The 42,377-nt window shown below is 73.2% G+C and carries 27 protein-coding genes (1 of these 27 cut by a window edge); 8 read left to right on the top strand and 19 right to left on the bottom strand.

The features are described from left to right. Positions 1-359: 359 nt before the first annotated feature. Entirely contained in the window at positions 360-1,439 is a 1,080-nt protein-coding gene (gene absR1 / locus HZS56_RS01405; RefSeq protein WP_216718769.1) for a beta-glucuronidase AbsR1, read from the bottom strand. A gap of 72 nt (positions 1,440-1,511) precedes the next feature. Here absR1 and HZS56_RS01400 point away from each other — a divergent pair, with 72 nt between their 5' ends. Continuing rightward, positions 1,512-3,392: a LuxR family transcriptional regulator AbsR2 gene (locus tag HZS56_RS01400; protein WP_374201048.1), complete on the top strand. Its 1,881-nt coding sequence runs from the start codon at positions 1,512-1,514 to the stop codon at positions 3,390-3,392. A gap of 467 nt (positions 3,393-3,859) precedes the next feature. Here HZS56_RS01400 and HZS56_RS01395 read toward each other — a convergent pair whose 3' ends face one another. Next, a complete protein-coding gene (locus HZS56_RS01395; protein WP_253913556.1) occupies positions 3,860-6,712 on the bottom strand; it encodes a CHAT domain-containing protein in 2,853 nt (950 codons plus the stop codon). Positions 6,713-6,976: 264 nt separating this feature from the next. Here HZS56_RS01395 and HZS56_RS01390 point away from each other — a divergent pair, with 264 nt between their 5' ends. The 3 genes from HZS56_RS01390 (at position 6,977) to HZS56_RS01380 (ending at position 9,587) form a co-directional block, all read left to right on the top strand. Continuing rightward, on the top strand, positions 6,977-8,410 hold the full coding sequence (locus HZS56_RS01390; protein WP_216718766.1) for a S8/S53 family peptidase: 1,434 nt from the start codon (positions 6,977-6,979) through the stop codon (positions 8,408-8,410). A 71-nt stretch (positions 8,411-8,481) separates the two neighbouring features. Next, positions 8,482-9,060, top strand: a complete 579-nt coding sequence (locus tag HZS56_RS01385) for an RNA polymerase sigma factor (RefSeq protein ID WP_308407958.1) — start codon at positions 8,482-8,484, stop codon at positions 9,058-9,060. Next, positions 9,057-9,587: a hypothetical protein gene (locus HZS56_RS01380; RefSeq protein ID WP_216718764.1), complete on the top strand. Its 531-nt coding sequence runs from the start codon at positions 9,057-9,059 to the stop codon at positions 9,585-9,587. The genes HZS56_RS01385 and HZS56_RS01380 overlap by 4 nt, the downstream gene beginning before the upstream one ends. Before the next feature lie 28 nt (positions 9,588-9,615). Here the strand turns inward: HZS56_RS01380 and HZS56_RS01375 are convergent, their stop codons facing one another. The 6 genes from HZS56_RS01375 to HZS56_RS01350 all read right to left on the bottom strand — a co-directional run bounded on the left by HZS56_RS01375 (position 9,616) and on the right by HZS56_RS01350 (position 18,421). Then, positions 9,616-10,839: a cytochrome P450 gene (locus HZS56_RS01375; protein WP_216718763.1), complete on the bottom strand. Its 1,224-nt coding sequence runs from the start codon at positions 10,837-10,839 to the stop codon at positions 9,616-9,618. A 399-nt stretch (positions 10,840-11,238) separates the two neighbouring features. Next, entirely contained in the window at positions 11,239-12,036 is a 798-nt protein-coding gene (locus tag HZS56_RS01370; protein WP_216718762.1) for an N-formylglutamate amidohydrolase, read from the bottom strand. A gap of 102 nt (positions 12,037-12,138) precedes the next feature. Next, positions 12,139-14,358, bottom strand: a complete 2,220-nt coding sequence (locus HZS56_RS01365) for an NADP-dependent isocitrate dehydrogenase (protein ID WP_216718761.1) — start codon at positions 14,356-14,358, stop codon at positions 12,139-12,141. A 174-nt stretch (positions 14,359-14,532) separates the two neighbouring features. Then, a complete protein-coding gene (locus HZS56_RS01360; RefSeq protein ID WP_216718760.1) occupies positions 14,533-15,627 on the bottom strand; it encodes a mechanosensitive ion channel family protein in 1,095 nt (364 codons plus the stop codon). 210 nt (positions 15,628-15,837) lie between these two features. Next, positions 15,838-17,382 (bottom strand): amino acid permease, encoded by a 1,545-nt coding sequence (locus HZS56_RS01355; RefSeq protein WP_216718759.1) that lies wholly within the window; start codon positions 17,380-17,382, stop codon positions 15,838-15,840. Positions 17,383-17,413: 31 nt separating this feature from the next. Next, the gene (locus HZS56_RS01350) at positions 17,414-18,421 is read right to left on the bottom strand and encodes a hypothetical protein (protein WP_216718758.1); all 1,008 of its coding nucleotides are present in this window, start codon (positions 18,419-18,421) and stop codon (positions 17,414-17,416) included. Positions 18,422-18,786: 365 nt separating this feature from the next. On the opposite strand from HZS56_RS01350, the gene HZS56_RS01345 reads away from it, so the two are divergent. Genes HZS56_RS01345 through HZS56_RS01335 form a run of 3 tightly spaced genes read left to right on the top strand, consistent with a single transcriptional unit; the run spans position 18,787 to position 22,870 of the window. After that, positions 18,787-20,226 (top strand): FGGY family carbohydrate kinase, encoded by a 1,440-nt coding sequence (locus tag HZS56_RS01345; RefSeq protein WP_216718757.1) that lies wholly within the window; start codon positions 18,787-18,789, stop codon positions 20,224-20,226. Continuing rightward, positions 20,223-21,644: an FAD-dependent oxidoreductase gene (locus HZS56_RS01340; protein WP_216718756.1), complete on the top strand. Its 1,422-nt coding sequence runs from the start codon at positions 20,223-20,225 to the stop codon at positions 21,642-21,644. Before HZS56_RS01345 ends, HZS56_RS01340 begins: the two co-directional genes overlap by 4 nt. Continuing rightward, positions 21,641-22,870 (top strand): NAD(P)/FAD-dependent oxidoreductase, encoded by a 1,230-nt coding sequence (locus HZS56_RS01335; protein ID WP_216718755.1) that lies wholly within the window; start codon positions 21,641-21,643, stop codon positions 22,868-22,870. The genes HZS56_RS01340 and HZS56_RS01335 overlap by 4 nt, the downstream gene beginning before the upstream one ends. Positions 22,871-23,220: 350 nt before the next feature. On the opposite strand, the gene HZS56_RS01330 is transcribed toward HZS56_RS01335, so the two are convergent. Continuing rightward, complete coding sequence (locus HZS56_RS01330) at positions 23,221-24,126, bottom strand: lysylphosphatidylglycerol synthase transmembrane domain-containing protein (protein ID WP_216718781.1); 906 nt, start codon at positions 24,124-24,126, stop codon at positions 23,221-23,223. Positions 24,127-24,315: 189 nt separating this feature from the next. On the opposite strand from HZS56_RS01330, the gene HZS56_RS01325 reads away from it, so the two are divergent. Further along, complete coding sequence (locus HZS56_RS01325) at positions 24,316-26,190, top strand: ABC transporter ATP-binding protein (protein WP_216718780.1); 1,875 nt, start codon at positions 24,316-24,318, stop codon at positions 26,188-26,190. A gap of 97 nt (positions 26,191-26,287) precedes the next feature. Here the strand turns inward: HZS56_RS01325 and HZS56_RS01320 are convergent, their stop codons facing one another. From HZS56_RS01320 to HZS56_RS01275, 10 genes are all read right to left on the bottom strand, one after another. Then, positions 26,288-28,051: an ATP-binding SpoIIE family protein phosphatase gene (locus HZS56_RS01320; RefSeq protein WP_216718754.1), complete on the bottom strand. Its 1,764-nt coding sequence runs from the start codon at positions 28,049-28,051 to the stop codon at positions 26,288-26,290. A gap of 112 nt (positions 28,052-28,163) precedes the next feature. Continuing rightward, positions 28,164-29,768: a glycoside hydrolase family 13 protein gene (locus tag HZS56_RS01315; protein ID WP_216718753.1), complete on the bottom strand. Its 1,605-nt coding sequence runs from the start codon at positions 29,766-29,768 to the stop codon at positions 28,164-28,166. Positions 29,769-29,899: 131 nt separating this feature from the next. Then, positions 29,900-30,775, bottom strand: a complete 876-nt coding sequence (locus tag HZS56_RS01310; RefSeq protein WP_216718752.1) for a carbohydrate ABC transporter permease — start codon at positions 30,773-30,775, stop codon at positions 29,900-29,902. Between the two features lie 18 nt (positions 30,776-30,793). Next, positions 30,794-31,753 (bottom strand): carbohydrate ABC transporter permease, encoded by a 960-nt coding sequence (locus HZS56_RS01305; protein ID WP_216718751.1) that lies wholly within the window; start codon positions 31,751-31,753, stop codon positions 30,794-30,796. A 67-nt stretch (positions 31,754-31,820) separates the two neighbouring features. Further along, a complete protein-coding gene (locus HZS56_RS01300) occupies positions 31,821-33,236 on the bottom strand; it encodes an extracellular solute-binding protein (protein ID WP_216718750.1) in 1,416 nt (471 codons plus the stop codon). Positions 33,237-33,387: 151 nt separating this feature from the next. Then, entirely contained in the window at positions 33,388-34,401 is a 1,014-nt protein-coding gene (locus HZS56_RS01295) for a LacI family DNA-binding transcriptional regulator (RefSeq protein WP_216718749.1), read from the bottom strand. Between the two features lie 81 nt (positions 34,402-34,482). After that, positions 34,483-38,772 carry a discoidin domain-containing protein gene (locus tag HZS56_RS01290; RefSeq protein ID WP_216718748.1) on the bottom strand — a complete coding sequence of 1,430 codons (4,290 nt, stop codon included), beginning with the start codon at positions 38,770-38,772 and terminating at the stop codon, positions 34,483-34,485. A 267-nt stretch (positions 38,773-39,039) separates the two neighbouring features. Beyond that, entirely contained in the window at positions 39,040-40,050 is a 1,011-nt protein-coding gene (locus HZS56_RS01285) for a LacI family DNA-binding transcriptional regulator (protein WP_216718747.1), read from the bottom strand. A 117-nt stretch (positions 40,051-40,167) separates the two neighbouring features. Then, the gene (locus tag HZS56_RS01280) at positions 40,168-41,196 is read right to left on the bottom strand and encodes an endonuclease/exonuclease/phosphatase family protein (protein ID WP_216718746.1); all 1,029 of its coding nucleotides are present in this window, start codon (positions 41,194-41,196) and stop codon (positions 40,168-40,170) included. A gap of 269 nt (positions 41,197-41,465) precedes the next feature. After that, positions 41,466-42,377 carry the 3' end of an N-6 DNA methylase gene (locus tag HZS56_RS01275; protein WP_216718745.1) on the bottom strand. 1,074 nt of this gene lie beyond the right edge of the window, so 912 of the gene's 1,986 nt are visible here — the last part of the coding sequence; the start codon falls outside the window, past its right edge; its stop codon occupies positions 41,466-41,468.

Here is a 42,377-nt window from a genome sequence, read left to right as displayed (position 1 = left end):
GGTGCGGGCCCCGGGGGGGGGGCCCCCCCCCCGCCCCCCCCCCCCCCCCCGGCGCCCGCCCCCCCCCCCCCCCCGCCCCCGCCCGGCCCCCGCGGCCCCCCCCCCCCCCCGCCCCCGCCGGGGGGCCGCCGGCGGCCCCCCCCGCCCCGCCCCGCGGTCCCGGGGGGGCCGGGGGCCCCGGGGGGCGGGGCCGCGCCCCGCGGGGCGCGGCGCGCGCGTATGTGGCCGGGCCCGCCGCCCCCGCGCGGCGGACACGGCATGTGCCGCGGAACGTCAGCCCTCCCCCGAAGGAGACGTTCCGCGGCCGGCCCCCGGCGCCGGTACGTGGCCACGGCGCCCGGGCGTTCGAGGCCGCGCGGTCACCAGCACATGACCGCCGTCTCGCCCGCACCCCACGAGGAGTACAGGCGCACCCGGACGACATAGCGGCGGCCCTTGACGAAACGGGCCCTGAGTGTGGCGTTGCGGGGCGTTCCCCCGTCGTCCTGTCCGGCGAGGTAACGGGGCACGCCGTCCCGCTCCTCGAAGATGACGACGACGGCGTCGCTGTCGCCGAAGGTGCCCACGCTGTACTCGCGGGTCTCCGGCGGGTCCACCCGGAAGTCGGCCTGTTCGCCGGGCCCGAGGCCGAGCGGCACCGACCGGAACGGCACCAGCGGCCCCGGCCTGCCGGTGGGCGGGTACCAGCGCAGGGCGAACTCCTTGTCGGCGGCGGACAGGGTGCCGGGCGGGTGCAGGCCCGAGCGGTAGTGCTCGGGCTCCAGTATCAGACCCGACGGGAACGGGTACTCCATGATCGACTGCGGGTCCCAGACGGGGCCGTTGGCCTCGTCGTCGTCCAGCTTGCGCAGGATGTTGTGGAAGGTCCGCTCCCGGCTCCAGTTGTTCGGCGGGCCCGCCAGTTCGGCGTACACGGCCTCGTCGTCCCAGAGGATCCCGGCGTGCGGGCTCTGGTGTTCGTGCAGCATGCCGAGCGCGTGCCCGATCTGGTGCAGGGCCGTCGCCCGCTCGCCCGGCGCGGTCAGGTCCCACCCGAAGTTCATCGTGCGGTCGTTCATCCCGACCCGCAGGGCGTCCTTGCCCACCGCCGACCAGGAGCCGTCGCCCGGCTGGAAGCCGATCCGCAGCTCCGCCTCCGAACGGTCGCGGACCTCGGTGAGCTCGATCCCGATGCCGAGGTCCTGCCACTCCCGGAAGCAGTCGCGCACGACGTCCCGCTGCTCCTCGGTCCCCACCCACGAACCCCGCCGGGGCCGGCCGGTGCCCGGCATCGGCACCACGGAGGTGTCGGTGTCGCCGCCGAGGAAGCAGTAGTGCAGCACGGTGCCGTTGACCCACATCCGCTGCCCGCCCACGAGCGCGGCGACGCGTTCGGCGGCCAGCCCCGGTGCGAGCACAGGGGCAGGCTGCTGCGCGAGCGAGCAGTAGCGTGCGGTCATGGCGGCCATGGTGCCGTCCGGTCCGGCCCGGACGCCTGAGTCGGGGGGTACTCAAGTCACCCTGTATCAGGGATGAGTATGCCGACTCATGTTCTCGTGACGACTTCGACGACTTCGACAACGGCGACGACTGCGACGAGCTCGGCGGCCTCCAGGACTTCCCTGTGGGACGCGAAGACCCTCACGGCGCCCTGGCCGTTCACCGGCCGGACCGACGAACTGGAGCTGGTGCGCCGGTCCGTGGCCGCCGGACGCGGCGGTCTCGTGGTGACGGGACCGGCGGGCTGCGGGAAGACCCGGCTGCTGACCGAGGCCGTGCGCGGCACGGACTGGGCCCGTGCGGCCGGGACGCCCGAGACCCGGCACCTCCCCTTCGCCGCCTTCGCCCACCTGCTGCCGGACGGCGTCACACTGCACCGCGCACTGCACCTCCTGTCCGGCGTTCGGCTGCTGCTGGTCGACGACGCGCACCTGCTGGACGACGCCTCCGCCGCCCTCGTCCACCAGCTGGCCCTGCACGGCCGCACCCGGCTCCTGGTGGCCGCCACCGACGGCGTCCCGCTGCCCGGCGCCGTGTCCCGGCTGTGGACCGGGGAACTGCTGCCGCGTCTCGTCCTGGAGCCGCTGCCGCGTGAGGAGAGCGCCGAACTGCTCGCTGCGGCCGAGGACACCGTCCTGGAGCCGCTCACCGTCGACCGGCTGCACCGTCTGTGCCGGGGCGACCTGCGGCTGCTGCGCGAACTGCTGACCGCGGTGCGCGAGGAGGGGCTGCTGGTGCCGGTCCCGGACACGGACCAGCGGGCCTGGCGGGGACCGGTGCCGGTGACGGCCACGGTCCGGGAGCGCACCGCCCACGTCCTGGACCGGGTGGGGCCCGGGGAGCGCGAGAGCCTCGAACGCCTCGCCTTCGCCGAACCCCTGCCGGTCGACCTGGACGCCTTCGACATGCGCACCCTGGAGAGCCTGGAGGCCGACGGCCTGGTGACCGTCGACGAGGCGGGCGCCACCCGGCTCGTCCACCCCCTGCACGGCCCCGTCCTGCGCGCCGCCGCGGGCCGGCTCCGCGCCCGACGCCTGGCGCGCACCCCGGACCAGTGCGCCGCCGCCCTGGAGGCCGAGCGGGCCGCTCTCGCCCGGCGTGTCGAGCGGGCCGACGTACGGGAGCCGGTCGCGCCCGTGGGGGAGTGGCTGGCGGCCGAGGGCGCGCCGCTGCCCGCGCGGTACGCCGCGCTGCGGGCGCGGTTCGCCCGGCTGGGAGGCCGGCTGGCGGAAGCGGCGGCCTGGGCCCGCGAAGGGCTGCGGAACAGCCCGCGGGACAGGTCCTGCCGCGAGGAACTCGGCCTGGCCACGGCCCAGTCGGGCGAGGCGCCGGCCCACGGCGTCCACGGCGGCGGTGCGCTGGCGGCCTGGGCTGCCGCCGCGCGCGGCGACCTCGGCGCGGCGGTCCGTACGGCCGCTGTCCACGAGCCGTACGACGCCGTCCGGCTGGGTGCTCCCGAACGGGCGGCCGGCCTGCTGACCGGCGTCTTCGCCGCGCACGCCGACGCACTCGCGCGCGGCGACGGACCGGCGCTCGACCGGGCGGCCGAGGAACTGGAGCGGCGCGGGTTCCTGCTCTTCGCGGCCGAGGCGCACGCCCAGGCGTCCGGCGCCCACCGCGAGCCGCGCGCCGCCCGCAGGGCCCGCACCCGCGCCGTCGCCCTGGCCCGGCGCTGCCAGGGCGCCCGCACGCCCGCCCTGTCCGGACTGGTGCTCGGCGAACTCACCGCCCGTCAGCGGCAGATCGTCACCCTCGCCGCCGCGGGCCTGAGCAACCGGCAGATCGCGGAGCGGCTCACCCTCTCCGTCCGTACCGTCGGCAACCACCTCTACGGCGCCTACACCCGCCTGGGCGCCGGCGACCGCGGCGCCCTGCCCTGGCTGATGGAGCTGCCCGAGCCGCAACCGGCCTGAACCGACACCGGATCGGGGCCGCGCGCGGCGCGCCGCGTGCCGGACGCCGGGACGCCCGACGCCCCATGCCCCGCGTGGGTCACGGGGCGCGCCAGTCGGCGGTCAGTCGGCAGTGGCTCGCGCGGCAGGTTGCGCGGCGCTCGGGCGGTGGGTCCCGCGGCGGGCCACGCGGCAGTCGGTCGGCGAGCCAAGTGGCGGCCACGCGGCGGTCGGTGGCCGCTCGCGCGGCGGGACGCGCGGCGGGACAGGGCAGGAAGGGCGGCGTGCCGGGCGGCAGGACGAGTGTGCGTGCGGTCGGTCGGCGGCCGGTCGGTGGGTTGCGCGGCGGCCACCTGGCGCGGCAGTCGGCGGTCGCGTGGCGGTCGGTGGCGGGTCGCTGGGGAGGACATGCGGCGGGACGGGAGGCGGGACGCGCGGCGGGACAGGGCAGGAAGGGAGACACGCCGGGCGGCGGGACGAGCGTACGGTCAGGCGGCTCCGAAGGCCGAGAACGCCCACCCCGTCGCCTGGTGCACCGCGTCCCCCGGCAGCGCGGCCCGCGCGTCGCGCAGCGCCTCCGCCAGCGACAGACCCGCGTCAAGCCCCTTGTGCAGCCCGAGCATGAGCGGCACCACCGCCGCGTCGTTGACCGGAGCACTGCACGCCACCACCCCCGCAGTGCCCAGCGGCAGCAGGGCGGTGACCAGACCGAGCAGCTCGTCGGCACCGACCGACGCGAAACGGGCGGTGTCGCAGCAGGACAGGATGATCCGGTACGGGCTGCGGTCGAGCCGCTCGAAGTCGTGCACGATCAACGGACCGTCCGCCATCCGCAAGGACGAGAACAGCGGGCTGTCCGCCCGGAAGGTCCCGTGCGCGGCGATGTGCGCCAACGCGGCCCCGTCCAGCTCCCGCAACACCCGCGGCACCCGCGCCGCGTCGCCCTCCAGCACGGTCGGCGCACGGACCTCGTCCGGGGACAGGACCAGATCGTCCCGCGCTCCGGTCGCGGGGCCGTGTCCGGCCGCGGTGGCTGTGGCCGCGGTGGCGGCTGTCGCCGCGGTGGCCGGGGGCGCGCCGGCGGCCACCGCGGCCGGGGCACCGCGCTCGCCCGTCCGGGAGAGGGCACTCCCGCCTGCCGCTCCCGGTACGGCTGGTGCGACCTCGCCCCTCCCCGACGGGCCCGCGTACCCGACCCCGGACACCGGCCCCTGCCCCCGTCCGCCTCGCGGCGTCCGCGACGCGCCGTAACGCCGGGCGAGTTCCGGGACCTCCGCCCCGTCGGTCGCCAGACCCGGGCCGCGGACCAGCACCTGGCGGCCACCGGGCGGCGGGGACGTGTCCCTGGCGCGGAGCCAGCTGCTCGCCGACGGCGACACGCTCAGGACCCGCTCGCGCAGCGCGGGCAGCAGGGCCCACGGCACCCGGTGCAGCCGGCCCGGCGGGACGACGACCACCGGCCCCGAGCCCAGGTGAGCCGCAGCGGCGCCGAGCAGCAGCTCCTGCAGGCGGGCGCCCGCCGCCTCCACCACCGGCAGCCGCGCCTCCGCCCCCGGGTGCGCCAGCCGCCGCAGCCCGGCCTGGACGTGCTCGGCCTCCCGCTCCGCCTCCGCCAGCAGCCCCGCCTCGAACCGCCGCACCCGCCCCTGCCCGCACAGCAGTACGTGCACGCGCCCGTCCAGCACCGCCAGTTCCACCAGCCGGACCTCGTCGCCGAGGCGCCGCAGCAGCCGCCCCACGTCGAACCGGTCGCCGTCCCCCGGCGCCTCGCCCCGCATGTGCAGCGTGCGGGAACGGATCTCCCGTTCCAGGCGCCGCTGTTCGCGCTCCAGCGCGGGAGCGGGACGGCCGCCGCCACCGCGGGCCTCCTCCGCGCGGGCGGCGATCTCGCGGAACGCCGTCATGCCGCTCAGCAGCGCCGGGTCGGCCGGCGGCCGGGTCGGCGGCGCCGACAGCACCGTCGCCCGCCAGCGTTCGCTCCACATCAGCAGCCGCCGCGGTCCCCCCGAGACCAGGCTCGCCCGCTGTGCCAGCGCGGCCAGCTCCGCGCCCTGCGCCGTGGCACGGGCCCGCAGCTCGGAGGCGCCCAGCGTCATCCGGTGGTCGTCCAGCACGTCCAGACCGCGCCGGCAGGCCTCCAGCACCCCGCGCGTCGACCCGGCGGCGCGGGCCCGCAGCGCCTGCGCCGCCCAGCCCGTCATCCGCGCCAGCGGCGGCCCGTTGTGCCGGCTGCGCGCGGCGACCCCCAGGTGCCGTTCCGCGTCCGCCGTCCAGCCGAGCCCCAGCGCGATACGGCCCGCGAGCAGCGACGCCTCCGGCGCGGCCGGTGCCCCGAAGGAGGCCAGCCGCTCGGCCACCGCCGCCGCGTCCGCGACCAGCCGGCCCGAGGCGCGGCCCGTCGCGACCCGCGCCTCGATCAGCACCAGCCGGGCGTGCGTCTCGTACCAGCCGCGCCGCTGCCCCGCGAACAGCCGTACCGCCAGGGCCGCGCGGGCCAGCGCGGTCCGCGGCTCGTCGGCCAGCCGGGCCGCGCGCGCGGCGACCAGCAGCAGCTCCGCCTTGCGGGTGGACTGTCCGCCGATCCCGTCCAGCGCCGCGATCGCCCCGTCCGCCTCCGCCAGCGCCTCCGTCGGGAGACCCGCCGCCATCAGCACCTCGCAGCGCCGGATGGTGAGCATGAACGTCGGCGTGCCCAGCTTCGCGTACCGCTCCTCCGCCTCGTCGAGCAGCCGCAGCGCCGCCGGCACGTCGCCCGAACGGAAGGCCGCGAGCCCCCGGCTCTCCACCGCGTCGGCCTTGTCGTGCTCCTGCCCCGTGGTGTCCCACAGCCGCTCCGCCGCCGTGAAGTCGGCGTCCGCCCGCTCCACCGAGCCGAGCGCCAGATGCACGGTCGCCCGCAGCGTCAGCGCCCGCGCGGTCCAGATCACGTCGTCCGCCTGCCGCAGCACCGGGATCGCCCGCCGTACGTCCTCCAGCGCCTCGCCGTGCCGGCCGAGCACCCACCACACGTAGGCCCGCCGGTACAGCACCCGCGCGCGCGTGTGCCCGCTCCCGCGCGCCACGCCCTGCTCGAACGCGGCCAGCCCCTCGCGCGTACGCCCCGAGTGCACCAGCGCCACCCCGAGCGTGGCCAGGACGTCCGCCTCCCGCTCCGCCGAGTCCGCGCGGGCCGCCAGATCACGCGCGCGCCGCAGATGGGCCAGGGCCCGCCGGGTGTCGCCGAAGTCCCGCTGCCAGATCCCGACCACCTGGTGGGCCACCGAGGCGTGCAGCGGCGGGGGATCGGCCGCGAGCAGCTCCTCCGCGCGCGTCAGCGCCTCACCCGGGGCGGCGAACACCATTGGCAGCAGTTGGAGAACCGAGTCGTTTCCCGCTGTCACCCCACGGATGGTAGTGCTCCACAACCGTGCCACACAGGTTCGAGTCTGTATCAATCGGCGGCCTCGCGACTCTGATTGACGACCGCCGCCGGACCTCACCCGGAATCCCGCCCAGGACCTCGCCCAGGACCGCACTCAGAACTTCACCCAGGACCGCACTCAGACCGCAGCCGACGAGGCTGCCACGATCGTCGTCACGACCGCCGCCTCAGTGGAGGGCATGCCATGGCACCACAGCGATTCCGCGAGCAGTTCGACCAGATCCAGCGCTCGATGCCGGACGTCCCGCTGGCCATGGGCCCGGACGACTCCGCCGAGTTCCTCTACGAGAAGGGCGTCGTCCTCGCCCGCGACGGGGAGGAGGCCCGCCTCGTCGAGGACACCGTGCGCGACCACTTCACCACGATGGCCGGCCTGACCTCCGACCACGTGCGCCGGACCAGCGCCGAGAACAACCGCACCGGCATCACCCGCATCCGGGTCGGTGAGCCCGACGAGGGCGACCGCGGCGCCGACTCCACCGTCGCCCACGCCCTGCGCTCGCTCAGGACGGCGGAGGGCCGCGCGGGCCGCCGTCTGATCAGCCGCAACCACGTCGTCTCCATCGCCGTCAACGCCTGCCCCGGCGACGAGCCCGTGCCCGTCCCGCTCAGCGAGCCGCCGAACCCGGCCGCCGCCACGATGCCGTACGACGCGGAGACCGCCGTCGGCGTCCTCGTCGTCGACACCGGCCTCATGCACGACTACCGGTCCTACCCGCTGCTGGCCCACACCGAGGGCGACGCCCAGATCCGCGAGTGCGACGACGACGGCGTCCTCCAGCAGTACGTCGGGCACGGCACCTTCATCGCCGGGCTCGTCGCCGCCGTCGCCCCGAACACCGACGTGACGGTGCGCAACACGCTCAACGACGCGGGCGCGATCCTCGAGTCCGAACTGGGGGAGAAGCTCTTCGAGGCCGTCGACCGCGACGGCTGGCCCGAGGTCCTCAGCCTCTCCGCGGGCACCTCCAACGGGCGCACCGACGGCCTGCTCGGCGTCCACGCCTTCATGGAGGAACTCCGCGACCAGCGCACCCTGCTGGTCGCCGCCGCCGGCAACAACGCCAGCGCCACGCCGTTCTGGCCCGCCGCCTACGCCGACCTGCCCGGCTGGGAGACCTCCGTACTCTCGGTCGGCGCCCTGCGTTCCGACGGCGAGTTCGGTGCCTGCTTCAGCAACCACGGCGGCTGGGTCCGGGCCTACGCCCCCGGCGAGCGCCTCACCAGCGCGCTGACCGGCTTCGGGACACCTGTGCCGTACGTCTACCAGCACTCCACCTACGACGACTGCCGGTTCGGCTTCGCCTACCCCTGCACCTGCCAGTACCCCCGGCACAACGGGGTGCTCAGCGAGCCGGGCGAGGCGCCCGCCAAACCCGACCAGGTGATGTTCGAGGGCCACGCGCAGTGGAGCGGCACGTCCTTCGCGACCCCCGTCGTCGCGGGGCTGGTCGCCGCCCACATGACGGACCACAAGGAGCCCGACCCGCGCCTGGCCCGGGTCCAGCTCCTCGCCACCAACACCGAGTACGCGGAAGTGCGCGGGGCGCACGTCCCCGCGCTGCTGCCGCCCACCTGGCGCCCCGTCGCCGTCGACCCGTCGGCCGGCGGGTCGTGAACGGCCTCCTGCGGGGCGGAACCACTCCCTCCACGGCGTACGATGACGTGTCGTACACGAGGGGTGGGACCGTGGACCGTGCAGAGGTCGGGGCGCTCGTACAGTCGGCCGCCGACGGAGACTCGGCGGCCTGGAAGTCGCTGGTGGACGGGCTGGGCCCGCTGGTCTGGTCCGTCGCGCGATCGCACGGGCTGTCCGACGCCGACGCGCACGAGGTGTATCAGACCGCCTGGTTCCGTTTCGCCCAGCACCTGGGACGGATCCGCGAACCGGAGAAGACCGGGTCCTGGCTCGCGAGCACGGCCCGGCACGAGTGCCTGAAGCTGCTGCGGGCCTCCAAGCGGTGGACGCCGACCGACGATCCGCAGCTGCTCGACCGGCCGAGCGAGGACCGTACGCCGGAGGAGTCGGTGCTCGACTCCGAGGAGGCCGCCGCGCAGACCGAGCGCGTACGGCTGCTGTGGCAGGAGTTCGAGGCGCTGGGCGAGCGGTGCCGCCAGTTGCTGCGGGTACTGATCTCCTCGCCGCCGCCCAGCTATCAGGAGGTGTCCGCCGCGCTGGGAATCGCGGTGGGCAGCATCGGACCGATGCGCCAGCGCTGTCTGCGCCGGCTGCGGGCCCGGCTAGAGGCACGGGGGACCACGTCATGAGCGGCACGAGCGACCGGTACGGCTTCGACGACTTCGACGGCTCCGGCGACGGACCGGCCGACGGATCCACCGACGGGACGTTCCCGGACGACGACTGGGACTCCGGTCTCCTGGAGGAGGAGCTGCGGCAGGCGGCCGCGATCCTCGACCCGGTCCCGGCCGCGCTGCGGAGCGTCGCCGTCGACGCCTTCGCGCTGCACGACCTCGACGCCCGCGTGGCCGAGCTGACCTTCGACTCGCTGGTCGACGGCATTCCGGTCAGGGGCGAGACGGACCCGCCCCGGATGCTGACCTTCCAGGCCGACGCGGTGACCGTCGACGTCGAGGTCACCCCGGACGGCCTGATCGGCCAGCTGCTGCCGCCGCGACCGGCGCGGATCGAGGTGCTGAGCGGACCGCGCGAGTACGCCCGGCTGACCGCCGACGACCTGGGCCGCTTCACCGGCGACGCGCCGCCCGCGGGCCCGTTCGCCCTGCGGCTGCGCACCGGCGGGGAAGTGGTCGTGACGGAGTGGCTGCGGGCCTGAGGCCCACGGCCGCACCGCCGTCTGCCTCCTACCAGGTGCAGGGCAGCGTGCGCGGGCCCCGGATCATGGTCTTGCGACGCCAGGCCACCTGCTCGGCGGGGACCGCGAGCCGCAGCCCCGGCAGCCGGTCCAGCAGCGTGTCGACCAGCAGCTCGGTCTGCATCCGGGCCAGCACGGCGCCCGTGCAGAAGTGGTGCCCGTTGCCGTACGCCAGGTGCGGGTTGGGCTCGCGGTCCAGGTCGATGCGGTCCGGGTCGGGGAAGACGTCCGGGTCGCGGTTGGCGGCCAGGTAGGAGACGTAGACCGGCTCGCCGGCGGCGACGCGTGTCCCGCGCACGTCGACGTCCTCCAGGGCGATGCGGGCGAGGCCCACCGAGGTGCGGTGCGAGATCCAGCGCAGCAGCTCGTCCAGTGCCGTGCCCCGGGCCTCGGGCCGCTCGCGCATCCGGGCCATCAGCCCGGGGCGGGTGAGCAGCAGGAACAGCATCTGCCCGACGTTGTGCGTGACCGCCTCGCCGCCGATCTGCAGCGGCCCCGCGAGTCCCACGGCCTCCGTCTCGTCCACCTCGCCCCGCCCCACGGCCGCACCGAGCATCGAGTACACGTCCTCGGCGTCGCTTCCGGCGCGGGCACGGACGGTCTCGGTGATCCACCCGTACAGGCCCTGCTTGGCCTGCTCGGCGGCCTCGGCGCCGCCGGAGGTGGAGATGATCTGCCGGGTCCAGGAGTGCACCCGCTCCCGGTCGGCGGCCGGTACGCCCATCACCTCGCTGACGACGGTGATCGGGAAGGGCTCCAGGACCCGCTCGACCAGGTCCGCGGGCGGCCCGTCCCGGACGATCCCGTCCACGAGGCCGTCCAGGATCTCCTGCGCCCGGGGCCGCAACCGCTTGGCCGCGCCCACGGTGAACGCGCCCGCGACGGCGCGCCGCAGCCGGTTGTGGTCGGGCTGATCGGCGAAGGCGAGGGAGCCGGGCCGCGGCTTGAAGTGCGGGGCGAGCCGCGTGATCTGCCGCCTCGTCACCTCGGCCCGCCCGAAGCGCGGATCGTTGGTGATCGCCTTCACGTCCTCGTACCGGGTGGCCAGCCACGCCCAGCCCTCGCCGTGCGGCAACCGGATCCGGGTCAGCGGCCCCTCGCGCATCAGACCGGCGAGGACCGGGTCGAACTCCGGACCGTCCAGGTCGAGGGCGGGCCAGTCCCGCACCGGGGGCGGTGACTGGCCGGTCAGCGTGCTGGTCTCCTGGGTCATCCCCCCACCCTGGCCGCGCCCCGGTCCGGCTGTCGCGCGGTAGTGCTCCAGCCGGTGGGCACGAACAGGCCGGCCGGCCACGGCACCCGGTCGGCGGAGTGAGGCGTGGGCCTGCGCGCTGCGGTCGGTGGGCCGCGCTGCGGGGCCGGCGGGCAGCGGTACGGGACTGGCGGGCGCCCGTTCGGGAAGGGCGGGCGCGGTGTGGGGTCGCGCGGTGCGGTCAGTGGGCCTGGAGGGTGCGGGTACGCGGCGCCGGGTTCGGAGGCGGCGGGGCGCGGCGCGGGGACGGTGGGCCACGCCGTGGGGTCCGCGGGTGCCGCGCCGTGCTCTGCCGTGCCCTGTTGTGCCGTGCCCCCTGTCGTGCCGCGTTGCGCCGTGTCGGCCCGGTGTGGGTGCGGCTCAGTCGGACACCGCGTCGACGAGCGTCGCCAGGGACGCCGCGAGGCGGGAGAGGCCGGGGCCGGCCGGTCCGCCGGGCTCCGTCATGTAGGTGTCCCGGCGGATCTCCACCATCAGCGCCCCGACCTCCGCCCGCCGCCCGTAGAAGTCCAGCGGCACGTACGTCCCGGCGAACGGGCTGTCCAGGCCGGTCTCCCCGCACGGGGCGAACGCCTTCCGGGCCGCCGCGAGCAGTGCGGGCGGGGTGTGGAAGCGGTCGGTGCCCAGGCAGACCGGCGGGCGCGGGCCGTCGCCGTGCAGCTCGTAGGGCAGCGGCTCGCTCGGGTAGGAGTGCACATCGATGATCACCGCCCGTCCGGTGGCCGCGAGCCGGTCGGCGACCGCCTCGGTCATCGCCCGCGCGTACGGCCGGAAGTACCGCTCGATCAGCGGCCCGGGGTCCGTGCCGGGAGCGCGCAGCACCTCGCGGTGCGACGTCCGCGTGTAGACGGCGCCCATCCCGACGGCCGCCATCTCCTCGCGCTCGTCCGGGAACCGCTCCGGGTCGACGACCAGCCGCGACGCCCGGTTCACGAACCGCCACGGTGTGCGGCCGGCCAGGCCCGCGGCGGCCTCGGCGAGCTCCGCCGTGTGCGCGTCGGTCATGTGGTCCAGCTCCCGCTCCAGCTCCGCGTCGGACAGGGCGATGCCGGGGCGGGCGTCGGCCGGGACCGCGCGGGAGGAGTGGGGCACGTGCAGGATCACCGGGGACGCGGCGGCACCCGGCACGAGGGCGAAGGAGGCGGAGGCGTGGGTCACGGGGTGCTGCTCCCGAAGGCGTGGAGGACGACAGACGGGCACCCCGCCTCCGAGGGGACGGAGACGGGGTGCGGGGCCCGTGCGGGCCGGCGGCGCGAAGGGTCAGGCGAGAGACGCCAGCGCCCCGTTCCAGGTGGCCGACGGGCGCATCACCTCGGCGGCCCTGGCCGGGTCGGGCTGGTAGTAGCCGCCGATCTCGGCAGGCTTGCCCTGGACGGCGTTCAGCTCCTCGACGATCTTCTGCTCGCTCGCGGTGAGCGTCTCGGCGAGCGGGGCGAAGGCCTTGGCCAGGTCCGCGTCGTCGGTCTGCTTCGCCAGCTCCTGCGCCCAGTACAGGGACAGGTAGAAGTGGCTGCCGCGGTTGTCGATGCCGCCGACGCGACGGGTCGGGGACTTGTCCTCGTTGAGGAAGGTCGCCGTGGCGCGGTCGAGGGTGTCGGCGAGGACCTTGGCACGGGTGTTGCCGGTGGTCTCGGCGTACTGCTCCAGGGACGGCACCAGGGCGAAGAACTCGCCGAGGGAGTCCCAGCGCAGGTAGTCCTCCCGGACCAGCTGCTGCACGTGCTTCGGCGCCGAGCCGCCGGCGCCGGTCTCGAACAGGCCGCCGCCCGCCATGAGCGGGACGACCGACAGCATCTTGGCGCTGGTGCCCAGCTCCAGGATCGGGAACAGGTCGGTCAGGTAGTCGCGCAGCACGTTGCCGGTGACCGAGATGGTGTTCTCGCCGCGGCGGATGCGCTCCACCGACAGCTTCGTGGCCTCGACGGGGTCGAGGATCCGGATGTCCAGGCCCTCGGTGTCGTGCTCCTGCAGGTACGTGCGCACCTTGGCGATCAGGTTGGCGTCGTGGGCGCGGCCCTCGTCCAGCCAGAAGACGGCCGGGTCGCCGGTGGCGCGGGCGCGGGTGACGGCCAGCTTGACCCAGTCGCGGATCGGGGCGTCCTTGGTCTGGCAGGCGCGGAAGATGTCACCGGCGGAGACCGTCTGCTCCAGCACGGCGTTGCCGGCGGCGTCGACCAGCCGGACCGTGCCCGTGGTGGGGATCTCGAAGGTCTTGTCGTGGCTGCCGTACTCCTCGGCCTTCTGCGCCATGAGGCCGACGTTCGGGACCGAGCCCATCGTCGACGGGTCGTAGGCCCCGTTGGCGCGGCAGTCCTCGATCACGGCCTGGTACACCCCGGCGTAGGAGGAGTCGGGGATCACGGCCAGCGCGTCGTGCTCGCCGCCGTCCGGGCCCCACATGTGGCCGGAGGTGCGGATCATGGCCGGCATGGAGGCGTCGATGATGACGTCCGAGGGCACGTGCAGGTTGCTGATGCCCTTGTCGGAGTCGACCATGGCCAGCTCCGGGCCCTCGGCCAGCTCGGCGTCGAAGGAGGCCTTGATCTCCGCGCCCTCGGGCAGGGACTCCAGGCCCTTGTGGATACCGCCCAGGCCGTCGTTCGGGGTGAGGCCGGCCGCGGCGAGCGCCTCGCCGTACTTCGCGAACGTCTTCGGGAAGAACGCGCGGACCACGTGGCCGAAGATGATCGGGTCGGAGACCTTCATCATCGTGGCCTTCAGGTGCACCGAGAACAGGACGCCCTCGGACTTGGCGCGGGCGACCTGGGCCGTGAGGAACTCGCGCAGCGCGGCGACGCGCAGCACGGAGGCGTCGACGACCTCGTCCTTCTTCACCGGCACCGACTCGCGCAGCACGGTGGTGGTGCCGTCGTCGCCGACCAGCTCGATCCGCAGCGCGCCGTCCTCGGCGATCACCACGGACTTCTCGGTGGAGCGGAAGTCGTTCTCGCCCATGGTCGCGACGTTGGTCTTCGACTCGCCGGTCCAGGCGCCCATGCGGTGCGGGTGGGACTTGGCGTAGTTCTTCACCGAGGCCGGGGCGCGCCGGTCGGAGTTGCCCTCGCGCAGGACCGGGTTGACCGCGGAGCCCTTGACCTTGTCGTAGCGGGCGCGGACGTCGCGCTCCTCGTCGGTCTTCGGGTCGTCGGGGTAGGCCGGCAGCGCGTAGCCCTGGCCCTGCAGCTCGGCGATGGCGGCCTTGAGCTGGGGGATGGACGCCGAGATGTTCGGCAGCTTGATGATGTTGGCGGCGGGCGTCTTGGCCAGCTCGCCGAGTTCCGCGAGGGCGTCGGGGATGCGCTGGTCCTCGGTCAGGTACTCCGGGAACAGGGCGATGATGCGGCCGGCCAGCGAGATGTCGCGGGTCTCGACGGCGACACCCGCCTGCGAGGCGTACGCCCGGATCACCGGCAGGAACGAATACGTCGCCAGGGCCGGGGCCTCGTCAGTGTGTGTGTAGATGATGGTCGAGTCAGTCACCGGGTGCTCCGCTCCACGTCTGCAACATTGCTCGACATCAAGATATCTCGTGATCGACCTCGGCTCGACAGGGGTCGCACGGAGATTCAGGACACCCTGCACACCCTGCCGTGCGACCTTGTATCGAACATCTGGTCGAAACCGGGCCCGGTATCTGGTCGAAACCGGGTCCGGTCAGGCCGACGGGACGGTCTCTCCGCCCGCCCGCTCCTCGCCCGTCCGCTGCTGCGGGAACACCACGGCCCCCTGCTGGAGCGCGACGGTGCGGGCAGGTGACGGGATGCGGATGCCCTCCGCGCGGTAGCGCTTGTGCAGACGCTTGATGAACTCGTGCTTGATCCGGTACTGGTCGCTGAACTCGCCGACGCCGAGGATCACCGTGAACCCGATCCGCGAGTCGCCGAAGGTGTGGAAGCGCACCGCCGGCTCGTGCTCCGGCACCGCACCGGTGATCTCCGTCATCACCTCGGCGACCACCTCGGTCGTCACGCGCTCCACGTGCTCCAGGTCGCTGTCGTAGGAGACGCCGGCCTGGACCAGGATCGTCAGCTGCTGCTCGGGCCGCATGAAGTTGGTCATGTTCGACTTGGCGAGCTGTCCGTTCGGGATCACGACCAGGTTGTTCGACAGTTCCCGGACGGTGGTCTGCCGCCAGTTGATGTCCTCGACGTAGCCCTCCTCGCCGCTGCTGAGCTGGATGTAGTCGCCCGGCTGCACGGTCTTGGAGGCGAGGATGTGAATGCCCGCGAAGAGGTTGGCCAGCGTGTCCTGGAGGGCCAGCGCGACCGCCAGGCCGCCGACGCCGAGGGCGGTGAGCATCGGCGCGATGGACACGCCCAGTGTCTGCAGCATCACCAGGAAGCCGATGGCCAGCACGAGGATCCGGGTGATGTTGACGAAGATCGTGGCCGACCCGGCGACCCCCGAACGCGACGTCGTCACCGTCCGCACCAGACCGGCGACCACCCGCGCGGCCGTCACCGTCGCCACGAAGATCAGCAGCACCGTCAGCACCTGGTTGACACTGTGCTGCACCGCCCGCGTCAGCGGCAGCGCGGCCGCCGCCCCCGCCACGCCGCCCGCGACCGCCGCCCACGGCGCCACCGTGCGCAGCGCCGCCACGATGACGTCGTCACCGCCCCAGCGGGTGCGCCCCGCGTGCCCCGCCAGCCAGCGCAGCAGCAGACGCAGCAGGAACGCCCCCAGCAGCCCCGCACCCAGCGCGATGCCGGCGGGCATCAGGTGGTCCATGGTCAGCTCCTCGGTCACCGCTCGCCTCCACGGGGCACACCGGCGGCACAACCGCTCGCCGACACCCTGATGTGATCACTCGTCACGTCGTCGTCACCTGCTCGATGCCTACGGGATGGGGGATGCGCGACTACGCCGGTCCGCAAGGCAGTTCGACCCGCGCGAGGGCTCATCCTGCCGCATCCCGGGCGGTGCCCCGTACCGCGCCGAGGGGCGGACCGGGGCGCCTCAGACGATGCCCTCGGCCAGTTCCTGCTGCTCACGGTCGTCGCCGTAGGCCGCCGTCGTCGGAGTGCCGTACGAACGGCGGGCGACGAACCACCACACCGTGGCCAGTACCAGTACGACGGCCAGGGCGACCGCGGCGTAGTTCATCGTGTCGACCGTCACCGGCGACGCCTGCGGCAGGCAGAACAGCACGGTGACGAACGCCACCCACGCCACCGCGACCCAGCCGACCGGCCTGCTCCACCGCCCCAGGTTCCACGGTCCCGGCGTGAACCGGTCGCCCGCGCGCAGCCGCAGCAGCACCGGGATGGCGTACGCCGGGGTGATGCCGATGACGTTGATCGCGGTCACCGCGCCGTACGCCGTCGCCGAGTACAGGGACGGCACCGCGAGCAGGCAGGCCACCGCCACCGACAGCCACACCGCGGGCACCGGCGTCTGGGTGCGGGCCGAGACCCTGCGCCACAGGGACGAGCCGGGCAGGGCGCCGTCGCGGCTGAACGCGAACACCATCCGGCTGGCGGCGGCCACCTCGGCGTTGCCGCAGAACAACTGCGCCACGATCACCACGAGCAGCAGCGCGCTCGCACCGTCCGTGCCCAGGCCGTCGAGGAGGATCTGGGCGGGCGGCACCCCGGTCGCGGTGTCCCGGGTCGCGGCGTAGTCCTGGATGGCGAAGGTCAGCCCGGCCAGCAGCACGAAGCCCGCCAGCCACGACACCCAGATGGCCCGCACGATGCCGCGCGCCGCCGACACCGAGGCGTTCGAGGTCTCCTCGGACAGGTGGGCGGAGGCGTCGTAGCCGGAGAAGGTGTACTGGGCGAGCAGCAGCCCGATCGCCGCCACGTACAGCGGGTTCTCCCAGCCGGTGTCGTTGACGAACTCGGTGAAGACGAAGGACGGCGACTGGTGGTGGTCCGGGACGATCACCAGGGCGCCGACGATCAGCGCCACACCGGCCAGGTGCCACCACACGCTCACCGAGTTGAGGACGCTGACCAGCCGCACCCCGAACAGGTTGAGCACGGCGTGCAGCAGCAGGATCGCCATGAAGATCAGCATCGTCTTCTCCGGCGTCGGCGCGAAGCCCCACTGGAGGTTGAGGAACGCGCCCGTGAACAGCGCCGCCCCGTAGTCGATCCCGGCGATCGCGCCGAGCAGCCCCAGCAGGTTCAGCCAGCCCGTGTACCAGCCCCAGCGGCGGCCGCCGAGCCGGTCGGCCATGTAGTACAGCGCGCCCGACGTCGGATAGGCGCTGGTGACCTCGGCCAGCGCCATCCCGACGCACAGCACGAACAGGCCGACGCCCGCCCAGCCCCACAGCATCACCGCGGGGCCGCCGGTGCCCAGGCCGAAGCCGTACAGGGTCATGCAGCCGGACAGGATCGAGATCACCGAGAAACTGATCGCGAAGTTGCCGAAGCCGCCCATGCGGCGGGCCAGTACCGGCCGGTAGCCGAGTTCGCGCAGGCGCTGTTCCTCGTCGGTCGCGGCGCCGGACGCCGAGTGCCGGCCGGCGGCGGGCGGTTCAGAGGGGCGGGACATGGCAGACCTCCGGGGACGGAAGGGTGGGGGGTCAGTGGCGCCGCCGGCCGCCGCCGCGGACGGCCGAGCGGCACCGCGTACGGGCCTGGAGGAAGGCCTCCACGGCCCGCCGGCCGGAACCGTCGCCGCCCGGGACCCGGCAGGCCCAGGGCAGCGGCGTCCAGTAGGGGCCGAGCGCGTCGAACACCTGGTCCGCCTCCCGGAACCGGAGAGCGCCCCACAGGGCGTGGGCCAGGTGGTTCAGATCCGGCAGGGACCGTTCGTCCTGCGGGCAGGGCGCGAACCAGGAGTCGAACGCCTGTCGCGCCTCACGGGCGGCGTCCTCGGCCGCCCAGTGCAGGGCCGGCGCCGCCTCCCGGGCGCCCCTGCGGCGGAAGCGCTCCACCCGCACGTACAGCGGCAGCACGTGCAGGGCCGAGCCCGGCGGCGCCGAACCCGCAGCCCACTGCGCGAACCCCGCCGCCCGGGCCAACCGGTCCGAGGCGCCCCTGGGGTACAGGAACTGGAGCATGCGGTGATGGGCCTCCCGGTTGCACGGGTCCCGCTTGTCCGCCTCCGCCAGCAGCCCCCACGGGCCCGCCGGCAGCATCGGCTCGGGCGGTGCCATCCGGTGCTCGTCCCAGCGCTGCCCCTCGTCCAGCCGGGCCAGCGCCAGCAGACACACCCACGGCACCGGGTCGTGCGGCGCCGAACGCGTCGCCGCGTCGCAGGCGTGCCAGGCCTGGAGCCACAACTCCTGCGTGCGGCGGTGCTCCTCGCGGTGCGCCCGCAGCGCGCGCTCCACGGCGACCCGGGCGTGCATCACGGCTGCGGTCACGCTGCGCGGCTCCTCCGCCAGCCAGGCCCGCACCACGTCCGTACCGGCGGCCGACGCGGCCAGCACCTGCGTCCGCCGGGTCCACTGCGACCAGGAACCGGTCTGCTCCAGCAGGATCCGCATCGACATCCAGCGCCCGGCGCGCACCTCCTGCAGGGCGGAGCGCAGCGCGCCGTCGTGGCCGGCCGGGTCGTAGGCGGGCTGTGCTCCGTCCCTGGCCATCAGATGCCGGCCGCCGGGAGCGGAACGGGCGGGACGGGCAGGACGGAAGGGACGGGCAGGAGGGACGGGACGTGCGGGACGGCAGGCCGGCGTGACAAACAGCCCTCCCCGGGGGCGGCGGTGCGGTGGTCGTACGCGGTCGGCGGACACGGTCGTAAGCGGTCGGCGGACACTATAGAGGCGGAGGTTCCGCCTCTGTTCAGTTTCGGCAGAGTCGGGCTACATGCGTTGTCACCTGCACGAACTGACCTACAGTCAGGGGTACTTGACGCGGAGTGCGCACAGCGGCAGGCTGGCGCACCTGATCGCCGAGCCCGTCGGCACGACATCGCCGAGCCCGTCGGCGCGAACCGGAAAGGGGCGCCATGACAGGTCCGGTACTCGCCGTCGACCAGGGCACCTCAGGCACCAAGGCCCTGGTCGTCTGCCCCGAACGCGGCGTCCTCGGCGCCGGTTTCGCCGGGGTCCGCCCCCGGCACCTGCCCGGCGGCCGGGTGGAGGCCGACCCGGAGGAGCTGTACGCCTCGGTGCTCGACGCCGGGCGCCGGGCCCTGGCCGACGCGGGCGAGCCCGTCACGGCGCTGGGGCTGGCCAACCAGGGCGAGACGGTGCTCGCCTGGGACCCGCACACCGGGCGTCCGCTCAGCGACGCGCTGGTCTGGCAGGACCGCCGCGCGGAGACCGTGTGCACCGGACTCGCCGACCACGCCGACGAGTTGCGGCAGCTGACCGGTCTGCCGCTCGACCCGTACTTCGCCGCCCCGAAAATGGCCTGGATGCGACGGCACCTCACCCGTGAGGGCTGCGTCACCACCTCCGACGCCTGGCTGGTCCACCGGCTCACCGGCGCCCGCGTCACCGACGCCGCGACCGCCTCCCGCACCCAGCTCCTCGACCTCGACCGCACCGACTGGTCGCCCCGCGCCCTGGAGCTGTACGGGCTGGGAGACGAACAGCTCCCGGACGTCGTGGACAACGCCGCCCACGTCGGCACGACCCACGCCTTCGGCCTCAGGCTCCCGCTCACCGGACTCGCCGTCGACCAGCAGGCCGCACTGCTCGCCCAGCGCGTCACCGAGCCCGGCGCGGTCAAGTGCACCTACGGCACCGGCGCCTTCCTGCTCGCCGACACCGGCGGCACACCGCGCCGGGGCGACTCGGGCCTGGCGGCCTGCGTCGCCCGGCGGATCGGCGGACGCACCGACTACTGCCTGGACGGCCAGGTGTACACGGCCGCCTCCGCCGTGCGCTGGCTCACCGACCTCGGCGTCGTCCGGGGCGCCGCCGACCTCGACCCCACCGGCGCGACGGTGTCCGACGCCGGCGGCGTCACCTTCGTCCCGGCACTGGCGGGCCTCGCCGCCCCCTGGTGGCGCGGGGACCTGCGCGGCTCGCTCACCGGACTCTGCCTCGACACCACCCCCGGGCACCTGGTGCGCGCCCTGTGCGAGGGCATCGCCGCCCAGGTCGCCGAACTCGCCGACGGCGCGGCGGCCGACCTCGGCGCGCCGCTGACGGTCCTGCGTGTCGACGGCGGCCTCACCCGCTCCGCCCTGCTCATGCAGACCCAGGCCGACCTGCTGCAACGCCCCGTGGAGGTGTCCGCCCTGCCCGACGCCACCGCGCTCGGCGCCGCCGCCCTGGCCCGGCTCGGCGCGGACCCGTCCCTGGCCCTCGCCGACGCGCTGCCCGACGCGGGCCCCGCCGCGGTGTACGAACCCCGCGTCTCCGCCGACGAGGCGGCCACCCGCCGCGCCCGCTTCCGCACGGCGGTCGACGCGCTGCTCGCCGGGGAACCGGCGTGACGGTCACCGCGTCCGGACCCCTGCCCGCCGAACCGTACGACGTGGTGATCGTCGGCGCCGGGGTGGTCGGGTGCGCGATCGCCCGGCGGCTCGCGCACCATCCGGCCCTGCGCGTCGCCCTGGCCGAGTCCCGGGACGACGTCGGGCAGGGCACCTCCAAGGCCAACACCGCCATCCTGCACACCGGTTTTGACGCCGTGCCCGGCTCGCTGGAGTCCCGGCTCGTACGCGAGGGCGCCCGGCAACTCGCCGCGTACGCCGACGAGTCCGGCATCCCCGTGGAACGCGTCGGCGCCCTGCTCGTCGCCTGGGACGAGGAACAGCTCGCCGCCCTGCCCCGCCTCGCCGAGAAGGCCGGAAGGAACGCGTACCACGACACCCGCCTCATCGGCCCCGCCGACCTCTACGCCCGCGAACCCCACCTCGGCCCCGGCGCGCTCGGCGCCCTCCACGTGCCCGGCGAGAGCATCGTCTGCCCCTGGACCACCACGCTGGCGTACGCCACCCAGGCCGTCCGCGCCGGCGTCGACCTGCACCTGAACACACCGGTCGAACACGCCGGCCACCACGACGGCGTCCACCGCCTGACGACCCCGCGCGGCCCCCTGTACGCCCGCCGGCTCGTCAACGCGGCCGGACTGCACGCCGACCGCCTCGACCGGAGCCTCGGACTCGACGACTTCACCGTCGCCCCGCGCCGGGGCCAGCTCGTCGTCCACGACAAGTTCGCCCGCGCCCTCGTCCGGCACATCCTGCTCCCGGTCCCCACCGCCCGCGGCAAGGGCGTCCTGGTCGCGCCCACCGTCTACGGCAACGTCCTCCTCGGCCCCACCGCCGAGGACCTCGACGACAAGGACGCCACCGAGTCCACCGCAGCGGGGCTGCGCGCCCTGCGCGCACAGGGCCGCCGCATCCTGCCCGCTCTGCTCGACGAGGAGGTCACCGCCGTCTACGCCGGGCTGCGCGCCGCCACCGAGCACGACGACTACCGGATCCGAGCGCACCCCGCACAGGGCTGCGTCACCGTCGGCGGCATCCGCTCCACCGGCCTCACCGCCTCCCTCGCCATCGCCGAACACGTCACCGGCCTGCTCACCCGCACCGGCCTCGACCCCGGCGCGGAGCACCCGCCGGAACCGGTCCGCATGCCCAACCTCGGCGAGGCCTTCCCGCGCCCCCACCAGCAGCCCGAACGCGTCGCCGCCGACCCGGAGTACGGCGTCCTGGTCTGCCACTGCGAGCGTGTCTCCCGCGGTGAGATCCGCGACGCCCTCGCCGGTACGGTCCCGCCCCGGAGCCTGGAGGGACTGCGCCGCCGGACCCGGGCCCGGTCGGGCCGCTGCGGCGGGTTCCACTGCGGGGCGGCCGTACGGGCGCTGTTCGAGGAGGCACGGGGACGAGAGGAGGCACGGCGATGACGCGTCGGGTCGATGTCCTGGTGGTCGGGGCCGGCCCCGCCGGGCTCGTGGCCGCGGCCCGGCTCGCTGCGGCCGGAGCGCGCGTCGAGGTGCTGGAGCGGGAGCAGCGGGCCGGGGGAGTGCCGAGGCACTGCGCGCACCGGGGTTTCGGCGGCCCGCCGCACGCGCTGACCGGCCCCGCCCACGCACGGCGGCTCACGGAAGCCGCCGTGGGCGCGGGGGCCGAGGTGCGCACCGGTGTCACAGCGCTCGACTGGACGGGCCCCCTCGCCCTCGCCACCGTCGGACCGCGGGGCGCCGAGACCCTCGCCGCGCGGGCGGTGGTCCTGGCCACCGGCGCCCGTGAACGCCCCCGCGCCGCCCGCCTCGTCCCCGGCACCCGCCCCGACGGCGTCTACACCACCGGCGAACTCCAACAGGCCGTCCACCTGTACGGGCAGCGCATCGGCACCCGTGCCGTGGTCGTCGGCGCCGAGGCCGTCTCCCACGCCGCCGCCGACACCGTACGGGCCGCCGGGGCCGAGGTGGTCGCCCTCGTCACGGACCTGCCCCGGGCACCGGCCCCCGCCGCGCGCACCCTGCAGGCCCGCCTGCGGCACCGCACCCCGGTCCTCACCGGCACCTCGGTCACCGAACTCCTCGGCCGCGGACTCCTCTCGGGAGTGCGGGTGCGCCACCGCGACGGCCGTACCGCCACGCTGCCCTGCGACACCGTCGTGTTCACCGGTGACTTCGTGCCCGACCACGAACTCGCCCGGCACGGCGCGCTGTCCCTGGACCCCGGCACCCGCGGCCCCGCCGTCGACGGCGCCCTGCGCACCTCGCGGCCCGGCGTCTTCGCGGCCGGCAGCGTGCTGCACGCCGCAGAGAGCGCGGCGACGGCCGGCCGCGAGGGCGCGCACGCGGCCCGCGCCGTACGCGACTGGCTCGCCGAGGGCGGTACCGGGCGCGCGCACTGGCCCACCGGCGTCCCCCTCCTGGCCTCCCCGCCCCTGCTCCGCATCGCCCCCAACCGCGTCACCCCGTCCGACCGCCTCCCGTACGTCCTGCGCACGGCGATCCCGCTGAGCCGCCCGTCCCTGTACGTCACCCAGGACGGCCGCCCGCTGCACCGGCAGCGGCTCCCCCTCGCCACCGCCGTTCCCCACCGGCCGCTGACCCTGACACCCCGCTGGACCCACCGCGTCGACCCCGCCGGCGGACCGGTGCACGTCGCACTGGCCTGAGCGGGCCCCTGCCCGGCGCCCGAGCGGGACTTGCCCCACGCCCGGAAGAGGCTTCTGCCTCGCGGCCGGAGCGGGCTCCTGTCTCCGTGCCGGGAGGAGAGGCCCTGCCTCGCGGCTTGAGCGGGCTCCTGTCTCTGCGCCGTGCTTCCCGGTGGGAGCGGGCCCCTGCCCCGTGCCGGGAGGAGACGCCTGCCTCGCGCCCGGAACGGGCCCCAGCCGGCGGCCGGAACGGAGACCTGCCCGGCGTCCGGGGAAGGCCCCTGCCTGCACCCGGAGCAGCCCCCGCCCCGAGCCCCCGGAACAGGAGCTGGACGGCCCCGCGCCCGCGGAGGGCGGGGCGCGCTCCGCCCTCAGATCACCCGCATCCGTACCAGTGCCGCCAGCGTCAGTGCCCCCGGGAGCAGGGGCAGCCACACCGTCAGCAGTCTGAACGCCAGTACCACCGCCGTGGCGACGGCCGCCGGTCCGCCGGCCGCGACCAGGGCCACGACCAGCGCCGCTTCCACCGAGCCGATGCCCCCGGGGGTGGGCACCAGCGCCACCGCGACCGTCGCCGCCAGGTACGCCACCGCCATGTGCGCGGTCGGCACCGGCAGCCCCAGTGACCGCCCCACCAGCACCAGCGCCGAGGCCTGCAATGCGGGAAACGCCAACGCGCCGCCCCACAGCGCCAGCGCACGCGCCGGGCGCCCGTGCACCGAGCGGGCCTCGCCGAGCGCCGTCCGCAGGAAGGAGGCCACCGCGGCGCGCAGCCGGGGCACCAGCGCGAGCACGCCCGCCGCCACCGCCGGCACGGCGCCCGCGACGACCAGCAGCGGCCCCACCGCACCCTCGGGCAGCAGCGCGCCCAGCCGCAGCGTGCCCGGGAACGCCATCAGCAGGGCGCCCAGCAGGGCCACGCGGCCGACGCTCTCCGCCAGCAGGTACAGCGCGAGGGCGGCCGAGGAACGCGCGAGCGGCAGCCCGCACACCGTCATGAACCGCAGGTTGACCGCGCTCGCGCCCAGCCCCGTCGGCAGCAGGTGGTTGGCCGCGCCCGCGGCGAACTGCGTCGCGAGCAGCCGCCGCCGGGGCAGCCGCTCCACCACCGCCCCCTGCCGGGTACAGGCGGCGGCGACCCAGGTCAGACAGGTCGCGCCCGCCGCGGCCAGCAGCCAGGGCCAGCGGGCCGTCGCGAGATGGCCGAAGCCCTCGGCCAGCACGGACCGGTGCTGCACCGCGACCACGGCGACCAGCAGCAGCGGAAGGACGCACAGGACCCGGCGGACCGGGAACCGGCGCGTCGGTGGCTTCTCGGCGAGTCGTACCGCTGTCGTCACACCACAAGAGATTCCCCGAGCCGCGCCAACTACGGATGGCCGACGCGCGGACTCGGTCTTACGGGCCGCCGGCCACGCCGCCTTGACCTCAAGATTGCTTGAGGTTCTAGCGTTCCCCGCATGAGCATGGAGACCACAGCCTGGACCCAGCTGCGCGACGTCATGTACGCCGAGCAGGAACGCCGTCCCCTCACCCGCGCGACGCTGCGCCGCATCGGCGCGTTCGCCCGCCCCCACCGCCCCCGCATCGTGCGCTTCGTGCTGCTCGGGGTGGTGACCGCACTGCTCGCCGTCGCCACCCCCGTCCTGGCCGGACGCGTCGTGGACGCGATCGTGTCTGGCGACGACGAGGGCACCGTCGTACGCCTCGCCCTGCTCATCGCGCTCATCGCCGTCGCGGAGGCGGTGCTCGGCATCCTGTCCCGCAGGCTCTCCGCGACGCTCGGGGAGGGACTCATCCTGGACCTGCGGACCGCCGTCTTCGATCATGTGCAGCGCATGCCGGTCGCGTTCTTCACACGTACTCGTACGGGCGCGCTGGTCTCCCGTCTCAACAACGACGTCATCGGCGCCCAGCGCGCCTTCAGCAACACCCTGTCCGGCGTGGTCAGCAACCTGGTGACGCTGGTGCTCACGCTCGCCGTCATGCTCACCCTCAGCTGGCAGATCACCCTGCTCTCCCTGGCGCTGCTGCCGGTGTTCGTGTTCCCGGCCCGGCGCATGGGCCGCCGGATGGCCGGCATGCAGCGCGAGGCCGCCGCCCTCAACGCCGCCATGGGCACCCGTATGACCGAGCGCTTCTCCGCGCCCGGCGCCACGCTGATCAAGCTGTTCGGCCGCCCGGAGGACGAGTCGGCGGAGTTCGCCGACCGAGCCCGCCGCGTCGCCGGCATCGGCGTACGCACCGCCACCGCGCAGGCGGCCTTCATCACCGCGCTCACCCTGGTCTCCGCCCTGGCCCTGGCCCTCGTCTACGGCCTCGGCGGCTTCCTCGCCCTGCGCGGAAGCCTGGACGCGGGCGCCGTCGTGGCCCTGGCCATGCTGCTGACCCGCATGTACGCCCCGCTGACCGCGCTCGCCGGGGCCCGCGTCGAGGTCATGAGCGCCCTGGTCAGCTTCGAGCGGGTCTTCGAGGTCCTCGACCTGCGCCCGCTCGTCGCAGAGAGGCCCGACGCCCGCACCGTCCCCGACGGCCCGGTCTCCGTCGAGTTCGACGACGTCCGCTTCGGCTACCCGTCCGCCGACAAGGTCTCCCTGGCCTCCCTCGAAGAGGTCGCCACCCTCGACACACGCGGCGGCGAAGAGGTCCTGCACGGTCTCTCCTTCCGCGCCGAACCCGGCCAGACCGTCGCGCTCGTCGGCTCCTCCGGCGCCGGCAAGTCCACCGTCGCCGCCCTGCTGCCGCGCCTGTACGACACCGACGGCGGCACCGTGCGCGTCGGCGGCGTCGACGTCCGCGACCTCAGCGCCCGCTCGCTGCGCGACACCGTCGGCATGGTCACCCAGGACGGCCACCTCTTCCACGACACCGTCCGGGCCAACCTGCTCCTCGCCCGCCCCGACGCCGCCGAGGACGAGCTCTGGGCCGCGCTGGACCGCGCCCGCCTCGCGGACCTCGTACGGTCCCTGCCCGACGGCCTGGACACCGTGGTCGGCGAGCGCGGCTACCGGCTCTCCGGCGGGGAGCGCCAGCGGATGACCATCGCCCGGCTGCTCCTGGCCCGCCAGCGCGTCGTCATCCTCGACGAGGCCACCGCCCACCTCGACAACACCTCCGAGGCAGCCGTCCAGGAGGCGCTCACCGAGGCCCTGGAGGGCAGGACGGCCCTGGTGATCGCCCACCGGCTCTCCACGGTCCGCGCCGCCGACCAGATCCTGGTGGTCGAGGCCGGGCGCATCGTGGAACGGGGCACGCACGACGAACTCGTGGCCGCCGACGGCCGCTACGCCCAGCTCCACCGCACCCGCTTCGAACGCCCGGCGATGGACAAGGCCGCGTAGGGCGACGGACCCGCCCGCGCAGGCCGCAGGACGAGGCCGCGCAGGACGGCGGACAGGGCCGCGCAGAGGGTGCCGCGACCCCGCCGCCCGGGGCCTCCTACCGGCGCGGCAGGTCCTGTTCCGCCCAGACGACCTTGCCGGCTGGGGTGCGGCACGAACCCCAGCCCCGGCACATCATGTTGATCAGCTGGAGGCCGCGTCCGCTCTCGTCGCTCACATCGGCGTGCTGGATCTGCGGCAGGTCGGGACCGGAGTCCGAGACCTCCACCGAGAGCCGCTCGTGCCGCAGCAGCCGAAGCTCCCCGGGGGCGCCCCCGTACCGCAGGGCGTTGCCGACCAGCTCGCTGACCACCAGCTCGGTCGTGTCGACCAGCTCCTCCAGCCCCCACCGCGGCAGCTGCTCGCGCACCGCGGCGCGGGCCTGCCCGGCGGCCGTGCCGTCCGGCGGCAGCCTCTGCACCCGGACGTCGCAGTCCGGGCCGAGCGGCCGGGCGTACGCCATCAGCACGATCGCGTCGTCGGACCGGTCGCCGTCGACCCGCTCGACGACCGCCCGGCAGCCCGCGTCACCGTCGGGCACGCCGCCGCCCACCGCGTCGCGCAGCCGCTCCAGCCGCTCGTCCAGGTCGGCGGTGCGGGACCTGACCAGCCCGTCCGTGAACAGCGTCAGCCGGCTCCGCACGGGCACGGACCACTCCACCGGGTCGTACGGGATGACCCCGGCACCCAGCGGCGCCCCGGTGGGCACATCGAGGAACGAGGCGCCGCCCTCGGGGCCGGTCAGCAGCGGCGGCGGATGGCCGGCACTGGCGATGCGGAACGTGCCGCCGTACGGGTCGTGGACCGCGCACAGACAGGTGGCGAACTGGTCCTCCTCCAGGTCGCGGGCGGCCAGGTCCAGCCGCGCCAGCAGCCGCTCGGGAGCGATGTCGAGCGCCATCAGGGTGCGGGCCACCGTGCGCAGCCGGCCCATGGTCGCGGCCGCGGCCAGACCGCGCCCCATCACGTCGCCCACCATCAGCGCGGTACGGCCGCCGGGCAGTGCCACCACGTCGAACCAGTCGCCGCCCACGGCGGCCGGATCGGGCGCCGGGGCGTAGCACGAGGCCACGTCCAGGCCGGGAGTGCCGGGGCTCGACCGGGGGAGCAGGGCCCGCTGGAGCGTGACGACGTGCTCGCGCTCGCGCCCGTACAGACGGGCGTTGTCGATGTGGACGGCCGCCCTGGAGGCCAGTTCCATGACCAGGGAGACGTCGGCCCCGGTGAAGGGGGTGCGCGTGCCGGCCCGGACGAAGTCGGCCAGGCCCAGCAGCACCCCGCGGGCGATCAACGGCACCGCCAGGTACGAGTGCACGCCCGCGACGCGCATGCGCTCCGCCCCCTCGGCCGTGGGTGCGACGGCGGCGAAGTCGGAGGGCTCCATCCGGGCGACCAGCACCGGTTTCCGCGTGGTCAGACATGTGCGCACCAGCCGGTCCGGCGTGTACACGGACAGGTCACCGACCGGGTCGGGCAGCAGGTCGAGCCCCGGAACCTCGGAGACCGCCATGGCCCTGAGCTCCGGGGCACCCGAGTCCGGCTCCGGACCGTCCCCGTCCTGGAAGCGGACCACCGACTCCAGCAGGTCCACCGCACAGCCGTCGGCCAGTTCCGGCACCGTGAAGCCGGCCAACTCCTCGGCCGTGCGCCTCAGGTCCAGGGTCGTCCCGATGCGCATCCCGGCCTCGTTCAGCCACGCGAGCCGCCGCCGGGCGCGGACCGCCTCGGTGACCGGCCGCAGGGCCGACTTCAGCGCCCGGCGGCGGTTGCCGAGCACACCGGGAGAACGGTCGGCCCCGCGCAGCCACGGTCGTTCCCGCACGCGTCGCCTCCTCCCACGGCCTCTGTCCGATTCTGCCCCTTCCCACGGAGACCGGCGACGGCGCACCCGCGACCGGCGGGCCCGCCGGAACGGGGGCCCGCCGGGGGCGGCCTCAGACGCGCAGCCACACCGCCGTGTCCTGCGGCAGCCGGCCGTCCCCGTCCAGGGGGCCGCCGGCCAGCAGCAGGGTGCTGTGCGCGGGCAGCTCCACCGGTTCCGGGGACAGGTTGACCACGCACGTCACGCCGGCCTCCCGGCGGAACGCCAGGACGCCGTCCGGCGCGGGCAGCCACGTCAGCGGCCCGTCGCCGAAACCGTCCGTGCCGCGGCGCAGCCGCAGCGCCTCCCGGTAGAGCGAGAGCATCGACGCCGGATCCGCGCCCTGGCGGTCCGCCGCGTACGCCGCCCAGCCCTCGGGCTGCGGCAGCCACGGCTCCGTCTCCGAGCCGAAACCGCAGTACGGCGCGTCCGCCACCCAGGGCAGCGGCACCCGGCAGCCGTCCCGGCCCGGATCGACGCCGCCGGAGCGGAAGTGCATCGGGTCCTGGATCCGCTCGCGCGGCACGTCGGCCTCGGGCAGGCCGAGTTCCTCCCCCTGGTACAGGTAGACCGACCCCGGCAGGGCCAGGGTCAGCAGCGCGGCGGCCCGCGCGCGGCGGGTGCCCAGGGCCAGGTCCGTCGGGGTGCCGAAGGTCTTCTTCGCGAAGTCGAAACCGGTGTCCTCGCGGCCGTACCGGGTCACGGTGCGGGTCACGTCGTGGTTGCAGAGCACCCACGTGGCCGGGGCGCCCACCGGCGCGTGCTCCGCCAGGGTGTCGTCGATGGTGCGGCGCAGCCGCCCGGCCTCCCACGGGCAGGACAGAAGGTTGAAGTTGAACGCGGTGTGCAGTTCGTCGGGCCGCAGGTAGCGGGCGAAGCGCTCGGCGTCCGGCAGCCACACCTCGCCCACGAAGACACCCCCGTACGCGTCGGCGACGGCGCGCCAGGAGCGGTAGATGTCGTGCAGCTCGTCCTGGTCGATGTACGGGTGGGGGTCGACGCCCTCCTCGAAGTCCGCGAGCGCCGGGTCCTTCGCGAGGAGCGCCGCGGAGTCGATGCGCACCCCCGCCACCCCGCGCTCGAACCAGAACCGCAGCACGTCCTCGTGCTCCCGGCGCACCTCGGGGTGGGCCCAGTTGAGGTCGGGCTGCTCCGGCGTGAACAGGTGCAGGTACCACTCGCCGTCCGGGACCCTGGTCCAGGTGCGGCCGGAGAACTGGGACGGCCAGTTGTTGGGCGGCAGTTCCCCGTGCTCGCCGCGGCCGGGACGGAAGTGGAAGCGCTCCCGCTCCGCGCTGCCCGGACCGGCCGCCAGCGCCGCCCGGAACCAGGCGTGCTGGTCGGAGACGTGGTTGGGGACGATGTCGACGATGGTGCGGATGCCCAGCTCCCGGGCCTCCGCGATCAGCTTCTCGGCCTCGCCCAGGGTGCCGAAGGCCGGGTCGACGGTGCGGTAGTCGGCGACGTCGTAGCCGCCGTCGACGAGCGGGGAGACGTACCAGGGGGTGAACCAGACGGCGTCGACGCCGAGTTCGGCGAGGTAGGGCAGACTCGCCCGGACCCCCGCGAGGTCACCGGTGCCGTCGCCGTTCCCGTCGGCGAAACTGCGGGGATACACCTGGTAGATGACGGCGTCGCGCCACCAGTCGTCGGTGCAGTGCGGGGTGGGGGCTGCCACGTGAGGGTCCTTTCGGGCAGAGTGGCCAGAGTGGATCTTCGCCGCCGGCCCGGACGGAGCGGGGCGTCGGACGGGCCGGCGGCGAAGGCTGACGGGGACTGGTCCGGAGGGGGAGGGGCGGACGGTGCGCCTCAGCCCTTGAGTCCTCCGGCGGTGAGTCCGCTCATGATGTTGCGCTGGAAGACCAGGAAGATGATCAGCGTCGGCAGCGAGGCCATGGTGAGCGCGGCGATCAGCACGTTCATCGGCACCCCGTTGGACAGGGAGTAGATCCCGACGTTCAGGGTCTGCCTGGCCGGGTCGGGCAGGGTCAGCATGGGCCAGAGGAAGTCCTTCCAGACACCCACGATCGCGAAGATGGACACCACGCCGAGGATCGGCCGCGAGATCGGCAGCACGACCGACCAGAGGGTGCGCATCGGTGAGGCGCCGTCCATCGAGGCGGCGTCGAGCAGTTCCCGCGGGATCGAGTCGAAGAACCGCTTCAGCAGGAAGATGTTGAAGGCGTTGGTCACCGAGGGCAGCCAGATCGCCCACGGCGTGTTCAGCAGGTTCCGTTCGAAGACCGGCACGTCGAGGACCGTCAGGTACTGCGGCACGACCAGCACGGTCGCCGGGATCATCAGCGTCGCCAGCATCAGACCGAGGACGGCCTTGCCGAGGACCGGCCGGAGCTTGGACAGCGAGTACGCCGCCGCGACGTCGAACACCAGCTGGAAGGCGAGTGCGCCGAACGCGTAGAACAGCGTGTTCGCCAGCAGTCCGGCCAGGTCCATGACGTTCCAGGCGTCGGAGTAGTTCTCCGGCCGGAAGGACTCGGGGACCAGCGCCGGCGGGGTCTGCACGACCTCCTGGGTGTCCTTGAAGCCGCTGGAGACCATCCAGTACATCGGCCCGAGGAACACCACGGTGAACAGCGCGACGACGAGGCCGAACACCACCCAGTACAGCAGTCTGCCGCGAGGACGGGCCAGTTGAGCCGGTGAGATCAGTGTGCGTGTGGACATCGGTCGATTCCCCCGGCTCTACTCGTCCCCGGTGCGGCTGAGCTTCACGTACGCCGCCGAGAACCCGGCGAGGAGTACGAGGAGCAGCAGGCCGAGGGCCGCCGCGGCACCGTAGTCGTTGAAGTTGAAGGCGTACTGGTAGATCAGGTACACCACCGTGGTGGTCGAGCCCTCGGGGCCGGCACCGCCGGTGAGCAGGAAGGGCTCCACGAAGACCTGCATCGTGGAGATGATCTGCATCAGCAGCATCAGGGACAGGACGAGCCGCGTCTGCGGGATCGTCACGTGCCAGATCTTGCGCAGCAGCCCTGCCCCGTCCAGCTCCGCCGCCTCGTACAGCTCACCGGGGATGCCCTGGAGCGCGGCCAGGTAGATGAGCGCGGCGCCTCCCATGTTCATCCACGTCGAGGCGATGACCACGGAGAGCAGGGAGAGGTCCGGATCCTGCAGCCACTGCTGCTCGGGCAGTCCGAAGAACCCGAAGACCTCGTTGAGCATGCCGTAACCGGGGTCGTACAGGTACTTGAAGAGCAGTACGGAGGCAACCGGCGGCAGCATCACCGGCAGGTAGACCAGCAGGCGCAGGTAGCCCTTGCCGTGCCGCAGTTCGTTGATGACGATCGCGACGACGAAGGGCACGGCGAAGCCGAGGACCAGGGCCAGCACGGTGTACAGCAGGGTGTTGCGCCAGGCCTGCCAGAAGGCCGGGTCGTTGAAGACCGTGGACAGGTTGTCCATGCCGACCCAGGAGACCTCGCCCTGGTCCGTCTTCTGGAAGGCGAGGAAGAACTCCCGGACCATCGGGTACCAGGAGAAGAACGCGAAGCAGAGGACCGCTCCGATCAGGAATCCGTGCGCGGTGAGGTTGCGCCTCAGACTCCTGCCGAACGAACCGCCGCGCCGGGGCGGGCCGTCGGCCGGCGGCTGAGGGGGGCGGGGTCTCGCCGTCTTGCTCGGGGTCAGGCTGGGGGCCGACATCGTCGCTCCTCGGGGCTGCTCTCATGGGCCCCGGGGGGCGGTGCGGCCCGCCCCCCGAGGGAGCCGGTCACTGCGTGGCCAGAACCTGGTTCACCTGCTGCTCCGCGGTGGACAGCAGCTTGTCGACGTCGGCGTCCTCGTTGGTGAGGAGACCGGACATCACGTTGTCCAGGACCTTGTAGACCTCCTGGGCCTTCGGCGGTTCGGCCATGGCCGGGACCGGGTTGTCCATGAACGCCTTGAAGTTCTCGACCGGCATGGTGGCGTGTTCGAGCCGGGCCGCGTCGTCCTTCTTCTTCGACTCGTTCAGCCAGAAGTTGGGCTGCGGCAGACCCACCGGCAGCTTGTCGGTCTGCTTGCGGGCCCAGTCGAACTGCCCCTTGCCGACGCTGAGGTTCTCGAAGTTCAGCCAGGCGACGGCCGCCTTGATCTTGTCGGCGGAGATGCCCTTCTTGATCATGTAGCTGTTGCCGCCGGCGAGGGTGTTCTTCTCGCCCGGGATCGGGCCCATGCCGAAGTTCTCGTAGTCGGCGCCCAGTTGCTGGACCATGTACGTGATGTCGTCCGGCGCGGCCAGGAACATGCCGAGCTTGTCCGTGGCGATCTGCTTCTGGAGGTCGCCCCACTTGAGCAGCTGGGTCTTGCCCATGCTGCCGTCCTCCCAGCGCATGGCGTGCAGGTTCTCGGCGACCGCCTTGCCGGTCCCGTCGTTGAACGTCGCCTTCTTGCCGCTCTCGTCGACCACCCCGGCGCCGCGGCTGTACATCTGGGCAGTGAAGTGCCAGCCGCCGGTGTTGCCCGCGCTGTACTCGCCGAAACCGGCGATGCCGTCGCCCAGATCGGCGATCTTCCTGGCGGCGGTGCGGACCTCGTCCCAGGTGCGCGGCGGGGCGTCCGGGTCGAGACCGGCCTGCTCGAAGAGCTTGCGGTTGATCAGCAGGCCCATCGTGTAGTTGCTGGTGGGCAGGCCGTAGAGCTTGTTCTCGTGCTTGAGCTGGCCGAGGACGTCGGGGTCGATGTCCTTCAGCAGCGGAACGGTCTTGTCGTTGACGTACGCGGTGATGTCCTCGGCGCCGTCGTTGTCCAGCACCTGCGGCAGGTCGGTGAAGTACGTGTAGAAGACGTCGGGCTGCGACTTGGCCTTGAGCATCGCGGTGAAGCGCGGCGGCTCCAGACACTGGCCCGGAGTGGAGCGGCCCTCGACGGTGACGTTGGGGTAGATCTCGTTGAACGCCTTGACGTCCTCCTTCCACTCCTTCAACTCGGCCGCCTTCGCCGTCGGCGGCATGCAGTCGATGGTGATCGTCACCTTGGTCTTCGGGTCCAGGGGTGCAGCCGGGTCGGAGGATCCGCTGCCGCCTTCGGAACCGCCGCCGTCGTCGCTGCTGCTCGTGCCGCAGGCGGCCAGAGCGGTCAGAGTGAGAGCGGAGACGAGCGTGATGGCGCCGGCACGGCGAGTACGGCGGAACCGAGCACTTCTCATGGGTGGTCCCCTTCGGGCATGAACGTGGAAGGCGCCCCACCGCCGATGCGTTGTGGGGCGCCGCTCACTCAACCACCGTGAACAAGTGAACGCAATATCTCGCGCTGATTTCGTAATTGCTCGACAGGTCCTTGAAGATGTTGAGATGCCGCTACCCGCCGGAAGCCTGTGCGGTGGAGCCGCGGACGACGAGTTCGGGTTCGAAGAGCAGCTCCCTGTGGGGGACTTCGGTGCCTTGGATTTGTGCGCAGAGGAGGTCGACGGCTGCGCGTCCCATGGCTTCGATGGGTTGGCGGACGGTGGTGAGGGGTGGTTCGGTGCAGGTCATGAAGGCGGAGTCGTCGTAGCCGACGACGGAGACGTCGTGGGGTACGTGGAGTGCGCGTCGGCGGGCTGCGCGGACGGCGCCGAGGGCGAGGGGGTCGCTGGCGCAGATGATGCCGGTGATGCCGCGGTCGAGGAGGCGGGTGGCGGCTGCCTGGCCGCCTTCGAGGGAGAACATGGCGCGTTCCACGTGGGCGTCGGGCAGTACGGCGTCCATGGCCTCGGCCGCTTGCCGGGCGGCGGCCAGTTTCCTGCGGGAGGGGATGTGGTCGGAGGGGCCGAGCACCAGCCCGATGCGCTCGTGCCCCAGCGACGCCAGGTGCCGCCAGGACTGGCCCACGGCCACGGCGTCGTCGCAGGCGATGCACGGGAAGCCCAGATCCGGGATGGAGGCGTTGACGAGCACGACGGGGATGTTGCGTTCGGCGAGGAGGCGGTAGTGGTCGTGCGGCGCGTCGGCCTGCGCGAAGAGCCCGCCGCCGGCGAAGACGACGCCGGAGACCTGCTGCTGGAGGAGGAGTTCGACGTAGTCGGCCTCGGAGACGCCGCCCTTGGTCTGGGTGCACAGCACCGGGGTCAGCCCCTGCTGGGCCAGCGCACCCCCGATGACCTCCGCGAAGGCCGGGAAGATCGGGTTCTGCAGCTCCGGCAGCACGAGCCCCACGAGCCGTGCGCGCTCGCCCCGCAGCTGGGTGGGCCGCTCGTAGCCCAGGACGTCCAACGCGCTCAGCACGGACTGCCGGGTCGCCTCCGAAACTCCCGGCTTGCCGTTGAGCACCCGGCTGACCGTGGCCTCGCTGACCCCAACCTTTTTCGCCACCTGAGCAAGTCGTCGTGTCACGAACGCAAGACTAGCGCAAGCCTCGCAAGAGACTTGCGCCAGTCCGTGATCAGACCGACAGAAAACCTGTCGGCCCCGCGCCTAGGGGTTGCGAACGATCTTGAAGGTGGACGTGGTGTTCCTGACGTCCACGGCGTTGTCCTCCAGCCTCAGCCCGTTGAAGGTGACCTCGCCCACCGCCGGGCCCTGTCCCGCCTCCGGCATCTCGTTGGCCCAGAGACCGAAACCGGACTTCGTGTCGAACTCGTCGCCGCTCTTGCGGGCGCCCGTCACGGACACGTCGGTGAAGACGGTGTCCTTGATGGGGTACTGCGGCTGCCCGCCCACGTAGTTCGTCTGGAACATGATGCCGCTGTAGGTCGGGTCGACGATGTCGACGTTGTTGACCCTGATGCCCTGGAACACCTTGGACGCCGAGAACACCCAGATGCCCGGGAAGGTCTGCCCGCCCCAGAAGTGCCCGCCGGCCCGCACGATCGAGATGTTCTCGAAGGTCGTCGGATCGGTGCCGAACCCGTTCATCGGATAGCCGAAGTCCAGCGAGCTGATCGTGATGCCCGAGTAGACCAGGGTGTCCGCGATGTGGATGTTGCGGAAGGTGTTGTTGTACCCGCCGTAGACCGCGAGACCCGCCGCACGCCAGGTCAGCGTCGTCGACAGGTTCTCGTACACGTTGTCCTTCATGTCCGCGCCCCCGGCGTCGATCGCCGAGAAGAGCGCGAAGCTGTCGTCCCCGGTCGCCCGGGCGTCGTTGTTGGAGACCAGGTTGTCGGTCGAGCCGTTGGTCATGTTGATGCCGTCGGCGAACATGTTGCGGATCCGGGAGTTCCTGATCGTGATCCGGTCGGTGTTCGCGCCCCAGTACAGGCACACCATGTGCTCGTTCCAGATGTTGTCGATCACGATGTCCGACACGTTGGAGAAGTCGAACACCTTGCCCGGCCCGTCGATGCGGGAGGTGTAGTTACCGAAGTAGGCGAAGTCCGAGAACGACGAGCCCTTGGCGCTCGCCTCGGCACGGAAGCCGACGTCGGTGTTGTCCTGCGTCGTGGGCGCGTGGAACTTCGTGAACCAGGGGCCAGCGCCGACCACCTTCACCGCCTTGCCGTACACCTGGAACTTGCTCGACGTCTGGTAGTCGCCCGCCGGCAGGTACACACCGACCAGCGTGCCGGAGGTGTCCATGCGCACCTTGTCGAGCGCGTTCTGCACGTCCTGGTGCGTGAACCCGTCCGGCACCGCGTACGCCGCCGGGTCGGGGTTGGGCACCTCGGCGACCTGCTCCAGGTTGACGAAGTCGATCGCGTAGTCGGTGCTGTTCGCGGCGTCCTTCTGCAGCCGGATTTTGCTGCCCGCCGGCACGGTCTCGTCCAGCATCAGATGCGCCTCGTCGTAGACGTGCCGGGGCGCGCCCGCGCTCGGTGCGTTGCCGGGGGATGCCTCGTTCCCGTACAGCCAGGCGTACTTGGAGGTGAGCGGGAGCGCCTTCCTCATGACGCCGTCGACATAGACGTTGAGCGTCGCGTCGATGCCGCCGCCGCCCGGTGCGTCCGGGATGGAGAAGCGGGTCACCAGGGTGTTGGTGTCGGCCCGGGTGGTGAACTCGACGTACTCGCCGGTCTCGTCCAGCTGGACCGCTCTGCGGCCGGAGGCCTCGCCCGCGAGGTCGCCGATGGTCCGGTTCGGCCCGACCACCTTCGCACCGCCGCCGACCGTGCCGTCCTCCGCCTCGTACATGTCGTACGGCATGTTGGCCCCGCGCCCGACGAACAGCGCCTGCGTGGAGGTGTTGTTCTCCCGCTTGACCGGCAGTTCGTTCGCGTCGTCGGCGACCGTGACCTTCAGGGTGTACGAGCCGTTGGCCGCCTTCCAGGTGCCCAGGTCCACCGCGGGGCTCGTCCTGCCGGCCGCGACGACACCGGAGTGTGCGCCGGTCAGCGTCTTGACGGTGTCGCCCTTCGAGTCCAGCACGGTGAGGGTCACTTCGTGACTGCCGCCCGCCGAGTCCTGGGTGCCCTGGTTCCTGAGCGCGACCTCGAAGGCGACGTCGTCCCCGGCGGACGGGCTCGACGGCGAGGTGGTGACGGTCGTGGCGACCAGGTCGGAACTCTGGACCGGCTTGACGACCAGGGGCTCCGGACGCGTGTAGGTGTTGTTGGTCTCGTTCTCCTCGATGATCTCGTTCGCCTCGTCGGCGACCGCGCTCAGCTCGTAGGACCCGGCGTCCCGCGCCCCGACGGAGGCGCTGACCGTGCTCTCGGCGCCCGCCTTCAGGGCGGGGACGTCGACGGTGGCGACCTCGGTGTCGCCCAGCCGGAGGGCGGCCTCGGCCGCCGGAGCGTCCGCGGCGCCGCTGTTGCGGACCGTGGCGGACACGGTGATCTCGTCGGACTCGACGGGCGAGGCGGGCGAGGTGCTCAGCCCGGTCACCTCAAGGTCGGGATTGGGCGCCGGAACGCCGACCACCTCGAACTCGGCGATCTGCCCGGCCGTGGCCCCGGTGTTGGAGCTGAGCTTCAGCTGGACGTCGGCGGCCCGGTCGCCGACCGGTATCGTCACGCTGTTGCCGCCGCTCGCCGGGTCGAAGACGTAGTCCTTCGCGGCGACCAGAGCGGTGAAGTCGTTCGCGTCCTGGCCGCGTCCGAGCACCTCGATGCGCTGGGTGCGCTTCGACCAGCCCCGGTCGGGGTTGAGTCTGAGCACGACCTCGCTGATGTCCGCGTCGGCGCCGAGCTTCAGGGTGAGCGTGTTCGGGTAACTGCCCGCCGCGCCCTCCCAGTAGGTCGAGGTGCTGTTGTCGTTGGCGTTCTCGGCGACGTAGGTGTGGATCACGGACGAGGCGGAGATCGGCTTGCCGACGGCCAGGTTCGAGCCCTCCTTGGTCCCGTTCCGGATCACGGAGTTGCTGTCGGCCGACTCGTTGCCCGCCGCGTCCTTGGCCCGCACGAAGTAGGTCACGTTGGCCGACGCCGGCTGGGTGTCGGTGTAGGTGGTGACGTCTCCGGCGACGCTCTTGCGGAGCTGGTTGTTGGCGTAGACGTCGTACCCGGTGACACCTTTGTCGTCGGTGGAGGTGTCCCAGGTCAGCTCGATCCGACCCGGTTCCGGTTCGGTGAGCGCCAGGTTCGCGGGCGCGGTGGGCGCCTGGGTGTCGCCGGTGTCGGCGCGGCGGGTGACCGAGTCGCTGTTGCCCGACTGGTTGCCGGCCGCGTCCTTGGCGCGCACGTAGTACGTGACCGTCGTACCGGCCGGCCTGGTGTCGGTGTACGCGGTGACGTCACCGGCGACGGAGGTCAGCAGGTCGCCGTTGGCGTAGATGTCGTACCCGGTGACGGCCGTGTCGTCCGAGGACTCGTTCCAGGTCAGCCTGATCTGGCCGGTGGCCGGCTCGGTGAACGCCAGGTTCGCGGGGGTGGTCGGGGCCTGTGTGTCGCCCGACTCCGGACCGTAGACCTCCAGCTCGGAGACCTGGGCCGCGGGCTGACCGGTGTTGGCGCTCACCAAGACCCGCACGTAGCGCGCGGTGGCCGCGTCGAAGGTGATCGCGGCCGACCGACCGCCCGCCGCGTCGAAGGTGTACGCCTTGGCAGCCGTCAGGTCGGTGAAGTCCGAGCCGTTCTCACTGGCCTGGATCTTCAGGGTCTGGCTGCGGGACGGCCAGCCGCCCGGCAGCCGCAGCACGACGCGGTCCACACGGCGGGACGAGCCGAGGTCGGCCTGGATCCACTGCGGCAGGGCGTTGTTGTCGCTCTCCCAGTAGGTGGCCCTGTTCCCGTCGTTGCCGTTGCCCGGGGTGTACGCCCCCGTGGAACTGCTCGCGGTCAGCCGGCGCCCCTCGGCGAGGTCGGTGGACGCCTCCCCGGCCGCGTGCACCTCCAGCTCGGAGAGCTGGGCCGCCTGCCAGCCGGTGTTGGCGGTGATGTTCACCCGCACGAACCGGGTCTGCGCGGCGGGGAAGGACACGGTGACCGTGTTGCCCGAACCCGGGTCGAAGGCGTAGGTGGCGGACGTCTTCAGCGTGCTGAAACTTCTGCCGTCGGCGCTGCCCTGGACGGCGAGCGTCTGGTCGCGGCTCTCCCAGCCGGCCGGCAGTCTCAGCACGACCTCGTCGATGCGCTCGGTGGCACCGAGGTCGGTCTGGACCCACTGGGGCAGGCTGCTGCCGGCGCTCTGCCAGTACGAACTCTGGTTGCCGTCGGTGATGTTGGCGGCGCCGTACCCACCGAGCGAGCTGCTCGCCGCCGTGGCGTCCCCCACGGCGATGTTGGGACCACCGGCTGCCGTGGCCGACAGCAGCGGTCCTCCCAGCGCCAGGAGACTGGTCGCGACCACCGTGCACAGGGCACGTGATCTCCGGTTCCGGTTTCTCATCTGTCCCCACATCAGGTAGACACTCAATGTTCTCTGACATTTACGTCGACGGCTCGCAGAGTTGCAGAGAAATGTAGAGTCGTCTACAGGATGGGCAACGCGAAGTCGCCGCACGGCAGGGCCGGATGCGGCTGGTAAAGCCCGGGCAGGCGCCGGTGCATGCCTCGGATCAGCCGCTTTCACGAGCTACGTCGAGTAGTCGCAAGCAGCTGTCATTTCCCGCAAGGAACTTGCGGTCACAAGACGGTGCTGAGAGGGCGAGGGCCCCTAGCCGCCGGAAGCCTGTGCGGTGGAGCCGCGGACGACGAGTTCGGGTTCGAAGAGCAGCTCTCCGTGGGGGACTTCGGTGCCTTGGATTTGTGCGCAGAGGAGGTCGACGGCTGCGCGTCCCATGGCTTCGATGGGTTGGCGGACGGTGGTGAGGGGTGGTTCGGTGCAGGTCATGAAGGCGGAGTCGTCGTAGCCGACGACGGAGACGTCGTGGGGTACGTGGAGGCCGCGGCGGCGGGCTGCGCGGACGGCGCCGAGGGCGAGGGGGTCGCTGGCGCAGATGATGCCGGTGACGCCGCGGTCGAGGAGGCGGGTGGTGGCTGCCTGGCCGCCTTCGAGGGAGAACATGGCGCGTTCCACGTGGGCGTCGGGCAGTACGGCGTTCATGGCCGCGGCCGTCTCGCGGGCGGCGGCCAGTTTCCTGCGGGACGGGATGTGGTCGGAGGGGCCGAGCACCAGCCCGATGCGCTCGTGTCCGAGGGAGACCAGGTGCCGCCAGGACTGCTCGACGGCCACGGCGTCGTCGCAGGCGATGCACGGGAAGTCCAGGTTCTCGATCGACGCGTTGATCAGAACCACGGGGATGTTGCGCTCGGCGAGCAGACGGTAGTGGTCGTGCGGCGCGTCGGCCTGCGCGAACAGCCCGCCCGCGAAGACGACGCCGGAGACCTGTTGCTGGAGGAGCAACTCGACGTAGTCGGCCTCGGAGACGCCGCCCTTGGTCTGCGTGCACAGCACCGGGGTCAGCCCCTGCTGGGCCAGCGCACCCCCGATGACCTCGGCGAACGCGGGGAAGATCGGGTTCTGCAACTCCGGCAGCACGAGCCCGACCAGCCGTGCGCGCTCGCCCCGCAGCTGAGTGGGCCGCTCGTAGCCCAGGACGTCCAGCGCGCTCAGCACGGACTGCCGGGTCGCCTCGGAAACCCCCGGCTTGCCGTTGAGCACCCGGCTGACCGTGGCCTCGCTGACCCCAACCTTCTTCGCCACCTGAGCAAGTCGTCGCGTCACACGCGAAAGGCTAACGCAAGCACCGCAAGCGGCTTGCTCGCCCGTCGCCGTTCGCGGCCTGCGTCCGCATGCTCCGGACACGGGCCGTTCGCCCCGTTCGGCACCGGGTGACGCGGGTCAGTCCCAGGTGATGCGGGCGGCGACCGGCAGGTGGTCGCTGCCGGTGGCGGACAGCGTCCGCACGCTCGCGACGGTCGCCCCGCGAGCCATCACCTGGTCGATCCGGGCCACCGGGAAGGAGGCGGGGAAGCTGAGGGCGACGCCCCGCTCCGCCACGTTCAGCCTGCTGGTCAGCGGGTCCAGCGCCCGGTCGTCGACCGTGCCGTTGAGGTCGCCGAGCAGGACCACCCGGGGCTGCTCCTCCGCCGCCAGGGCGTCGCCCAGCAGCCCCGCGCTCTCGTCCCGCCAGGACGCCGCCAGGCCGCTCGCCCGGACCCGGACGGACGGCAGGTGCGCGACGTGGACGGCGAGCTCGCCGCGCGGCGTGTGCGCCACGGCCCGCAGCCCGCGCTCCCACCCCTCTCCGATCCCCTGCGGCGCGATGTCCAGCGGGCCGGTTCCGCTGAGCGGATGCTTCGACCAGAGCCCCACCGTGCCCCGGACCGTTCGGTACGGGTAGTCCGGGGCGAGGGTTTCGGCGTAGACCTCCAGCGCCGGCGACACCAACTCCTCCAGCGCTATCAGGTCCGGCTCGGCGCGGACCAGGGCACGGGCCGTGCCCGCGGGGTCGGGGTTCTCGTCACTGACGTTGTGCTGCACCACGACCAGGTCGTCGGCGCCGGGGTCCGGCGCGGGCAGGAGGAGTCCGCCGAAGAGATACGTCCAGGCCGCCACCGGGAGGAGCAGGGCCACCAGCGCCAGGGGCGAGCGGCGCACCAGCGCCAGGACGAGCAGCACCACGACCGGCACGCCGAGCCACGGCAGGAACGACTCCAGCAGACTGCCCAGGCCGCCCGGGCGGTTGGGTACTGCCCTGTGGAACACCAGTAGTACGGCCGTGAGCACTGCGGCCACGGCCGACGCTCGTCCCCGCGTCCAGGCAGACAGGCCCGGCCCATCCGTGCGCCGAGTCCGTGCCGGACGTCCCACCCACCGTCGCGTCGCGTTCACTGCCGAAGCCGCACCACGGCCCGCCCATTCCACCATCGTTTCCCGTCCACTCGTCCTTGCCCATCAGGACGATCCACTTGGCTGATCGGGTTCCCCGGGCGACGACACCGCCCTGCTCGCCCTGCAGTCGCCGCTCGCCAACGCCGACGTCGAGAGGACGCTGCGCCAGGCTCCGGCGAGACGTTGTGCCGCAAGGTCACGGAGCACAGGACAGTGAGCCGACCGGGCGGACGCGCGCCACGCGGTCGGCCGAATGCCGAGGTACGAGCGGCGCTCGATCTGCTTCTGGAGGACCTCGGGTGAGGTCAGACGTCGAGCCCGCCTGCGGCGAGCAGATCGGATACGTCGTTCACCAGTTTCCTGCCCGCGCCGTCGGCATCGACGAGTCGTGTCTCGAAGTCCCTGAGGCTCCGGAAGACCTCGGCGTACGCGGCCTGTTCCGCCAGAGGGAGTTGGAGAACCTGCAGGCGCCGGATGTCGACCCGTGACGAACTGGAGGCGTGGGTGCCTGCCTGACGTCCGTTGGACGGCGCGCGCAAACAGCCGGCCAGGAAGTGGGCGTCCAGCTTCGCCGGGTCCACCCGCAGGGCGTGCAACTGCGGCCCCAGGGCCGTCGGAGGCCCCTCGTGAACCCAGGCCTTGAACGCCCGCACGACACCGGCGACCACGACATCACCCTCCTCGGCGATCACAGGCGCCGATTCGGCGGCGACGAATCCGCTGGGAGCGCCGTCCGCCAGCAGGTCGGCAACGGTGAGAAGGGGCACGGAGTTCTGGCCGGATGCCACCGCACCGTCCAGTGGCTGCTGCCCGGCGCGCAACGACAGAGCGCAGGCCTTGACGAGGTCCCCGACACCGACCGTGGTCTGTGGCCTGTCGCCGTCGAACTCCAGTTCCGCCAGGCTCTCGGCCCAACGGCCCAGGTCGGTCAGCGTCGATCCCACTTCTTTCCAGACCGTTGAGAGCTCCGGGCCGGACGGCTCGGTACTCACCGAGGTGTAGCGCCCGGGCGTGACGTCCACCTCGTCGTCCAGAAGATCGATGAGGGGAACCCGGACGGCGCCGTCCGGCAGCTCCGCGTCCGAGCGGTCGAGGGCTTGCAGCGCGGAGAGGACAAAGGCCTGAAGCGGCTCCCAGCCGGGGCCGGACTCCCGCCCGCCGGTTCGCGCGAAGCGCGTCGCGTCGACCAGTAGCGCGTCCTGGCCGGGCGAAGCCGC

Source organism: Streptomyces mayonensis (assembly GCF_018982965.1).
GTDB classification, from domain to species: domain Bacteria; phylum Actinomycetota; class Actinomycetes; order Streptomycetales; family Streptomycetaceae; genus Streptomyces; species Streptomyces mayonensis.
The sequence above is the reverse complement of the archived record's forward strand: the minus strand, read 5'-3'. Positions and strand labels throughout refer to the sequence as shown.

Excerpts from the sequence above, each read along its gene's own strand:
- absR1 (WP_216718769.1), bottom strand. The coding sequence starts at position 1,439 with ATGACCGCACGCTACTGCTCGCTCGCGCAGCAGCCTGCCCCTGTGCTC.
- HZS56_RS01400 (WP_374201048.1), top strand. The coding sequence starts at position 1,512 with ATGAGTATGCCGACTCATGTTCTCGTGACGACTTCGACGACTTCGACA.
- HZS56_RS01395 (WP_253913556.1), bottom strand. The coding sequence starts at position 6,712 with ATGGTGTTCGCCGCCCCGGGTGAGGCGCTGACGCGCGCGGAGGAGCTG.
- HZS56_RS01390 (WP_216718766.1), top strand. The coding sequence starts at position 6,977 with ATGGCACCACAGCGATTCCGCGAGCAGTTCGACCAGATCCAGCGCTCG.
- HZS56_RS01380 (WP_216718764.1), top strand. The coding sequence starts at position 9,057 with ATGAGCGGCACGAGCGACCGGTACGGCTTCGACGACTTCGACGGCTCC.
- HZS56_RS01375 (WP_216718763.1), bottom strand. The coding sequence starts at position 10,839 with ATGACCCAGGAGACCAGCACGCTGACCGGCCAGTCACCGCCCCCGGTG.
- HZS56_RS01355 (WP_216718759.1), bottom strand. The coding sequence starts at position 17,382 with ATGTCCCGCCCCTCTGAACCGCCCGCCGCCGGCCGGCACTCGGCGTCC.
- HZS56_RS01350 (WP_216718758.1), bottom strand. The coding sequence starts at position 18,421 with ATGGCCAGGGACGGAGCACAGCCCGCCTACGACCCGGCCGGCCACGAC.
- HZS56_RS01345 (WP_216718757.1), top strand. The coding sequence starts at position 18,787 with ATGACAGGTCCGGTACTCGCCGTCGACCAGGGCACCTCAGGCACCAAG.
- HZS56_RS01335 (WP_216718755.1), top strand. The coding sequence starts at position 21,641 with ATGACGCGTCGGGTCGATGTCCTGGTGGTCGGGGCCGGCCCCGCCGGG.
- HZS56_RS01325 (WP_216718780.1), top strand. The coding sequence starts at position 24,316 with ATGGAGACCACAGCCTGGACCCAGCTGCGCGACGTCATGTACGCCGAG.
- HZS56_RS01310 (WP_216718752.1), bottom strand. The coding sequence starts at position 30,775 with ATGTCCACACGCACACTGATCTCACCGGCTCAACTGGCCCGTCCTCGC.
- HZS56_RS01305 (WP_216718751.1), bottom strand. The coding sequence starts at position 31,753 with ATGTCGGCCCCCAGCCTGACCCCGAGCAAGACGGCGAGACCCCGCCCC.
- HZS56_RS01300 (WP_216718750.1), bottom strand. The coding sequence starts at position 33,236 with ATGAGAAGTGCTCGGTTCCGCCGTACTCGCCGTGCCGGCGCCATCACG.
- HZS56_RS01290 (WP_216718748.1), bottom strand. The coding sequence starts at position 38,772 with ATGAGAAACCGGAACCGGAGATCACGTGCCCTGTGCACGGTGGTCGCG.
- HZS56_RS01280 (WP_216718746.1), bottom strand. The coding sequence starts at position 41,196 with ATGGTGGAATGGGCGGGCCGTGGTGCGGCTTCGGCAGTGAACGCGACG.